We start from the raw sequence: 53,798 nt of genomic DNA on the forward strand, positions 1-53,798 counted from the left end.
CTCGCCGCTGGGCGAGATCAAATCGGAAAGGTGGGCGACATCGTCTCGGAATCCACGGGCGACTTCATATCGGTACGCCTGGGCGACTTCGTCGGAATCCGCACCCTGTCGATAGGCGCGACCGCTCCGCCGGCCCTGAGCACGTTCAGCACCTGCACTTGTATGGAGGGGCTTTCCGGCGGACGTCCTTTCAGTGGAAAGACGCTGCCATCGAGGTTACGGGCGACGCGGCCCGCCGCTGTCACGTGGCCTTGCCTCGATGCCGCGGAGCAACGGCCATCGAAAGAGTTTGGATGAACGCTCCCCGGTCTCAGCCGTCCAGCACAGTCGCAAGGAGGCGCTGTTTCCAAGACGCAGGCCTGATCGGGGGCCGCGCGCTATACGGCGCCAGCTAAACCGGAATCCCACGGATAATGGCCCCACATCAAAAAAGTTGACGAGGTGAGCCTGTCGTCATACTGGTCTGACCAAGATCAGACCAAACGAGATCGGGATGGAGCTCAAGCGCGCGTCGGAAGGCGAAAAAGGGTTTGAGAAGGTGTTTGCCTTCCTGCGCGAACGCCTGCTCGCGGGCTCGCTCAGGCCGGGCGACCGCCTGGTCTCGGAACGCGAACTCGCCGCCCTGCTCGGCGTTAGCCGGCCGATTGTCCGCGAGGCGCTGCGTGCCCTGATGGTGCTGGGCATCGTCGAGATCCGCGACCGCATCGGTACTGTGGTGACCCGGCCGGACGTTTCGGTACTGAACGACTTCTTCACCTTCGCCCTCGCTCACCAGGCGGACATGCTTGACGACGTCATGCAGGCGCGCGTCGCCATCGAATGCCAGGCGATCCGCCTCGCCTGCGAGCGCGCCAACATTGCCGATTTCGAACGGCTGCAGCGTGCATTGGCGAAAATTGGGGACACCATCGACGAGCCCGACGCCGGCGGCATGGCCGACTTCGAATTCCATCGTACCATCGTCGTGGCCGCGCATTCGGAGACGTTGACCGTACTGCACGGGTCGCTGGCGGGTCTGCTGACGCATTCGCATCGCAGCCGCCGCATGCAGGTGCAGGCCTTCCCGTCGATGAAGACGTACCTCATCGACGACCACCGGCGCATCTTCGACGCGATCATCGCGCGCGACCCTGAGCGAGCGGATGCGACGCTGCGCAAGCATTTTGCCATTGGCGACGAATACCGCAGGAGGGCCGTCGTCGGCGACATCGACAAGACCAGCGCCTCACGCTGATCGCGGACTAACCAAGAAACGGACGAATGACATGGGACGGAACGATAAGGGCAGCGTCGGCTTCATCGGCATCGGGACGATGGGCCTCGAGATGGTGCGCAACCTTCTGAAGGCGGGGCACGCGGTGCACGCGTTCGATCTCAACGAGGTCGCCGTAGCCGATATCGTCAAGGAAGGCGCGACCCGGGCCAAGAACCCGGCCGATGCTGCGCAAGGCGCCGACATCGTCGTCACCATGCTGCCCGACACGCCCCATGTCGAGGCGACTGTTTACGGCGAGCACGGGCTGCTGAAGTCGCCGCCACCCGGCAAGCTGATCGTCGACATGAGCACGATCTCGCCGGTCGCGGTCCGCCGCATCCATGCCGACCTGCAACAAATTGGCGTCAGCTTCATCGACGCGCCGGTCTCGGGTGGCCCGGTGGGCGCCAAGAACGCCGCCCTCTCGATCATGGCCGGCGGCGATGCGAAAGCCTTCGCGCAGGCCGAGCCGATCTTCCGCGCGATGGGCACCACCATCACGCATGTCGGCGCGTCCGGCGCCGGGCAGACCGTCAAACTCTGCAATCAGCTGATCTGCGGCATCAACATCCAGGCCATCTGCGAGGCCCTCGCGCTCGGGCGCGCTTCCGGCCTCGATCTTAATTTGCTGCGCCGGGTGCTGCTCGGAGGCTCCGCAGCCTCCTGGATGCTCGACAAGCTTGGCCCCGCGATGATCGCGGGTGACGTTTCCGCCGGCTTCCGGATCGATCTGCAGCTCAAGGACCTTCGGCTGGTGCAGGAGCACGCGCAGGCGCTGAGCGTGCCGCTGCCGGGCACGGCGCTCGTCACCAGCCAATATGTGGACGCGCGCGCGCATGGCGAAGGCAACAACGGCAACCAGGCGCTATTCCGCGTCTATGACCGCATGACCAACCAGACCACCGGCTGAACCTGACACAATGAGCGTGCAACTCGACTTCCCCGCAGTGCTGGAGCGTTGGCCGAGCTTTCTCGCCGGCGCCGCGCTGACGCTGGAGTTGGCGGTTTTCGCGACCGTGCTCGGCGCCCTGTTCGGCACGCTTGCAGCCGTCGGCCGCGGCTCGCACAGCGCGCTGATCGCCGGCGCCTGCAAGGTCTACGTCGAATCGATCCGCAACACGCCCCTGCTGGTGCAGATCTTCCTGGTCTATTTCGGCCTCGCCAGCCTGGGACTGAAACTCTCGGCCTTTACCGTGGCGGTAGCCGCGCTGACCATCAATGTCGGCGCCTATACCGCCGAGATCATGCGCGCCGGATTCGAGGCGATTCCACGCGGACAAATCGAGGCCGCCGAAGGGCTGGCGCTGTCACGCCTCCAGATCTACTGGCACATCATCCTGCTGCCGGCGATCGAGAAGGTCTATCCGGCGCTGACCAGCCAGTTCGTGCTGTTGATGCTGGCCTCTTCGGTCTGCTCGCAGATCTCGGCCGAAGAGCTCACCGCCGTCGCCAACTACATCCAATCGGACACCTATCGCGCATTCGAGACCTACATCATCGTCGCCGTGCTCTACATCATCCTGTCGCTGGTGATGCGAGCGGGCTTCTGGGGCCTCGGCCTCGTGCTGTTCCCGCGCCGTCGCCGGCTCGGCACACCGTTGTGATATGACCATGGGCGGACATCTCAACATTAACCATTTGATGTTCCTCGGCCAGGGCGCGCTGTGGACCATTGGTCTATCCGTGATCGCGCTGATCGGCGGCAGCATCGTGGGCTTCGTGATTGCGCTGGCACGCATCTCGCCGCTCAAATCGGTGCGGATCGCCAGCGGCGTCTATGTCCAGCTCATCCAGGGCACACCGCTGCTGGTCATCCTTTTCCTGGGCTACTTCGGCCTCGCCGCAATCGGCCTCAAGGTCTCCTCGCTCACGGCCGCCGGCGCCTCGCTGACACTCTATGTCGCCGCTTATCTCGGCGAGATCTGGCGTGGCTGCATTGAGTCCGTGCCGAAGCCGCAATGGGAGGCTGCCGAAGGCCTGGCGCTGAGCCGGACTCAGCGCATGATGAAGGTGATCCTGCCGCAGGCGATCCGCATCGCGACGCCGCCCACCGTCGGCTTCATGGTGCAGATCATCAAGAACACCTCGCTCGCTTCCGTCGTCGGCTTTGTCGAGCTGATGCGCTCGGGCCAGATCGTCAACAACTCGCTTTTTGAGCCTTTCGTCATCTACGCCATCATCGCCGTCGCCTATTTCACCATGTGCTATCCCCTGTCGTTGTTCAGCCAGAAGCTGGAACGTCGCATGGGGCGTGGCAAGTTTCACCTTGCACCGGCCTGAACATGCAGCAGAACGCCTCCGCCTCCGAACCGATTGTGTTGCTCCGCGACGTGCAGAAGAGCTTTGGCTCGCTGCGGGTGCTCGATGGTGTCAGTTTTGCCGTCGAGCGCGGCGAGGTGCTGGCGCTGATCGGCCGCTCCGGCTCCGGCAAGAGCACGGCGCTGCGCTGCATCGACCGCTTCGAGAAAGTCGACGGCGGCGAGATCGTCGTCTGCGGACATCGGGTTGACCGTCCCGACGTCGACCTGCGCGCGCTGCGCCAGGACGTCGGCATCGTGTTCCAGAGCTACAATTTGTTTCCGCATCTCACGATCGAGCAGAACATCACGCTGGCGCCCTGTGCCGTGAAGGGCATGACAGCGTCGCAGGCCAAAGACCTTGCGCGAAAAGTGCTGGCGCAGGTCGGGCTCGAGGAGAAGCTTCACGCCTACCCGGAGCAGCTTTCCGGGGGCCAGCAGCAGCGCGCCGCAATCGCCCGCTCGCTCGCCATGCAGCCGAAAGTGATGCTGTTCGACGAGGTCACGTCCGCGCTCGATCCGGAGCTCACCGGCGAAGTGCTGAAGGTAATCGAGCAGCTGGCGGCTGATGGCATGACCATGGTGATGGTCACCCACGAGATGGGCTTTGCCAAAGGCATCGCCGACCGGATCGTCTTCATGCATCGCGGCAAGGTTCACGAAACCGGACCTGCCTCGATCCTGACGTCGCCGACGACACCCGAACTCACGCAATTCGTGGGCACGGGAAACTTAAAATCATAACAGGGAGGAACTAGGAATGACCAACAAGACATTGCTGGGAGCTGCCGCCGCGCTGTGTGGCCTCGTCATGATGGCGGCGACGCCGGCATCGGCCGACTTGCTCGACGATATCACGCAGGCCAAGAAGATCCGCATCTCGACCGACCTCGCCATCCCGCCTTCGGGCATGATGGACTCGAGCATGAAGCCGACCGGCTCCGACGTCGAAGTCGCGCAGCTGCTCGCCAAGGACTGGGGACTCGAGCTCGAGTTCATCCAGACCACGGGGGCAACCCGTATCCCGAACGTCCTGACCGGCAAGGCCGACATCATCATTTCGACGCTCTCGGTGACGCCGGATCGCGCCAAGGTGATCGATTTCACCAAGCGTTATGCGACATTGCAATCCGACGTTGGCTGCCTCAAATCGTCGACGGTCAAGGACTGGCCCGACCTCAAGGACAAGTCGATCGGCGTCTCGCGCGGTACCACGCAGGACACGACCCTATCCAACATGAAGGACAAGGACCTCAAGATATCCCGTTACGATGATGACGCCACCATGGTGACGGCGGCCGTGTCCGGTCAGGTCGACTGCGTCGCCTCGTCCGCGACCATCATCAACCAGATCGGCGTGAAGAACCCCTCGCGCGTGTTCGAGTCACGGATACCGTTGGCGACCTTCGACCTCGCCATCGGACTGAAGAAGGGTGAGCCGCGCCTGATGGACAAGCTCAACGCCTGGATCACCGAGAACGTCAAGAACGGCAAGCTCAATGCGATCTACAAAAAATTCCACGGTGTCGAGCTGCCGCCGGATATGCGTAGCTAAGACCGGAAACAATCGTGGCAGCCGCACGCGGCTGCCACGACCCATGCAAAATCAAGAAGGGCATCACATGCGTCTCGTCATCGGATCCGACCACGCCGGCTGGCCGCTCAAGCAAACCGTCATCGACCACATCCGCAGCCTCGGGCATGACGTCGTCGACGTCGGCTCCTATGACGACAAGCCGGTGGATTTCCCCGACATCGCCCGCGCCGTGGCTCGGAAGGTGACCTCGGGCGAAGCCGCGCGTGGCATCATGGTCTGCGGCACCGGCGTCGGCGCCTCGATTGCCGCCAACAAGATGAAGGGCATTCGGGCCGCGGTCTGCCATGACATCCATTCAGCCCATCAGAGCGTTGAGCATGACGACGTCAACGTGATGTGCATCGGCGCGCAGATCGTCGGCGCGTGGCTTGCCGTCGATCTCGTCTCGTCCTATCTCTCCGCCGAGTTCTCCACCGACGAGGATTTCCGCCGCCGCGTCGAGAAACTGCGAGTCATGGACGAGCAAGGGTGACGGTTTCTCCGCCATGATCCTAGAGTTCGGATCGCTTAACATCGATCTGGTCGCCCATGTCCCGGTCATTCCGGGCCCCGGCCGCACCGTGCTCGCGCCCTCTTATCGGACCCATTTCGGCGGCAAGGGCGCCAATCAAGCCGTGGCTGCCGCGCGCATTGCCAGGCCAGGACGCGTCCGAATGGCGGGCCGTGTCGGACGCGACGAATTCGGCGACAGAGCGGTAGAGAATCTCCGAGCAAACGGCGTCGATTCGGATCTCGTCGTCAGATCGGACCAGCCGACCGGCTGTGCCTTCATCACGGTCGATCAGACTGGTGAGAATGCAATCACGGTGGCAAGCGGCGCCAACATGACCGCGAGCGCCGATGACCTCCCCATCGCACTATTCAGCCGTGACACAATCCTGGTGCTTCAGATGGAAGTGCCTTTCGCGGAAGCGCTGGAGGCCGCACGCAGGACGAAATCCGCCTCCGGTACCGTCATCTGGAATCTCGCACCGGTGCCGGAGTTGATGAGCCGCGAGATGGTGGTCGAGCTTCTCTCCGTGACCGATTATCTCCTCGTCAACGAGCATGAGGCTCTGGATGCCGCCAGGGCCATCGGCTTCGCCCTGCCGCCCGACTACGACGCCGCAGCCGCCGAACTTGCCAAGGCCGGCAACCTTAACTGCATCGTAACCGCTGGGGCGCAAGGCGCAATCGGCTTCACCGCCGATGGCAACCGTCTTCGCGCGCCTGCTCCCTGCATCACCCCCATCGATACCACAGGAGCCGGCGATGCCTTCGTAGGCGCGTTCGCGTCTATGGTAAGTGAGATAGTGCCGTTGCAAAAGTCTTTGGAAATTGGGTGCGAGGCTGCCGCTTTGAAGTGCCTTAACGAGGGCGCGCAGGACGGAATGCCGGTCAGAGGTGCGGTAAAGTCGATCGCCTGAATATCAGAGATCAATCAGGCACGATGGTTGGCGACAGGTTTCCTGGCTTGCGGGTGATCGCGTTCGCGGACGAGAGCACCTGTCGTTTGACGCCGGTTGAACAAGGGCCGTTCAACCCGACCAAGCGGACCCTCTCCGGAGGGACATGGCCGATTTCGTTCCGATCGATTCAGAAAGGTGCGCGTCATGACATCCGCCAAGCTTGTGATTGACAACTTTCACCTTGACGTTGGCAGGCAGGTCGTGGCCTGCATCTCGGCGCCGGTGGCGCTCATTGGCAGAAAACAAGCGTTCAGGCCCGGGCGATCGCAGTGGCTCGCCGGAAAGCATTGCTCGAATTGAAAGTGGCCCGTCATCAGCGAAGACCGAAAAACGCGTTGGAGCGGCTAAACGCGCCGCCGAATCGTATCGATGCTGTAGCCTTTGCGCCAGGAAAAGGCATCCGCACCTTCTTGCATACGGGCTGGTTCCTGGGCACGCATCCAGATAACGATACTGCGCTCTGTTACCGCTTGGCCCGGACCATGCCAGCTTTGCTTGCGCGGCAGAATTAACCAAAAAATCAAGTCGCCTTAATCCGGGCCAAATGTCATCTAGGCTCGGCGCCTCGGTGTGGGGCATCGCTGTGATCAAGGTCATCGTAGTTGGATTAGTTTGTGTTGGTGGGGCCGGAGCTATTGCTGCGGCCACCTCCAAGTCTGCTCCGGTGCCGACACCTTCAATTGCCTATCCTGCTGTAACCGGCAACAAGGCTGATCGGCTATCGCTGATCAGCCTCCAAGGCATTCAGCCGACGGTGGAGCAGGTTGCCCTCGCTTACACGCCACCTTCCGAGCCGAGACTACCAGCTCAGCCTCAGCCAAAAGAAGTAGCTAAGGCGAGCGCGCCGGGGTTCACTCCTCGCCACTGGCACGATCCTAATGACACCCGAGTCACCGCCAGGAAGCCAAAGGCGGAGTCTACAAAAAACACCTCCCGAAACGTCTCCGCCACCAAGTTGGCTGATGCGCAAGACTGCCGGGCAGATGGCGTAAGCTCAATTTTGCGCAAGCTCAACTTGCAGCGCGCCTGCTCCCGCTAATTCCTGCGGAAGGAATTGTGCGCTGCGTCCAAGGTTGGATTTCTGACTGCTGAAGTGAAATGGCAGGCAGGTTTCGTTGCTGCCGCAGACGCTTATCATGCATACTCACTGATGCGCGGCTGAACAGCTCACCAGAATGGCTGAAACAGTTTGTGCTTCAAGGAGGACAACGATGCGTGGTTCTTACGTCAACTTTGTCTATTCGACTGCAATCACAGCGGTGCTTGTCGCGGCGATCTCGTCAAGTGCAAGTGCTCAAAAGAAATACGATCCCGGTGCGACGGACACCGAAATCAAGGTCGGCAACATCATGCCGTACTCTGGTCCCGCGTCCGCATATGCAACGATCGGAAAGACCGAAGCGGCCTACTTCAACAAGATTAACTCCGAAGGTGGCATCAACGGCCGCAAGATCAACTTCGTCTCCTATGATGATACGTACAGCCCGCCAAAGACCGTCGAGCAAGCCCGCAAGCTGGTAGAGAGCGATGAAGTGCTGCTGATCTTCAACCCGTTGGGTACGCCTGGCAACACCGCAATCCAGAAGTACATGAACTCCAAAAAGGTGCCCCAACTTTTCGTCTCCACGGGAGCAGCCAAATGGAACGACCCGAAGAACTTTCCGTGGACTATGGGATGGCAGCCCAGCTACCAGGTCGAAGCTCGCATCTACGGCAAGTACATCCTGCAGAATTACCCGGGCAAGACCGTCGGTATACTTTATCAGAACGACGACTTTGGCAAAGATTACGTCACGGGTTTGAAGGATGGCCTCGGTGACCAAGCGAGCAAGCTTATCGTTGTTGAGGCAGCGTATGAGACGAGCTCGCCTACCGTCGATTCTCAGGTGGTGCAAATCAAGGGAGCAAACCCGGACATCTTCGTCAATATTGCAACCCCCAAGTTTGCCGCTCAGGCGATCAAGAAAGTTGCCGAGCTGGGCTGGCATCCCGTTCAGTTCTTGACCAACGTCTCTGGTTCTATAGGCGGAGTCATCAAACCTGCGGGCTTTGATGCCAGCCAGGGCATCCTGTCTACCGCATACCTCAAGGACCCAAAGGATTCAGAGTGGAAGAACGACGCATCGATGAACGAGTGGCGATCTTTCATGACGAAGTGGTACCCTGAAGGTGATCTCGACGACTCTGCGACTGTCTTTGGCTACGGTGTGGCTAAGGGCCTGGAGCAAGTCCTCCGTCAGTGCGGTGACACGCTGACCCGTGAGAATGTAATGAAGCAGGCGGCCAACCTCGATTTTGAGATTGGAATTTACATTACGGGCACACGCATCAAAACAGGCCCTGACGATTTCGCCCCGATCGAGCAGCTCCAGATGATGCGATTTAAGGGAGAAAGCTGGGAGAGGTTCGGGCCGATCATGAGCGGTGCGCGAGGTTCCTGATCACACTCCAAGGCCGCTCCGCCTGCCGATCGAACACGCAAGCGGAGCGGCCGGACCTCAAAAGCATCTCCGAGGGAATCATCGGCCGAACAGCCGAGATGTCGAGTGCTGTCACAATTGACGGACAGTCAGCTCACCAGAAAGCAAAGAAACAGAAATGATGCAGTCTGAAATAGAAACCGAGCTGCGCGCACTGCGTTCGGAGCTGGATGCTCACGCTGCTGGAACCAAGGCTCGGGACATCGAATGGCGTCGGCTTGGGCTGATTGCCAAAGCCAGCAGCATACTATCCTCTTTGACCGGGCTGGGGTTCATCATCACCAACTTGCTGAGAACGTCGCCTAACACTAATTTCCACGACCAGCTCGTTATGATGTCCATCTTTTTTATCTTGTTGGCCGTTCCCCTAATGATTATCGGCCAGGCGCTGCATAGGCCGGCCCGATCCTGACCACCGGGAGAGTTGGCCGGTCGTGAAGATACAAGAACTCGGTGAGCTCCCATTGTAACGGCACAGACACGCAATAGTGCGGTCTGACTTGGGACCACGAACATGACAGGCTTTCGCACAGGGCTCTTCGCTATCGCAGCTGCGGCCGTAATCGTTTCGACCGTAGGCTCGGTCTCTACTGCAAGTGCAGGACCATATGATTGGATGAGCAACAAACCCTATGTTGCCTGCGTGCAACAGGCTTACAGCCACGGCCAGGTAATTACGCAGCTCTACGGTCATACGGCCGGTGTGATCGCCTACAACCGCGATCGTCGCGCTTGCAACAGGGCGAATGGTTACCCGGATGCCTGATATTGTTCAGGAGTGAGCCGATTGATTCGCAATCGGCTCACCACACGTTCCGAACGTGCCCCGACCTGAATACTTCTATTCGCGCAAAAGTGGAATATCTCAGATGCGCTGGTTTCTTTTGAATGTTATTGGCATGTCGGTCGGCTTAGGAACGCTGCTCATTACGGTGTTTGATAACTGGATGAGGGGTTACAGCATCTTCTGGTGGGTTATGCTGGCGCTTCTCTCGATGTTCTCGATCCTAATCAACGCACTCATGTTGGTGGTGCGGGTTAAGCGGTCCAGCGCAATAGCTACACCTGCGGCGGTTCAAGAGAGTTAGCTGGATCCACGAGCTTTTGTTTTCAGGAAGGCCGCAGTTCGAAGTCTCACAGGAAAAGTGCGCGCTACTAGCGTTGATGGCCTAATCCGATACCAAGCTTCAATGCTTTCTGGCGCAAGGAACCTACGGACCTCTTCGTCAGCTTTGAAATCCTAGTCACGGGCGTTCTTGCTTTCGAATGAGCCCGCAACTCCTTCACGTCTTCCTTGGTGTATTCCCGCCTGACTGTCTTCTTTGGTTTTTTGGCCATGTCGATTCCTATTAACTGGAGTGGCGTTCTATCATGATTGGCTTGATCAGCAACCTGATTGCGCCGAGCAGCTGGTCACTTCCGCCCTCGGCACTCTGCATTCGACCATCGCATTTCTATTCGCTGCCGTTGGAGTACGGTTAGCTAATAAAGCGCCGTCAGCCTCCGGTGGAGGCCGCCTTCCCGGATCGGGTTCGAGCGTGAGATGATTTGCTCATTAAGTCGCAAGCAAATGAGCAAACGTGACGAGGGTTACGGTTCTGCCGGTCCAGAGCGGCGACGGAGTGCGCTCCTCGTCGACTCTACATCACGGACGCTTCCGGAGGCGCATAGGTAGGGCGTTCGTTGGCCTTAACGTGATCCCCTGCAGCGGCCAGACCTTGGTGTCCGGCAGAAGGTCCAGATCGAAGCGTCGCATAAGCACCGCCAACACGATCGTCGCCTCCTGCAGCGCAAAGGATGATCCGATGCAGGTGCGGGGACCTGCGCCGAAAGGCAGGTAGGCGAAACGAGGCACTTCGCTTCTTGCCGGTGGCAGGAAGCGCGACGGGTCAAACATATCCCCGCGGTCCCATAGGCGCTCGTGCCGATGCAGCACGTAGGGTGCGATAACGATCAGGGACCGGGCGCCGACCTCATGAGATCCCAGATTGTCCGGCCGTTCGGACATTCGGCTGAGCGCGGCGATCGGCGGATAGAGCCGCAGCGCCTCTTCCACGACCGCCCGCGTCACCAGGAGCCGATCGGCCAGCCCGGCCGTCGGGCCGCTCAATTCGCGCACCGCTTCCTCTCGAACGCGTGTCCGCCACGCAGGCGCCTGCGAGAGCAGAAAGATCGACCACGCCAGCGAATTGGCCGTCGTCTCATGGCCGGCGGAGAGGAACGTGAGGATGTTCGACCTCACCTCGGCGAGGCTCATCGGCTGTCCCGTCGAAGGATCGAGCGCGCGGAGCAGCAGTGTCAGGATGTCGTTCGGATCGTCCTTGCCGGCCGAGCAGGCAAGTCGACGACGCCGCGCTTCGATGATCTCGTCGATTACGCGCTCGAAGTAGCTCATTGTCCGGCGCAGCCTCGCCCGCCCCGGGCGCGGCACGAATTCCGGAACGCCGAATAGATCGAGCGCGCCGATGCGTCCGATGACCCCGAAATAGGCGTTCATGGCTAGGCGAAATTCTTCAAAGTCTCCGCCTATCCCATCGGAGAAGATGGTCAGGGCCAGGACCTTGAGCGTGAGCAACGTCATCTCGGCGGCAGCGTCGACCACGGTACCGTAACCGAGGCGGCTCCATTTGTCCGCGAGCTCGTGAGCCGCGGTTAGCACCGCCTCGCTAAAGGAGGCGACGGTCCGCTTTGCGAATAGCGGTGCCAAAGTCCGGCGCTGCACCTCCCAGCGGCTTCCTTCCACGCTCAATAGGCCGTCGGCGAGACCGGAGGATAGGATGCGGCGCTGGATCGGGTCCTTGCGATAATTGTCCGCGTTGTCGAGAAGAACGCGCTTGATCGCGGCCGGGTCGTGAACCAGAAATGCCCGGGCTAAGGGCAGTCTGATCTTCGCGATCGGTTCACGGAAGAACTCGGCGCTCCAGCATTCGAGAGGGTTCCTTCTCAGGGTCTGGATAATCTCGATCAGCCCGAGCCGCGTCGGCGGCGGCACGGGAGCCGGCGGTCGATATTCAGTACCGGTCTGACTGCCCGGACGATGGTCCATCAGTACGATGAACAGACCCTGACCGTCGTCATGCCGGTGTCCGCTTCCGCGCGTGTCCTGTAGACGTTGTCAGACGGGCTGACGACGGTCATGGAGGTATCGGTCGGCTTCTTGTCGATGATCGTGCACCTCTTCGTCTTCACATCCTGAGCGATGTAGAATTCGTTGGCCGCTAGGGCCGGAGCGACGAAAGCTAAAACGAGACCTGCGGCAGCAAACGGCCTGAGCTTCATATCTTCCTCCTTGCGAACGCCGGCGATTAGGCCGGCAAGGAACAACAAGAACGGCAATTTGTTCCTAAACCGGAACACTCCGGGCAGGCCCGCAGTCCAGATCGAGCCGCCGTACAGGACCCGCCTCGTCGTCCCCCGCACGCGAAAATCTGCTGAGCTCGGCTTCAAACTCGCCGTCTGGGCGGCTTTCCTCGCGGGTCGCTCCATCTCACCCTGAAAACATCCGCTGCATCACGCGGTCTCGGTAAACGAAGATGTGCGCCAGCGCGGCAGCCAGGTGGATCCCTATCAGAGCCAGCGTTCGACGCTCGCAGCCAGCCGCAGCACCTCGGATTCCGAGTAGCCGGCGATGGGCGCGACCGCCACGACCTTCGGCTTACACTCGGTGAGGGTGCCCGTCTTTGTCGACGACCAGCGTGTCGATGCGCTCCATGGATCTCGGGAGTGTCAAGGCCTGCTACGATCGGGCGGCCTCGCTTCCGGCGTGGTTGGCCTACCGGCTTGGGATCCACGTTCAGAGCGGCGTGTACCAGCACCACGATTGGCCCGGCAGGGATTGTCCGCGCGTGTTACGACACCAGGAGAACGGCTGGGGCGAATTTCTTACCATTGCAACGCCAGCACAGAAATCTTAGGCCGGCCGACGCGCCTTGATCATAGGACCCGCCGACGGCCACCATCATGCCGGAGACGGTGCCGTGGCCTGAGCCGCGGCTTCGTCAGAGCGATTGTCCCGGCATTCACGGTGCGTTACGCAAGCAGGCGACGCGAGATCCCGTAAGGATGTGGGCCACTTCGGCGCCGTCGATGCGCCCGTTCTCGTAGAGCTTGCGCGCCGTCGCCTCAAGCGCCTCGCGGTGGCCTTCGAGCAGCGCGCGGCTGGCTGCCGCCGCCGCCGCGAGCTCGTCCGCGACCTCCTTGCGGATCTCCGCGAAATGGAGGAACTCTCGCGCGTTGCGCTTCGAACCGAGGTAGAGCAACCGCGACCGGCCCGTCAGACCGAGCGATCCGATCATTGCGGCTGCCAGCGCCGTCGCCGCCTCCAGGTCCGAGCCGGCCTCTCCGCCGGCGCCGTGCGAAACGTTGCCCAGGAGCATCTCCTCGCCTTCGCGCCCGGCGAGTATGACCTCCAGACGTCGACGATAGTCTTCAGTCGTGCCCTTGAAATTACTGATGTCGGTCCGGAAGCTGATGCCGCCGCGCCGCCCCGCCATGGTGACGGAGGCGAACACGTCTTTCGATCCGAAGTGGAGCACATCCGTAAGGATGTGGCCGGCCTCGTGCGCGCAGGTCCTCCAGAGCTCCTCGTCGGAGCGCCCGTCGGCGCCGCCCAAGACCTTGCTCAGGTCGTCAACGGTGATCGGGCGCCCCCCATCCTGGCGTGCCGCCCGATAGGCGTCCTTGACGACGCGCTCGACGTCGGCGCCGACCATGCCGAGCGCCGACTCGGCGAGACGCCTGATGTCCTGGTCCAGCAGATCGTGCTTCAGCCTCACGCGGAACATGCGTTCGAGCTCGTCGAGGTCGGGCAGGCCGATGTTGACGATCTTCTCCAATCGGCCGGCGCGAAGCAGCGCCGGATCGCAGCGCCGGACGTCGTTGCTGGCTCCGATCACGACGACGCCCTCGCGTCCCTTGATTCCGTCGATCTCCGCCAGAAGCGCGTTCACGACTTCCACGACATAGTCCCGATGAGCGTGAGTGAGTTCGGCCCGCACCGGGAACGAATCGACCTCGTCGATGAAGATGCAGGAGGGCGCCTTCGCGCGCGCCTCCTCGAAGTCCCTGCGCATGGCACGCAGCAGATGGCCGAGGTGCCCGTCGCCGGACGACTGCCATTGCGCCAACGTCGCCGACACGATGTGCAAGCCTGCCTCGCGCGCGAAGGCGCCGGCGAAGGTGGTCTTGCCACAGCCGGGTGGGCCATTCAGGGCGACGGCCGACCCCACCGCCGACCAGGGAATCGAGCCGGCCTTCCAGGCCTTGATGTCGGCGATAGCCGATTCGGCCCAAGTACGGGCCTCGCCCAAGCCATGGAGATCGCGGAGGCGCAGATCGCCGCCCTGCGGTTGCGCTGTCCTGGTGGCGATCTGGCGCCGCAGCTCCTGGATACAATCCGCCGGCGTGCGGTCGAAGCGGACGGCGATCGCGAGATCGGTCGGGGTGACGCGCTCCACCAGTTCCGATTCGAGCTCATCTCGGAGTCGGCGGCCGGTCACGATCCTGATCGTGCTCGCGATGGTCGAGGCGTCGAGCGCCGGAAATTCGACGCGCTCGGTCGCCGCGGCGATCAGGACCGCGGGCAAGTGGGTGTTCGCCATCGGCGAGATCGCCACCAATGGCAGCGCGAGAGCGAGAGCGCCGAACGCAGCCTTCTCGATGCTGGTCTTGGAGGAGCCTTTCGGCGGCTCCTTCACGACGACGTAGAGCGCGTCGAGCTGCTCGCGCCGGCGGTGCCGGTCGCCGTCGATCGCGAGCAGCCGGTCCGGATCCATCGACAGGGCCTGGTGCCAGACCGAGCAGACGTACTGCATGATATGCGGGTCGGGGACGTCGACGACCACCACGGGCGCGCGCGACCGCATTGCCTGGAACAGGCCGGGGGTCTGGTCGAACAAGCGCGCGAAATTCAGCGCAGCCGCGACGCGGAGCGGGTCGACGGCATGCGCGCCGGGGTAGGCCGGACGCAGGCTGCGGGGAGGGGTGGGCCGATCATCCTCCTCGAGCTGCGCTTCCGCGGCCGCTGCGCGCAACGAAGCGAAGCCCACCCTCGGTGCGGTCGCTGCGGCCCGCACCGCCCTTTCGGCGGCGGCCCGCTCGGTACGGAGCCGGAAGCGGACGGAATCCCGCCACCCGCGCCGATAATACCCGAGCTCGAAAGGCCCCATGCTGGACAACGAGCCGACTTGGGGCGGATCGCCGCCGCCGGAGACAGTGATGGTATGGCAGCTCGGAGTCGTGATGGACGTCGTCATGTTCATGGTCTCGTCTCTGGGTTTTTCGTCTCAGTCGGCAGCTAGGGCGGATGCACCTTTCCGAACGCAATTCTGGCGATGAGCTGGCGCAGATCAGGCATCGGGCACCTCCAGGACGAACGTGGGATCGAACGCGACGCCCTCGTCGGCGTAGCCGCGGGGGTTGCTGATGAAGCGGGTGCGGCCGCGCCGGAAATCCATCCGACGGTGCGTGTGCCCGGTGACGACGTAGTCGGGGCCGAACTGGTCCAGAAAGCTCAGCTCGGACGTGTAGGCCGCTGAGATCAGGGAGCGCTCGTGCGGGGGGGCGACGGCCTCGAATGTCATTCCGTGGTGGGCCAGCAGCATCGTCGGCCCGGAGTGCTGGTTGGCGAGTTCGGCTTCGAAGAAGCGCCTGGAGTCGTTGTGCAGCGACAGCGCCTCCTCCGGCCTGAACCGGCGCCACGGGTCGCTGGACCACTTGATCTTCTTGTGGTCACGCATCTGGTCGCCGGCGGCGCGCATCGCGGCGGTGCGCAATGTCGGGCCGAACAGCATGTAGTCGGTCCAGAGCGTGGCACCGAGGACGCGCAAGGAGCCGAACCGGGCCACGCCGTTCTCGAGCAGGTGGACGCCGATTTCACGTGCCCGGGCGCGGCCCGCCGCCAACTCGGCCCCGAGCGCGGTGCCGTAGTATTCGTGGTTGCCGGCCACCATGACCACCTGAACCGGATCGGGGAACGCGCGGCGCAGGGCATCGATCGCCTTGACCAACCCTTCGCAGGTGTCGCCGGCCACGGCCACGACGTCGACGCCGTCGGCCAGGGGCGGCACGCCGCGGCTCGGGTCGAGGTGCAGATCGGACATGATCTGGAGCCTCACGACACACCTCCCTTCCGCGGCTTGGCGCGCTTGATCGCCATGGCGAAGGTACGCACCAGCCAGCTCGTCGCCAGGCGCGCTTCGCGCTTGCTGGTCGGGAAGAACCGGCGCATGCAGTGCGACATCGTCAGGCACGCGGCCGCATCGCCTTCCGCTGCGCAGGCCGCCAGCGCCGTCATGACCAGGTCGAGACCGTTGATCGTCACGCGCTGCGGATCCAGCCGCAGCGCGAGGCCGACGGCGGCCGCGCCGTCGCCGCCCGCAGCGGCGCGCCACGTCGGCACCTCCAGGATGGCGATGGTCGACAGCGTCCGGCGGAGCTGTTGCGCGGTGGATTCGTCGAAGGCTTCCGCCGGCTTCGTGCGCCACCAGGTGACGCCCGGTGCCGCCTGCGGCCTGCCCTCCCGATCGGCACGCGAGCTGCGTGCCGCCGTGTTCTTCTTCGTCATGCTCGCTCTCCTCTCAGGCAATGCTCCGCCCTCCGCGGAGAAGCTCCACGTGCGAACTCTGCCTATTTGCTTGAATGCTGGGAGACGCCGGCGCCTAGCCGGTCGCCTCCCCCCTACCACACCGGACCACGCCCTAACTCACCGGACCACAGCCCACCACAAACCCTCTATTCCAGGCGCTCGACTGAGAAGGTGCCGTTCTCGGGCACCCAGTCTCCGAGACCGCGCAGCACGCCGCCGATCGAGAACACCTCGAGCACCTGATCCAGATCGAGCACTGTCGGAAGGAAGCGGGCGACGAACTCGATGCGCCAGCTATCGAAGCAGGGGCGTGTGCGCATGGTCTTGTTCGAGCCCACCCTGACCGCCGCGCGGAAGGCGTACTTGCCGCTGGCCCAGAGTTCGTCCACGTCCCGGGGACCGTCGTAGATCAGCGGCGCGTCCTCCTCGACGACGAGACCGGCGGAGGCGAGCTGGCCCCGGCGCACGGTCTTGGCGGCCCGCCGGAAGACCGCCATGAGCGCCTCCGACGGGATGCAAGGCACCCCACCGCTCAGCCACAGGCCGCCGTACCATTCGGTCTTCGCGATCATGCGGTGGTCAGCTTCCGTCTTCGGCCGCTTGGAGGTGAGCCTCGCGAGGTCCCGCGAGATCGGATCCAGCGGGTCGGCGAGCCTGCCGGAGTGCATCAGTAGGCGCTTCGTGCCGGTGATGCCGAGCTTGATGCTCTCCGTATTCATCACGCCACCTTGCCGGTTGCGGACGCCCAACAGCGCGGATCGCGGAGCCGGACGACGTCGGCGCGCTTGGGCTCGATCTCGGCGTACTGGCGGGCGCGCAGGAAGTTCGTCACTTCGCGATGGCATTCGTGGCAGAGCGCCGTCAGGTCCTCGGCACGCTCATCACCGAGGTTCGCGTAGGTGCGGTGATGGACTTCGAGGGGATCGTCCGGCGTCGCCTCCTTCGGGCAGAGCCGGCACTGATGACCCGACGCTTGCAGTTCACCCAGTCGCGCGGCGCCGTGGCGCCACTTCGAGCTGGTGATGTGCTTCCGGTAGAAGTTCACGGTCGCTCCTTCGTTCTAAGGGATAAATCACATTGTGATATGTCACATATTACCGACGGTCCCGCAATAGGCTTCGCTCAATCGACGTGGATTCCGGATGCTATGGTTAACGTTTGGTGAAGAATGCTTCGCGGTCGGACTGTGCCGAAGTGCTCAGTCACAGCGTCCATTCCGCCGCGCTGTCGTTCTCAACATTCTGGCCCGTCAACGTGAACCCGCCCACCGGCCAACATCATGACGCCGGCCGCACTGACGCTCCATCATGCACCGACCGCCGATGTGCGCGCTAAGACGACCTCCGGACGACCATCTGATGGAACGAACCCAAATGTTCGACCTCATGGGCGAACTCAAGCTCTACGGCACGAAGGTTGCCTTCGACGAGATCACGGCGACTGCAGTCAAGCGCCAGCACGAAGCTCAGCGCATTGTCGGCGACCTGCTCAACGCCGAGATCAACGAGAGGCAAGCCAGGTCGATCAAATACCAGCTCACCCATTGCCAAGCTGCCGCTCGCCAAGGACATCGCTGACTTCCAGTTCGACGGCACGCGGATCAATCAGACTCTCGTCAATGATCTCGCTGGCGGCGGTTTCATCGCCCAACAACGCAACGTCGTGCTGGTTGGCGGCACCGGCACGGGCAAACCCCACTTGGCCATTGCCATCGCCAGAAGCTGCATCAGATCCGGTGCCCGCGGCCTCTTCTTCAACGTAGTCGACCTCGGCAATGGTCTCGAGACCGAGACCAGCAATGGACGGCAAGGTCGGCTCGCCGAGCATCTGACCCGGATGGACTTCATCGTGCTGGATGAACTCGGCTACTTGCCCTTCTTCGCCCAGTCCGGGGCCAGCTTCTCTTCCAACCTCGTCAGCTCTATGAGCGCGCCTCCGTCATCGTAACCACCAATCTCGCATTCGGCGAATGGCCAACCGTGTTCGGCGAGGCCAAGATGACGACCGCGCTGCTCGACCGGTTGACTCATCACTGCGACATCGTCGAGACCGGCAACGATAGCTGGCGGTTCAAAAGCCGAGACGACGATCACGCCACCCGCGCTCGTCTCGCCTCCGCTATCCCGGCCAGCTCCAACGAGACGAGCGCTACCAGCCACCCCGCCGCGCAAAAGGGACAAAATTGGACGCCGATGATGAGTCAAATTTGCAAGCCGATTGGTAGGCTGAAGCAAAACACCACTTCCAGGCTGGAAGGCGAAGACGAACTGTACGTCAAGAACAAGCGAAGGCGCGACGCCCTCAAGGCGATAAGGGACGTCTTCGAACGAAAAGGAATCGAGTTCATCTTTTCCACCGATACGTCGGGTGAGGGTGTGCGCAAGAGGAGTCCGAGCTAAAGCGAAGATTCGGCCTTTCGCGATGTCTACCGCGCAGGAGCAGCGTACGAATTCAAACCCATCCCGTCGAGTCGACCGTAGTCCTGAGATCTGATTCACAGGGCTGACCAATGCGACGTTCCGCGCTCATGGAGCTGCAACAATCTGCAACAAGAAAGTAGGTGGCCGGTTCACCTCATCGGGACGCGACCCTCAGCATGCGCGCGGAATGCATGATCGGCACCATCCATGCAGTTCGTCCTGAACCCGGTAATGTACCCTCACGCTCCTTGATGCCCCAGTCTTACACGGGACGAGAGCCACCTTACCGTACTTCTGGACATTCGGTACGCAGGCGTCCGCGAGCGGCAATCGCGGCCGTTTCGCCCGATCAGGACGTTGAGATCGGCAACGAGCAAAACCGCCTCGCAAAAACGAGCAGCCCGGGAAGCCGTCGACCGCACGACAAGCGAGGCCATCGCAGCGAACGTACCGAACGATTTGTCGTACTCCGGGCAAGATGGCTGCGCAGCACGATGAAGGGGGGTGCGGGGTAGAATTACTGACGGTCAAGTCCGGTCAGGAGAGCCGCGGACCGTGCTGCCATTCTCGCCTGTCGGCGATAGGCAGCAGCGCGCCTCACGCTTAAACTCGTCCATTTCCTTCGCGAGATCGTTCAAAAGCTGATGTTGCTCATCGTGACTGATCGCACCGCTTGCCAATTTGCGATAGCGATCGCGGTTCGACTGGCTGAAGAATCTCAACATTCCTGCTGCCGGCCTCCGCAACCCGATACTTCTGTGCGATCTGCTCATCGCAATCTTGCTCCACCGATCGAGGGATCTCGCGCGAACGCTGTCACCATATCGCGTTATGTATCCGCTGAAAGCTCAGAGCACACAAACGAATTGTGTTGACGTTTCAATGCAACGCGATTGCAGGGTTGTGCGGTGGACTGTCGCTCGCGTAACGATGAGGAGGAGGGTTCGAACCGATGATGAGGTGCTGCGGCCCACTTGCTGATTTTCATGAAGCGTCCCGTCCATCGAGCTTCCCTTCGCCATCTCCCGATGAGACGGCTGGAGTACAACCGGGCCGTTCCGCCACAACTGAACCGACCGTCTTTGTTTGCGCAAACTACCTCGATTACCTGCAGAGATTTCGACGTGAACCGACGTTTCTGCTTCCGGCCGATCGTCTGGCTCGATCCCGGAGCTTCTGCGGCGATCTGCCTTCGCCATCTGCTCGTTCACGTCCTCGTTGACGATCACCCGTGGTTCTTGGCGCGGTGGACGGTCCGAGGGGCGCTTCCAGCAGGCGCGGTTCGGTTGGCGCAGGCCGCGGGATGTCGAACGCTGCCCCGTCGGCGAGAACGGCCGGCTGGGGGCCTCCGATGCCGATCCCGACCGCAATCCCGAGTGGCCGGAATGATCGCCTCCAACGTCGTTTGCGCCGACACGAACCATGCGCCGGCGATGGTCGACACGTGGCGTTCTTCATCTTGCGATCCGCCGATGAATCGCGATTGGGATCAGCCGGTCTTGCGCAAGAAGATGCGGTCGGACTCGATCTTGATCTGCTTGGGATCGGGATGGCGGAAACTTTCCCTGCGGGCCGCGCTTGTGGAACGTTGGCCAATTCGCCGCCGCGCCAACTCAGTCGTCTCCCCGTTGCGTTGTGTCGGCGGGGCAAGCCATGAGGAATGACGGCCTGACCGGAGGTCGATCCCCGTCATCGCACGAACAAGCAAAAAACGAATTCAGTTTGACATTTTGCTGCATCAACTATGCTATGGGACAATGGATATCGAACTCGCCAGAACGTTCATCGAGATCGTGTCAACCGGTAGTTTCATCAAAGCTGCCGACCGCTTGCATGTCGCGCAGACTACGGTCAGCGCGCGTGTGCGCCTCCTTGAGCAGCAGCTCGGGCGGCCGCTGTTCGTTAGAAACAAGGGCGGTGCGAGCCTCACCCCGGCTGGTGAACAGTTCCTTCGTTTCGCGCCGACTTTCGTGCAATTGTGGCAGCGCGCAAAACAGCAAGTCGCAGTGCCGGAAGGACACAGCGCTGTCTTGACGATTGGAAGCGAAGTTAGCTTATGGCGACCGCTTTTGATCGAGTGGGTGAGGGCGATGAGGCGATCACACCCGGACATTGCACTTCGCGTTCACGTCGACGTTCCTCAGGATCTGGTTACGCACGTTGCTGCCGGGCTTGTAGATATCGCGATCATGTACGCTCCCCAACATCGACCAGGGTTGGAGGTCGATCTGGTCATGGAGGAAGAACTCGTTCTGGTGACAACCGATCTCGCAAAGTATCACGAGAATGATCCTCGATATGTTCACGTCGAATGGGGTTCAGAGTTCGCTCTTCGTCATGCGGTGAGCTTTCCGGAAGCGGTGCCGAGCCTTGTAACAAATCTCGGTCCGCTTGCGCTGAGCTATATCCTCATGGAGGGAGGTTCCGGATACTTCCGAATGCACGCGGTTCAGTCATATCTTGCCGAGGGCGCACTTCACCTGGTTCCTGGCGCGCCTCGCTTCTCATTCCCCGTTTATGCCACACACGCGACAAATGTTGATGCCGCAGCTTTGGAGGCGGCACTCGTCGCGCTGCGCAAGGCTGCAGGCGTCGGGAAGTAGCTCGACAGGAAAGCGTGGCGACTCGTTCAGCAAGAACACGTGCAATCGCGTCAGCATTGGCGAAGCGCTAATGGCGACGGTCCGATTAGGTCTGTGGTGAAACTCCGCTCGCTCGCACTTCAAGTACCGCGAGGCTTCGTTCCCTACCGCGCTCGGTCCAACGAATTGACTGCCCAGGTCCAAGTCCAAGGAGGGCGGTGCCAATCGGACTTAGAACCGAGATGCAGTTAGCGGTTCTGGTTTCGTCCGGAAGAACGAGACGACCGCGACGAAGATGTGAGGTTCCAATCTCGACGAACTTCACCTCGCACCCGAGTCTGACGGCCGAACTCCATGCGGTGGTGTCTGAAATCATATCGGCGCGATCAATCTCCTCTCGAAGAAGGCAATCGGTATCGACGCTCCTCGTCGGAAAGTCTTGAAGCAGCCTGAGCAGCTTTTGTCGGTCCATTCTCGTTAGAACTATGCACGGTCGGTCAGGACGTCTCTGTTCAGCGTTGGTCATGGTACTCTTGTCCCGGAGAGCATACCCTTCCCATCGGCCGCCCTCGACGACAAACGATTTTATTTGACAGTTCAATGCAATGAAGACGCTGGGTTGAGCGACACAGATCCAATGCGGCAGCGTGGCAAAAGTCAGAGAAGAGTTACAAACCGCGCTGTGCAATTGCCACAGGGCCAACCTGACCGCACGACCGTGCGGGCAGTTCACGACAAAACGGCGCGGACCAACGGAGTATCTTGATTTCGCTGACCGTCGCGCCAAGTATGTTGGCATGATTATCATTGCGATCGATCAACAATATTGCGTCGAGGGCCACCTGCAAATTGGCAGGTGACCCGGATCGCCTTAATGGCTGTCCGGGATAACTATTTTTACAATAATCTTTCCTGCTCTGTCACGAGGTGCGTAGAAGCGCTGCGCTCGTATGACATGAGCCTGTCGGCAAGGGTGCGGCGCGATACGAAGCTCGGTCATTTGGCGACCGGCGACTTGCCGCACTATCGAGCTAACACCGAAGGAGTCAAACGATGACAGAGGCGAGAGAGATCGGGCGATCGTACATGAACGCCGCGAGCGATGTAGTTGCGACCATTGCAGACCATAGTCGCAAAACCGTGCAACTGGCCGGTAACAACACGTTGCAGTCATTTGCATATCTTGCCCGACTTGCAGGCGCCAAAACTGGAATGGAAGCGATCGAGGTTTCAGACGCGTATTATCGAAATCAGCTAGATGGGCTGGGCAGCACGCGAACAATCTGATCGACCTAACCCGGAGGATGCAAAGCATATGTCTAGCCCCCCCTGAACGCCAAGAGGCGGACGAAGGCGTCCTACTAGCTTGTGAAAACTGAGGAGTATTGCGCGATGTCAAACATCCGATTCGATTCCACCGAGCAATTGCCCTCGATCGTCATAGCGCGACAAGACCATGCGCGGCTTGAACGGTTAGCCGATGATGCCGTGAAAGAACGTCATCCGGTAGGCAAATTCCTGATGTCAGAGATTCGCCGGGCCGTCGTATTCGATACGCACCAGGTACCGGATGGTACTGTGCGTCTCAACGAGCGGGTGACCTACAGGGTCGATGGTGGTCGGCAGCCCGAAAGCAAAATCCTGGTGTGCCCGCACGATCTTAGAAACGGGCTGATGGAACTATCGGTCCTCTCACCGCTTGGTGCCGCCCTTCTCGGAATGAGCGTTGGGCAGCGCATGAAGTTCTTCAGTCTGGAGGGCGGGCTTCATTCCGTGATTGTCGAAAGCGTCCTGGCACCAGCGGGAGCACCCGTGTTGTTTCCGGTACAATCCCGTCGCAGCGCCCGTCGGACTTCCACTAACTCTCCGGGGCCCGATGACGACGGCCCTCAGGCGGCTTAGGAGCGGTTGTGTTGGCACAGAGCTGGATAGCTCGATAAGATTTCAGGATTGGGAAATGGAGCGCGACAAAGTAGCTGAGATGAGACCGCCAATTGCCATCGATGCTGATCATTTCGCTAGACTATCGGCGCTCTCGTCGATTGCAAGCGGGCCGATGGCCGAGGTGTGCGAATATCTTCGGGAGGAACTCGAGCGGGCGCATGTCCTCCCGGCAGATAAATTGCGTCCCGATATCGTCAGTTTCGGCAGTAAAGTGAAATTTCGGGATGAACAGACCGGAAAGGTTCAAGAAATAGTTCTTGTGTATCCGCTTGATGCCGATATTGCACGCCGACTGTGTCCGTGCTGACGCCGGTCGGCGCCGCACTTCTGGGACTTTCGGTCAATCAGACGATTTCGTTCCGTACCAGAACCGGCAAAAGGCGCGAGCTCACCGTGCTCAAGGTCGGCCGCGAAGACTAGCCGGGCGCCGAAGGGAGAAAGTGGGCGCGATGGATGCCATCGCGTCCACTTTGATCCAATCAGCTCATTGCTGGGTTGCAATTGCTATACCTAATCCGACCGATGTCGATTGTGTCGCGGAGTCGCATCGTGCTCGATCTCCCAAAGGGTCCACACCAGGGCAATGCCTAGGCAGACAATAATTGCCAAAAGGAGCAATGTCAGTTGGGGCGCTGTGAGCGCGGGGATGCCGATCGCATGCTTAGCGAAATGTTCGAGCGGCAGAGGCATTGCATCCGTTGCGATCGTCCGCGTTCGGCGTCCCCATGGGGCCTCCTGAGTTGTCGTCCATTGTGCGAGTCTTGCAAACGAAAAATGCTGCGAGTTCTCATCGATAAGAATGCTGGGTGCAACAGCCGGCAAGCCGTGCGCCTATGGTCGTTAGACTGAAGAATTCTCCTGCCATTTTCATTGGGCCAATCGGCATCAGCCGATGATGGTTTTCGTTTGTCAAATGTTGATCGACGTGTAGGTTGATCTCAACGTGGTCCGCGCGTCAGGAGCGGCAAAAATGCCGACAGACCATGCACCCGAGGAACCATTGCGTGGCCGCCGATGTTCCGAGCTTCAACGTATTTCAAACCAAGGACTCTGATGTACAAAAGGATTCTCCTGGCTTTTGATGGATCACCGGATGGCCGCGACGCACTCGTTCATGCCCAGAATGTGGCAGCCGCGTGCGGTTCGACAGTTCATCTCGTTTCGATCGTTGACTCGCCCGAGCCAATGCTCACCGTCGAAGGAGGGGCATCTTTTTTCGTGGATCAGGGAGTTGAAACGCGGGCACTGCTCGACGAGGCTGTGAGGCAGCTCGCGGGCACCGGATGCGCGGCAACAGGCAAGCTGAACTATGGGAAGCCGGCAGAACAGATAATTCTCGCCGCCGTTGAGATGGGCGCGGATCTGATTATCGTCGGTCGCCGAGATCAAGGAGCGCTCGCCAGCTACTTGAATGGCCCGGCAGATGGATCGACCTTGCCTCAACTGCCATGCAGCGTGCTTGTAGTGGCGAAGTCTGAGAGCACGCAAGCAGCTTAACGCCCATGAGGCTCAAACGTGGCTACCGAGCGCGCAGCCTCAGTCTTTCCTTTTGTCGAACCCCGGTGCACCACCAACCCTTCCTGGTCTGGCGCCGACTGATGATGCTCGCCTGAATCGAGTTCGCAGCAATTTGACTGTGCGGCAAAAGTCCGCAGCTGCCTTGGGATCGCGTCTTTAGAGCATACATGAGAGCAATCATGTTTGATCGAGTTTCCAATCATTCTCCCCGCAGGGGTATCGACAAATCCGCTCGTGAACCGGCGTGCGCCTGCTCGCGCCCGGATGTCCGAAGCCCCCAATCTGGTTCCGCAGTGAGGCAGGGCCTCGTCTTGCGGTTACAGCCCCCGAGGATGTTGAAATGAATATTGTTGTTGCGGCAAACTCTTCACCAGCTCGAGTCGTGCCTTGCGGCAGGCGGGCATGCTCGCACAAGCCGGGCGAGCGCCCTTTCGTTCTCGCCCTTGATACACTCGTCGATCGCCACCCGATGAGCATCGTGTCGCGCGACCTCGGGAGCAGCCGCTGGTCTCTGCGGACCGAGGGCTTGCCCATGCAGTGATCGGCAGCGTCGTCTCGCATACGTCGGACCTGCTGGTGATGGGGACCAACAACCGGTCCGGATAGTCTCGGGCGTTGGTCGCCAGCGTGACAGGAGCGGCCCAGCGTTCGCTCAAGGTGGACATCCTCGCGGTCCTTCCCGCCGCACGCTGATCGGACGCTGCCTCGCAGAGGGTAGCCGCAGGTATCCATTCCCAAGCCGCGCATCAGCGCGGTCGCGGAGAATAGGTCAGCGGGCTTCGATGCCCGCCGAAATAGGAGAGAGTAGTCGTGACAAGAGAAATCGAGACCCGAGAACAGCGCGAGTGGCGGGAACTGGATGAGGAATTGGACAGGCAGCTGGAACAAACATTCCCCGCGAGCGATCCGCCGAAAATCACGCGCCCTGCTCCAGCTAGGGGAAGCAGGTAGGGCAGAACGGTCCGGCCCATGTCGCTTCCGCGGCCGCGGATCATTGGCGCCCTGACGGTCTTTCCCTATTCTCTCCGCCTAGGCGCCTGGCGCCAACGAGGATGATGAATGTGATCGGTATCGTGTCTGTGAAGCGTGTGCGAACGGATCGTGGCGCCGGATGCGAGCACGCGGCCGAGGCTTTAGCTTCCGACGATGTGGTGAACAATCAGCGCTCCGGCGAAAAGCAAATCGCCGGCCGATGTGACAAGGTGTGACTATGCGGCAGCATTGGCGCGCGCGCATCACCACGGGCGTCCCACTCGGAAGCGGCTCGCCCGGCGGATCACTGTAGCGGCTTCTTTGAATTCCCACTGCCGGCGGCGGCGCTGGGCCATGAGGACGGCGCAGTCATAGCGGTTCTTGATCGTCGGAGACTACTGAACGCACCGATCCAGGCGCGCGGGCCCTGCGATTCGGTGTTTCTAAATATCCCCCGCGCGAACTCGGCTTTGACCCATCGAGATCGCGAGAAAACCTTCCTAATCAGGAGATAGTCAAGTCTCGCATCGCGCTCGGTTGGCGTTTGAATGCGAGCGAGACTAAGACGCTCCGGAGGTGCTCCGGCCGAGCAAGAACTCCCTAAGAACGACGGCATCGTTGTGAGCAGCATCACGCGCTGCGAAAACGAGCGTAATACGCCCGCGTTGGGCAAGGGCGCGTAGCTCGTCAAGCCGCTCGCGGTGCCGGCGCATCTCTTCCGAGTAACGGCGGCGGAACTCGGGCCAACGATCGGGATTGTGCCCGAACCACTTCCGCAGCCCGGTGCTAGGCGCAATATCCTTGGCCCACAGGTCGATCGCCGCGTCCACTTTCGTGACACCGCGGGGCCAAAGACGGTCTACCAGAATTCGCGTGCCGTCACCGGAGTGAACAATATCGTATGCGCGCTTCAACTTGATGTTCTCCGCGACAATCCTGCTTCCCATCGATGCCTCTCCCTTTTCTCGACCGGTCCGTTCGATTCCGAGCGACGATCTAATCTGTTCCGATTCTACTCGATGATCGTGCGACCGTACTCGCCGGTGCGGTCTTGCTGACGACGTTGATCGGCTCGCCGGGTTCACTGGTCGAATTCCGCACGTTGTTTCCCGAAACGGCGATCGAGATGAATAGCGCCCCGACGACCACCCACACCGTCAATCCACCGATCCCATCCTCTGCCCAGGGCGCGGCCGATGAGGGAGGGCCATGCGACGGCAATAGATCGATCAGGCGACCAGCCAGCACGAGTGCCTCCGACGGAGACCATTGCTCGCTCTTCGATTGTGAAATCGTCGCGGCAAAGCTTTGTATCGCCTGAGCCTTTGAAAGGTTGGTTAGGCGAGCCGCCTCCTACCAGGGATCGACGTCATGGCGTGCGAGTAGTGACAAGACGCTCAAGTTGTTCTGGTCTGTCTCGCATATCGAGGCAAACAGGAACGCATCGTATTGAGAGTTGAGCCCGCATAGTCCGGCCATGATACCCTCCCATGACCTCATTGCTTCATCGGCGCCGCGGCGTCCTGCGCGCCGTCGGCGGCATTTGATTGAGCATCACAATATTGATCGGTGCTTCAGTCGCAACTTGGGCACACGGGCGCCCCGCCATGTATCGCCCGTGGCGACATGCGAGTTCGCGCAATAGCGGGTAATCTTGGGGGGATCGCTTGCCGGAAATGTATCCTCCAGCTCCCGATTCAGTTGACGGTCGATCTCTTTCTTCTCCCGCTGTGCAAAAGACTCTCTGGCGGTCACGACAATCTCCCTTTGTTTCTGCATGTGTCGCGCGACACGAAAGGACTGCTGGCCCCACGCGGGCTATGCGGCTATGCGTTCAAGCTGCTCGACTTGCTTGCGGTGTAGCAGCAGCAAGTAGATGAGCTTCGCATTCAGTTTGGAATCGAAGATGTCCACGACGGCATCCTCGATCATGTCGGCCAGCATGGCCTGATTGCGGCTTGCGAATCTTATCCGGCTTCGGAGGCTGCAATCGATACCGGGAATGGAGTCCGCCGCTTTTGCGCGAAGCATGCCGGTCCCACCTCTCGCGGCAATCTCCTTTCTGAGCAGGATGCAAATCGCTCCCTGGCCCATTTCGGCCTCCAAGGCCAGGTCTGCAAGATCGGTGCAGGCCGCACGACCGATCGCCGCGTATGCGGTCAGGCCGATGTGTTCTCCACTAAGCAGCTGCTTGAGAAAGCTCAGTATCTCCTCTTTGGACCAATAGCCAAAGTAGCTGGAGTCGAGCGCTTTCGCCTTGAGAGAAGAGGGCGCAAACTGCCGGATCGTGACGTCTGTGTTTGTCTGTTGGGGTAACCGGGCTTTTCGCATGATGTCGTTTCCCTGCGAGAACGAGAAGGGTCTGCAGTCCTTGGCTCATTGGGCCATCGATGTCTGGGAGCTGCCGCACATCAGTACCGGACATTCGACCGAGTTCTACAAGCGAAAAGTATTGCAAGTTTGCATCAAGAATCTTGTTGGCTTGTGTGTGCACGAGGGTGCGCTCGCACCAAGCGCATGTCGCTCATTCCTGACCTTGTGAAGCGAAGATGCGATCGGCTACGACGGCCGAAGTCAGGTCGTGCGTGCTGCAGAACGCTCTCGCTCGATGCGTTCGGTGACGTCGCGGGCCATGGCCACCGAGCCAAGCACGTCGTCGTCGTCGCCCTTCACGAGGGCAAAGGTCATCTCGACGTAAAGCTTGCGTCCGCTCTTATGTAGGGCTCGGGTCAAAGTCGGACGACCTTGCAGCTTCATTACGCCGCTTGACATAGCTGCGTCGAAGCCCCGCCAGTGCGGAGCGCGCAGATGCTCTGGAATGATCAGATCGAGACGTTGTCCGAGCGCCTCTTCCGAGGAGAAGCCGAACATGGCCACCGAAGCGCGATTCCATCGCGCGATGTCACCGGATCGGTCTGCGTAGATGACGGCATCGGCAATTTGATCGAGAATTTTCTCAGACAACAGTTCGTTTTCCATGGGGACCTCTGGTGAAGGACCTGATCGGGCGGTCGGTCGTCAACTCTCGCCGGGCGCCGGAGTTCACGGTGGCGGCGCTTGAAACGTTGAACACATCGAGGCGACGCTTAAGCGTCAGATTCATGAGGATAGATCAATTTTCTTGATCGTGACGCGCAATGTTTTTCGCTTGTGTTGAGCGAGCCGTGAGCGAAAATAGCAACGTTCGACCCGCCAGGAGTCCGCAATGAATACGCCCGACGATCCGATTGCACTTCCCCCAGTCATGCTTTCTGAGGCGGACCGGGACAGGCTGTACGCCATCGCCATTTCCGCGCTGACGAACAGCCGTATGGCGTCGTCCGCGTCGAACGTACTACGGGAGATATCTCGGGCGAAAATCGTCCCTGATGACGAGCTTCCAAAGAACGTCGTAGCAGTCAACTCGCATGTGGACGTGCGCGATAATGTTACCGGCACGACAAGGCAGGTCGTCCTCGTCATGCCCGACGAAACGTCGATACAACCGAACGCGGTTTCGGTGTTGAGTCCCCTGGGAGCAGCCTTGATAGGATTGTCGGAAGGCCACTCGGTCGACTGGTGTTCAGCAAGCGGCGAGCCATGCTGCGTGACTGTCCTCCGGTCGACAGCGAGTTCGGCAAGATCGCCAGCCCGTGCCGATCGGCATGTATCGCGCAGTCAGTCCCGTTCATGAAGGGTTCGGTTCCGTGCGACACAATTGCAGCGTCGCATGGCCGCGCATGACGTCCGTGCTGTCGAGGTCGCGCTTCACATCCGATTGAACGCCGTTTCGTTCGGGCCGAGCTCGCGGGGCTCGGCCCGTGTTTTTTGCCAGTTCTGATATCATTGCCCCTCGTGCCGGCAAGAATGGGTCGTGTGCGAGCAGCGTTTCTCCGTGCTCGTTGTCTGCGTCGAAGGTCAGGAGAACTTGTCGGCGAATTGCTTTGCCAGAGCGTCGGGGTGGCATCTGCGATCTGATAGATGTGATTCTTCATCTCTTCCCAGGTTTGAGCCTCGGCGTCGTACTGGTGATCGGTCATTTGCTGGATCTGCTGGATGTGATGACTACCGTGGGCCTGGAGCAGGCCGTTCACTGCATCCTTCTGCAGATATGGGTTTGCCTTGCTCAGAAAGTCTGCAATCTCTTCTGCGTTTGAAGTCAGAGACTGAGTTGCCGCGCCTTGCCTGGTGGCGTCGCCAGCGACCGTCGCTGTAAGATAGGCGTTTACGGCACCATAGTGCCTTGCAAGGAGCTTGAAGAAGGCGTCCTTGGCCGTTGCGCCATAGAATGGCTCGATGGTCGCCGCGATGGATTGAGCGTTGGCAACGGCTTGTTGTTCTGCCGTGTTTGCGATCGCTCCTTGCTTTTCGATGGTCGCGAGCGAGACGGCTCTTACCCAGAAAATGTGTCCGATCCAACAATCGCGAAGCGTGGCCGCCGTCTCGGAAGTCTTGCCGGTCCGGGTCTTCCCCTTGTTGAGGCGCGAGCGACTGACGGCCGCGAGCGCGCTGTTGGAGAGAGGCAGAAGACCGGCGATAGCGGCGCCGCCGGTGAGAAGCTCACGACGATGGGCAAGCGGGCGTACTACGTCTCGCGGCATCGAAACCTCCTTGGGCGGACCTGCGCCGCGTTATTGCGTGCTTGAGAGAACTGTATTCATCCGTGGTTGAACGAGGCAGACGAAAATTCGTTGCCGATTTAATGCAAGTTCGATGCAGGTCGCCGTTCAAACGGATAGTGTCGACTCTCTTGTCGCTTCGTCAACCTGTCACGTCTTGAAGCACTCTCGGATTGTGCGGTGTTGCCATGCGATACCTCGCAGCAACAAAACCGATATCAAGTGTTCATACTTTTCGTTTGTCAAACGTGATCCCAGACATACGTTGATGGCGGGTTGATCGTGAAGATCGTTGGCGCCGAGCGCGTGCTGCAGAGGAATGCTGAGATGACGCGAACTTCAGAAAGTGGTCTTTCAAAACGCCTCGACGGGTCTTCAATGGTCAGTGGGGCAGAGACTGTCCTGAAGGCTCGATGGGTATCTTGAACGTGTCGATGAAGGAGCCTGCCGCTCTCGCCGTAGATTGCCAGATGCGTTGGCGGCCCGGGGTGTTCTGGTCGCGCACAGAGGTACGGAGAGGAAGCCCTACATGTACAAGAAAATCTTGTTGGCTTTCGACGGGTCGCCCGATGGCCGCGAGGCGCTGGCGCAGGCCGAGACATTGGCATCAAGGTGCGGTGCGACGGTTCATCTTCTGGCGGTCGTCGATGGTGCCGAAAGCATGCTCATCGGGGAAGCGATGGCTTATATCCCCGAAAATCAGCAGTTTGTGATGCAGAGAGTGCTCGAGGAGGGCGTCAAGCGCTTTCAGCGCGCCGGATGCGTCGCGACCAGCGAGATCCGGTATGGAAGGCCGGCCGAACAGATAGTGCTGTGTGCCCGGGAAATGGGCGCCAGGTTGATTGTCGTGGGCCATCGCGATCAAGGGGCCCTTGCTCGGTGGCTGAACGGATCGGTCGGCGAGTCGATCTTACACCAGCCGCCCTGCAGCGTTCTGATCGCCATAAAGCCCCAGCGGGCGGCGAGCAGCGTCACGCCGATGCAGCAAGCAAAGGCGAGGAGGAAAGCATGAACTTCGTGTTCAGAATCTCCCGCCTGTCGGTTCTCCTGTTGTTTGCCGCAGCCGTCTCAATGCCGTCAGGCGAGGTCCTTGCAAAGGAGATTGTCTTAGGAGCGTCGGTACAGCTGACGGGTCCGGTCGCCAATACCGGCCGCTACTATCGCGACGCTTACCAACTCGCGGTCGATCGCGTTAATGCCGCGGGCGGCGTCAAGATCGGCAATGAAACGTACAAGCTCGCGCTCAAGCTCTACGACAATCAGTCCGATGTGAACTTGAGTGTGCGTCAGTACACGCAGTTGGTATCGCAGGACAAGGTCGATTTCCTGCTGGGGCCGTTTGCGAGCAATTTCGCGCTGGCGGATTCGGCCGTGTCCGAAAAGTACAGAATTCCCATGGTGCAGGGGGGCGGCGCGTCAGACCAGATCTTCTCGCGTGGCTTCAAGTTTATCTTCGGGACGCTGGCGCCGGCCAGCAACTATTTTGGCTCGACGGTCGAGATGTTGAAGGGGCTCGATCCTGCGCCAAAATCGGTCGCGTTGCTGTACGCGGACGATGCCTTCGACGTTTCGGTGGCGGAGGGGACTCGACCAAAATTGAAGAAGGCGGGTCTGACCTTGGTCATGGACGAGCGATACAGCACGAACGCCACGGACTTCAGTTCGCTTCTGTCGCGGATCAAAAGCAAGAACATTAATGCGGTCCTGGTCGCCGGTCATGAAACCGAGATCCTGAATTTCGTGCGACAGGCGAAGAGCCTGGCGGTCGCTCCGAAGATGTATTCCTTCACTGTGGGTGTTCCCAGCGAGGATTTCCGCAAGGCATTGGGCAAGGATGCCGATTACGCCTTCGGCATGACGGCCTGGCTGCCTTCGGCAGACCTGAAGGACCGCTGGTTTGGCGATGCCGCGCAGTTCGCGGCCGCCTACAAGGCGAAGTTCGGCTACGATCCCGATTACCATGCCGCTTCCGGCGTCGCCGACGTGGAAGCTCTTGTGCAGGCCGCGGAAATGGCAGGCTCGACGGATCCCGCGAAGGTCCGCGACGCGCTCTCGAAAGTGAAGTTCGACAGCCTTTATGGTTTGGTTGCATTCAATGAGAACGGCCAGATCGATCTGCCCCAGACGGTCATTCAGGTTCAGGGTGACCGCTTGGTCGCGATTTTCGGCGGCAAGGGCAAGATCGCGCCGCCGAAATATCCCATGCCGGCCTGGGACGTGCGCTAGGCAGACTGCGAACGGGCCTTCGGCTGAGAAGAGGAAGATGTGGACCTGCTCGCGCAAGTTCTTGTCAACGGAATGCTCCTCGGCGGTCTGTACGCCGTGATGGCGCTCGGTCTCGCCCTGGTCTGGGGCGTCCTCAATATCGTCAACCTTGCGCATGGCGCGTTCATCATGCTCGGCGGCTATGTGTCCTGGTACCTCTACACCTATGTCGGCATCGACCCTTTTCTGGGGCTGCCGCTGACTGCCGTGGTGATGTTTGCGGTGGGATACGGCGTGCAGCGAGGCCTTTTGAACCTGATCGTCAGGGCCCCGATGTTCAACACTCTGCTGGTGACCTTCGGGATCGAGGTCGTGCTCACCTACCTGGCTCAGTTGGCGTTTTCAGCCGACTTTCGCACCATCAACCCGTCCTATGTCGGCGACAGCATCGCCTTGGGAACGGTGGTACTGCCGGTGTCGCGTCTTCTGGCGTTCGGCATTGCAATCGTGCTGACGGTCAGCATGTGGCTATTCTTGCTGCGCACACGGCTCGGACGTGCGATCCGCGCCACCGCGCAAAATCTGGTCGCGGCCCGGCTGTACGGCGTCGAGCCCCGGCACCTCTACGCCATGACGTTTGGAATCGGGATTGCGCTGGCTGGCGCCGCCGGAGGCCTCTACGGAACGGTGTCGCAAATCAATCCCTATATCGGCGCGGCGCTGACGGCCAAATCCTTTGCCATCTCGATCATCGGCGGATTGGACAATCCGCTCGGTGTGATCGTCGGCGGCTTATTCCTGGGAATCCTGGAGTCCCTGACAGCACTCTATATCGGATCGACCTTCTCCGACGTGGCAAGCTTCGGCGTGCTGGTGTTGGTGCTGATCGTTCGCCCCAACGGTCTGCTCGGGAAAGCGGCATGAAGGCGGCACGCACCATGCTACTTCTGGCCGCGATTGCCGTCCTGGCAGCGGTACCGTGGTTTGGTTCGGACGTGCTCATCCAATTTGGCATCAATGCCCTGCTTCTGGCCGTTCTGGCGCAAGGCTGGAACGTCATTGGGGGCTATGCGGGCTATGCCTCCTTCGGAAATTCGGTTTTTTACGGGCTCGGTAGCTACGGCGTGGCCATCGCGATGGTGCAGTGGCAATTGCCTTTCGGGGTCGGCCTCCTGTTCGGCGCGGCGCTTGCGGCCGTGTTTGCCGTGCTCATCGGGATACCGGTGCTGCGGCTGCGGGGGCACTACTTCGCGATCGCGACGCTGGCGCTCGCCCAGGTCATGGCCGCGATCGTCTCCAACGTGAAACTGGCCGGGCGGAACATCGGACTCGTCTTGCCGCCCCTCAACAACGACCCGCTGTTTTACGAGTTGTCGCTGCTGCTGCTCGTGCTCGCGACCCTGACCGTCTACTGGCTGACGCGCAGCCGCTTCGGCTTTGGATTGATCGCCATCCGCGAAAATGAGGAAGGCGCGGCGGTGATGGGCGTCAATACGACCCTCTACAAAACCGTGGCTTTTGCCATCTCGGGCGTATTCAGCGCGCTGGCGGGCGGCATTCACGCCTACTGGGTTACGTTCATCGACCCGGAAAGCGCATTCGATATCGGCTTGAACGTCAAGATGATCATCATGGCGGTATTTGGCGGACCCGGGACGGTTTTCGGCCCCGTCGTCGGGGCGCTTTCGCTTTCGGCGGTCTCCGAGCTTCTGTCGAGCGAGATCACCAGTCTCGCGGGCCTGTTCTTCGGCGTTGTCGTTGTCGTTGCGGTCGTCGTGATGCCGCGCGGCCTGGCCGACGTGCTGCGGCGCTTTCGCAGCATGGGCTGGCGTTACTTCGCCGAAAATATTCGGAGCCATCAGCTATGACGGCGATGCTCGAAATCAGCCACGTCACCCGGCGCTTTGAGGGGCTGGTCGCCGTCGACGACGTCAGCTTCATGCTGCTGCGTGGCGAGATCCTCGGCCTGATCGGTCCGAACGGTGCAGGCAAATCAACGCTGGTCAGCCTGATAAGCGGAACGCTGGCTCCCAGCTCCGGCGACATCCTCTTCGAAGGAAGGTCCATTGTCCACTTGCCTGCATATCGCCGTGCGAGACTGGGCATAGGCCGCACCTTCCAGATCATGCGTCCCTTTCCCGGTTTATCGGTCCTGGACAACGTCGCCGTGGGCGCACTGTTCGGACGGGGAGGCGGACAGGCCCAAATGGCGAAAGCCCGCGAGCAGGCCCGCGCTCAGCTGGAGTTCGTCGGACTGGCCAGAAATATCGATCAGCGCGCCGACCAATTGGGGGGGCCCGGCCGCAAGCGGCTCGAACTGGCGAAGGCGTTGGCAATGAAGCCGAAGGTTCTTCTGTGCGATGAGGTCATGGCGGGTCTCAATCAGGTCGAGATTGAAGACGTGATCGAAGTGATCCGCAAGGTTCGCAATGAGGGGATCAGCATCCTCGTTATCGAGCACGTCATCAAGGCCATCAGGAGTCTGTCGGATCGGCTGCTGGTGCTGAATCATGGCGTGAAGATCGCCGAGGGCGATCCGGGCCGCGTCCTGTCAAACCAAACGGTCGTCGAGGCCTATCTCGGCAAGAGGCGGGCATGAAACCGGACCCGGCAGCCAAAGTGGTCCCGCTGCTTGACGTGCGCGGAGTAAGTGCGGGCTACGGCGGAATGCCGGTCTTGCAGGACGTAACCCTGAAGATCTACGCGGCCGAGGTCGTGGCGCTGGTCGGCAGCAACGGGGCGGGCAAGACCACTCTGCTGCGCGCGCTGTCGCGCGTGCTTCCCTGCCAGGGCAGCATGACCTTGAATTCCCGGGATCTCTTGCCGATGACGTCCGACGGTGCCTTTAGAGCCGGCCTCGTGCAGGTTCCTGAAGGTCGTCAGCTCTTCGACCGCATGAGCGTACGGGACAATCTGTTGATGGGCGCGTTCGTACGCGCGGACAAGACTGGAATAAGCCGAGACCTGAACAGAATGTACTCTCTATTTCCGCGCCTGGCGGAGCGCCGGCGTCAGCTTGCCGGCAGCTTGTCGGGAGGCGAACAGCAAATGTGCGCGATGGCCCGCGGATTGATGGCCGCTCCGATCCTCTTGATGATCGACGAGATGAGCTTGGGATTGGCACCCGTAGTTGTGGAGCAGTTGATCGATGCGCTGGTGGCGATCCGCAGCGAGGGCGTGACAGTTCTGCTGGTCGAACAGGACGTCAATCTGGCTCTGTCGGTTGCCGACCGAGGTTACGTCATGGAAAGCGGACATATCGCTCGCAGCGGGTCCGCCAAGCAGCTCATCGAAGATCCAGAAGTCCGACGTGCTTATCTCGGGCTTTGAGACCCCGTCCTGCGACGGAACGACCGTATCGAGGGACGTCGATTTCGACGTGAAGGCGTGGTGGAAAGACAGTTTCGTGCCGTGCCGGAAAGGGGAGTACGTTGAAATGCCGGTTTTGCCCAAACCGCAATTCGAGCACACTGTCATCAAGCATGACACGATCGCTAAACTGAAATCGCTGCAACGGAGCAACGACGGCTGCAACGTGCACGGTAGCGCCGAAACGGTGATCTGCGACTTCCTCGACGCAGTCGGCTACGAAGAGATCGCACGCGAATTTCGGAAGGTCCGCGAGATGTATCCGGTGGTGGTTCCCAGATACTCGAGGCCTTCCTGGCGATCTTAGGCGAATGACGCGGGCAGCGGGCGCAAAGGCTCGCTTGGTCTGAAGCGGACATGGCGCTCCGGTGCCGGCGAAGAGGCTGGTCCCGCTCCTTTGGCCCAAGTCTTCAATCGCCAGAGAGCCACATGTGACATCGCGCCATCCAAATGGAGCGTGGACCGCAACGTCTCTGATGTCGGCCTGTAAGAAGGACGCGAATTTCAACGATCAAGAATCATGCATTTAAGCTGCAATTAAAATCGATTGCCGCTCGGGCGCTCTGATGGAAGATAGATGCAACCACTTGCTTTGAAGGTCGTGAGGCAAGCAGGTCTAGCGTTCCAAGCTTGATCGGAATTGGCGATGACAACCATGTCGACAGTCGGTGACGCGCACGATGGGGGGCAGGGACACCCAGGCGGCTGGCGTCGCTATCTTTATTCGACTAACCACAAGGATATCGGCACGATGTACTTCGTGCTCGCCATATGTGCCGGTTTTATCGGCGGAACCTTTTCGGTTTTGATTCGGATGGAATTGCAGCTTCCCGGCCTGCAGATTTTCACGGACCCCCATATCTACAACGTATTCGTGACAGGCCACGGCCTAATCATGATCTTCTTCACGCTCATGCCTGCGATGATGGGCGGATTCGGCAACTGGATGGTGCCGCTCATGATCGGAGCGCCGGACATGGCGTTTCCGCGTATGAACAACATTTCATTCTGGTTGCTGCCGGTGTCGTTTTTTCTGCTCATCATTTCGATGTTCGTCGAGGGCGCGCCTGGATCAGACGGCGCCGGCACCGGGTGGACGCTCTACGCCCCGTTGTCGACCGCCGGTCATCCGGGACCGGCAGTCGATTTCGTGATCCTGTCGATGCATCTCGCGGGTGCGTCGTCGATTCTCGGCTCGATCAACTTCATCACGACGATCTTCAATATGCGAGCGCCCGGCATGACAATGCATAAGATGCCGCTGTTCGTCTGGTCGGTCCTCATTACGGCCTTCCTGCTGCTGCTGTCTCTTCCTGTACTGGCGGGCGCCATCACCATGCTTCTCACCGACCGTAATTTCAGAACGACGTTCTTTGCACCCGAAGGCGGCGGAGACCCGATCCTGTATCAGCATTTGTTCTGGTTCTTCGGTCATCCCGAGGTCTACATCATGATCCTGCCGGGTTTTGGCATCGTGAGCCATGTTGTTTCCACGTTCAGCCGCAAGCCGATCTTCGGCTATCTCGGGATGGTCTATGCGCTGCTTGCGATTGGGGTCATCGGATTCCTCGTCTGGGCCCATCATATGTACACCGTCGGCATGTCCAGCAGCGCGCAGGCGTATTTCGCCTTGGCCAGCATGGTTATCGCTGTGCCGACGGGCATTAAGATCTTTTCCTGGATAGCGACGATGTGGGGTGGATCGATAACCTTTAGGACGCCCATGCTGTGGGCAATCGGATTCATCTTCGTGTTCACGATCGGAGGAGTTACCGGCGTTGTCCTTGCCAATCCAGGCATCGACCGATCACTGCAGGACACCTACTACGTCGTTGCGCATTTCCATTACGTCCTGTCGCTTGGCGCCTTGTTCGCAATTTTTGCAGGCTGGTATTATTGGTTTCCGAAGATGACCGGATACATGTTTTCGGAAACCCTCAGCAAACTGCACTTCTGGCTGACGTTTGTCGGCGTCAACATTGCGTTTTTCCCTATGCATTTTCTCGGATTGTCAGGAATGCCGCGACGAATAGCAGACTATCCGGACGCATTCGGCGGCATGAATCAGATTGCCTCCATCGGATCCTATCTCTCCGCCGCCGGTCTGATCACGTTCTTCGTAACCATGGTGTATGCCTTCGTCCGGAAAGGGAGGGCAGCGAGCAACCCGTGGGGACCCGGCGCGACTACGCTAGAGTGGACGCTTTCGTCTCCGCCGCCGTTCCACCAATTCCAAGTATTGCCTCGGATTTCGGGAGATCATTAGGGACCCTGCGCACGTTGGCGCGAAGAAGCAGGCGGCTCAGATCGCCGCGGAAGCAAGAGGCATGACAGGACGAAGAGCGCTCTTCATCGATGGAGCCAATCTGGATCGGACGGCCAGAAACCTTGGCTTCGAGATCGACTACAAAAGATTGTTGCTGGAATTCGAAAAATCCGGGAGCATTGTCCGTTCTTACTTCTACCTGGCGATAAGAGAAAGCGCGGCCGGCGACGTTCAGCGTCTCACTGACTGGCTCGAGGTCAATCGGTTCACCGTTCGTACGAAGTTGATCAGGCGCCATGAGGATGAGGGTAGGAGGTCGAGGCGCAGCATTGGTATAGACCTCGCCATTGACGCGCTCGAGATCGCTCCGCAACTGGATGAACTGTTCCTTTTCTCTGGCGACGGCGATTTTCGTGCCCTCGTCGAAGCGGTTCAGCGTTTGGGGGTCAGAGTCACGGTCGTGTCAAGTGTACAGACCACACCGGCGATGGCATCCGAAGAGCTGAGACGGCAAGCAGACAAGTTCCTCGAATTGGCGACGTTAAGGAATTCAATCGAGAGATAAACGCGCTGACCGAATTGAGAGAGTTTGCAACGCAAAGTCGATGCGTTTGACCCAATACCGGACGGCCCATCGCTGCGAAACCGGTCGGCCTCGGCACCCTGCCGATCAAGCACGGGTCGCCCTCGGCCTCGATGTCGGGCAACGCGCCGGCCTCGAGGTCATCAAGCAGCACCTTGCCATCCTCTATACGAGTGGCCAGGGATGGACCGGACGGATGAAGCGGTTCGCCGAACGTGCGCCGGATCTTGATATCTTCGGCCACAAGCTGGTGGTGCGCGAACCGGGCTTGGAGCATCACCGAGGAAGGCCGCAGCTTTCTCGTCATCTTCGAGCGGCCCGCCGCGGTCCATCGCGAAATTGCGCCCGCGCCAGGCCCGGCCGTCCCGATCACGGGGGCAAGCACTCGGCCCGTACCGCAGTTTCGTTGAACGACGCGTGCGCCCTCGCTCTCACCTGCCGGTAAAGCGCGGCGCCCGCTTCTCGACGAAATGAGCAACGCCCTCTTTGAAGTCTTCCGTCCCACGGCAGATCGCGACTTCGCTGTTCGCGAGCTGCGTGGCTTCGGCCAGTGTTTGCCGGGGAGCCGCGGTCAGTTGCTGCTTGATGATCCGCATCGAGCGGGGGGAGCAGAGTTTGGCGAAGTCCGAGGCCGTCTGTTGCACGGTCTCGCGAAAAGTATCCGCGGGCAGCATTCTGACCAAGCCGAGCCGCTCGGCTTCCGCCGTCTCGACCACGCGCCCCGAAAGAAGAAGGTCCGCCGCGTTCATCGGTCCGATGAGCTGACGCAACATCCAGGCGCTGCCGTGCTCTGCGATCAGGCCGCGCCGGGCAAACGACGTGGTCAGCTTTGCGCCAGCTGCCATGAAGCGGAGATCGCAATACAGCGCGATGCAAAGACCGACGCCCGCGATCGCGCCATTGATGCCCGCAATGATCGGTTTTGGAACGGCGAGAAGGTAGCTGTAGCGCTGCGCCAGATCGTCGTCGCTTATGGGAACGACGGGTGCTGCGACGGTTGCGTTTCCCGAAGACGCGTCGGAGAGGCGGCCCATGTCAGCGCCGGCGCAGAAGCCCCGGCCCGCGCCGGTGATCACGATCGCGCGCACGCCGTCGTCCTCGGTCGCAATCGCCATCAGGCGGCGCAGCTCGCTCTCCATGACCGGCGTCCAGGCGTTCATCTTGTCCGGCCGGTCGAACGTGATCGTCGCGACGCCATCGGACACTTCGAACTTCATTTGCTCGGCAGAAACCATGGTGACCTCCGTTGGCAAGCCTTCTAGCAAACGCTGGAAATCCGCGAAATGGCTTTCGTCTGTGGGAAAACTTTTCTATCTGTGTGAAAAGCCAAGCGAGGAAGCATGTCCAAAGAGGTCATCAAGACGGCTAAGCGGCTGTTCGAGATCCTGGAATATTTCGATGAAGTGCAGCGGCCCTTGAGTCTCAAGGAGGTCGCGCTGCGCTTCGGCTACCCCGTCTCAAGCGCGTCCGCGGTCCTCAAGAGCATGGTGGTGCTCGGTTATGTCGACTTCGACCGCTATTCGCGGACCTACATGCCGACGATGCGGATCGTGCAGCTAGGGCACTGGGTGCAGGGTGCGCTTTTTGGCGAGCGTGGAATTTCGGCGCTGGTGAACCACCTCAACAAGGAAACCGAAGAGACCGTCAGCATCGCAACCCAGAGCGACCTGTACATGCAATATATCCATGTCCAACCTTCGCCGCGCACGATCCAGTTCTCGATCAAGCCGGGGACGATCCGGCCGCTCGCGCGTTCGGGCCTCGGATGGATGCTGCTGAGCGCGCGTTCGGACGAGACCATCGAGAAGCTCGTGCGCCGCATCAATTTCGAGGAGGAAGACCGAAAGAAGAAGGTCGACCTGAAGGAGTTGATGCAGAAGCTTCGCAAGATACGCAAGGATGGTTACGTTATCTCCCTTCACACTGTAACGGCCGGAGCGGGCGTCATCGGTATGTTGTTGCCCGAGCGGCGCCACGGCCGCATCCTGGCGATCGGCGTCGGCGGTCCGGTCGAACGACTGGTCTCCAAGCGAACGCAGATCCTGAGATCGCTGCGCGAAGGCATCGACAAATTCGTTACGCGGGAGGATCGCGCATCCGCGACAAAAGCCCGCAACTGAACAGATCCATTTTCACATATCTGTAAATACGCACGCATATCTGTAATGCTCTGGCTTTCAGCTACGTCCCGGCACATTCTTCCGCTCACTCCACGCCTCGAACGCGCGGGGGGTACAAAATGGTTAGAAGGGTGGAGTCGTGCAGGAGAAGGTCGTCGATCTGAAAACCAAGGACGGGGTGATGAACACGTACGTGTTTCACCCGGACCGTCCAGGACCATTCCCTGTCGTCATCTTCTATATGGACTCGGTCGGCGTCCGCGAGGAGCTGTCCGACATGTGCCGTCGTCTGGCGACAGTCATGACGAGGCGCCCGCCGATTGCCAACTGCTTCTTGAGCGGCTCCGGTAGCGTGGGTCCGCCGGCAGCGACCAGGATCGCATCGAATGGCGCCTCATCGGGCAGGCCTCGTGTGCCATCCGCCGTATGGACAATACAGTTTGTGTATCCGAGCGCCGAAAGACGGTCTGCCGCGACCTTGGCCAAATGGCCATGCCGCTCGATGGTGTGAACAGTTCTGGCGAGGCGTGAGGCCACCGCCGCGGCATAGCCGGAGCCCGTTCCAACTTCGAGCACCTTGTGGGCGGGCTTCAGTTCGGCCGCTTCAGTCATCAGCGCCACAATGTAGGGCTGCGAGAGAGTCTGGCCGTGCTCGGGTCCACTCGGACCTCAACGCCTTTTTCTTCAAGATAGGCCATCGTTGCCGCGACGTCTTCATCGCTCATCCGATCGATCGGAAGCGACTTGCGAATGTCGTCAACAGTAAGCGCGCCTCGGAGTTGGCCTAGGGCCGCAAGATTCCAGAGCGAGCCATTTCGCGATTGAGAGCCGTTTGTTGTGCGCGCGTTCATGCGGGTACTTTCGCACAGGAGGGAGCGGAAGTGGGTGTTGCACCTACAACGCCGCGGGGCGCCAGTCGTTCGTTAGAACTCGTGCGCTCCACGAGCCATCGTACCCGTGAGTAACAAATTTTCACCGCCCATGGCGCCCATTGACGTGGGCGGAACGAATAGCAGAGGGAGCCCCATGGCTTTGTGCGCAAGCGTACCGAAAATCGAGCCATTGAACCTCTGCGGGAGCAGGATCTGTAGCTATGATATCTGCCGATGCGCCGACGAGGATCATCGTAGTGCCGCGATACTTCTTCCACATCCACAATCACAGATCCTTCAGCGACCGCGATGGAGAAGAGCTGCCGGACGATAACGCAGCGTGGCGCGAGGCGCTGCGGACCCTGAAGACGCTCGAAAGCAATCTGGACCCTGGGCAGCAGTGGCGCCTTTCCGTGCGCGGCCCTCGTGGCCCGCTGTTTGAGATCAGCATCGACACTGCACGCCTGAGCTGATCCTGAATTGCGCGGTGTCCTGAATTGCGCGGTGCGCTGCGCGCATTGCGGCGCCGCGGCAACAAAAGCAGCGCGCCTCTTTGGAGCTCGCCTGATCACGTCCAAAATAGCCCGTGCGTGTGCTAGTTCAGCGGGTCGCATCAAGGCACCTCTCGATAGGCGCTTGGGATCTACAATACCGAGCGATACTTCGCCGGAACCACAGTTCGCGCGCTACATGTTGTACCCTCGACCGGCACTCTGGTCGTGTCGGCTATGACCGTCGAACTAGTTTCGATGGTTGGCCAGCTTCCTGCGATTTCTCACCGCGCGATCGAGCGTCGCGAACATCTGAATAATGGCCCGTCGTGCGGCCGCCTGGTATGGAAACGTGCTGAACGCAACGGCGCGCGCGATCTCCAGCTTTACTTCGTCGGTCTTATAGATCTCAGGCAGAGTTCGAAACGTTTCATCTATTGCGTCCTGCATCTGGTTGGCCATTTGGGTGTCGATCAACATCGTGGCCTCGCTTTGGACCCTGTGAACCCGGTCCGCTATTCAGCAGGGCTGGTCGCCGCCAGCTGCCCTTCGTTTGGACGACAAGTTACTTCCGAAAGCGGAGCTAAGTCCTGCCTGCTCGTGCGAGTTTGGTACGACACCGCGCATACAACGTGTCGCAGGAGCAATGGGATGTTGCACGGGCGTGTCTGGCAGAGTGGATACAGGGAGGTGTTCGAGGGCGCCGTCGTTGGGAGATGTAGCAGCTTTCGTTCCAAGCGGCAGCCGCTGTGCATCGACCGAGACGCTCAAAGGTTTGCGAAACTCGCCTGCCATCAGTTATCTCTCTGCTCCTGTCCCAAGTAGTGCATTAGGAGAGCAAATACTGCCATGCAAACAAGGCTCGGCTACGGAGAGCGACGATCGCAAGAAGCTGAACGATACCAGCCAGGTGTCCGTTCGGCGCGGAATTTCGCCGCTTGCGCTCGGGTTTGATGTGAGGAATCATATCCCGGAAAGTCCCCCGGTTGTGCTGGAGCCCGGCCTTGAACGATATAGCAACGGGGAGCGAGGCGACGGCGCCGGTTTCACGGAATCGGCTACTCAGGTTGCTTCCAAAAGAGGAATTCCAATCAATCAAGTCCAGGGCAGAAGAAGTGCGGCTTCGGCCTCGCCAAATCCTTCATCACTGGCGTTCCTCGTTGGAACATGTCTATTTTATTACGGACGGGCTGGTATCCGTGAGTGCGAAGGTCGGTGAGAACGACTATGTGGAGGCTTGGCTCATTGGCAGCGAAGGCGCTGTCGGTGCGCTTCTTCTCCTGACAGGCCAAGCTCACGCTCCACCGCACCGGCGGATCGTGCAGGTGGGCGGTTCGGCATTGCGGCTCTCCGCACCCGACTTCCTGGAGTTGGCGAACCGTCTTCCCACGTTCCGTCAGGTCCTTCACCGGTACCTTGCGGTGGTTGTGGTGCAGACGTCCCAATCTGGGGTATGCAATGCAGTCCATTCGCTCAAGCAGCGACTGGCTCGCTGGCTGCTGGTGGCCTGCCAAAGCTTGGATGATCACAACCTGCCGCTCACCCACGATGTCCTCAGCAGGTTACTTGGCGTGAGGCGCGCAAGCGTGACTGAATGCCTGAGCGACCTCGAGGATCAGGGCGTGATCAGCACTCATCGCGGGCACATCGAGATCACTAATCCTGACCTTCTTCGGCAGATCTCATGTGCTTGCTTCCAAATGATTCATCGCGAGTACGCCCGTCAGCTCACAAGCGTCGGTCCGCTGGCCTAGCTGATGCCCGACGGCGCAAGCTTTCTTTGTGTCGGCCCAGCCTCAAGCTGGTGATCTAGGCGGGTGGTGGCTAGGAGCGCTGTAGCGGGAGCAAAGGCGTTCACAGACCTGAACCGCCTGCCGGAAGCTGAATGCCCAGCCGCATCGGCCGGTTCTGGTTGCTTGGGTCCTCCGACGGCGATTCATTCGTCGCCGTTAGCTTCGGTCCAACCAGAGGAGTTCCGCATGGCCGCCGAATGGAGCCGGACTACCCCCCAGAGCGGGGGAGACGACGTCCCCCAGGTGTCAAGCTCAGCCCCTTTGGAGAAGGCTAGTCACCGTTTCCACAACGCGTTGCTCGTTTCTGATGCGGATTGCGGGACGGGTCCCCGTGTCGGTCAGGGCGGCCTCGCGGAACGCCTCGGCCAGCTCACACAGGGCCTCCTTCCGGGCCGCATCCTCATTCGGGAGTACCATGCCCACCCGATCCAATCTCACCTTGAGCCCTTCGCACTGATCGAAAAAATAGCGCTGCATGGCGGGGAATCAACGCTGCTCGCCTTCGGCAAGATAAAACGCGGTCGGCGGCCAGCCGTTCGTCAGAATGGTACGCTGGAGCACCGGCTTTGATTGGTGGGGCTAGATCTTCCCTGTCCTGGTCAGCACATCTGCAAAAGTAAGCAAGAACATGGCCGCGAGAAAGATCAAGCCGGAGACGGCGGCAAGCCTGACCAATGCGCGAGCTTGGATGAGCTCCATGAAAAAGACCACGACCAAGCTCGACTTGATGACGGCAACGATAACTCCCGACGCGACGGTGACAGGGCCCATAGGAATGTAAGCCAGGAACATGCTCAATAAGAGCAAAGCGAGAAGTGCGACCCAGATGATCCCGTTCTTGACCCACAGAGCTGACGAACTGCTTGGATGCGATCGATTTCCAGTCATGAGGCTCTCCCTGGCAAATAAATGAGCGGATACAGAAAGATCCAGACGATATCGACGAGATGCCAATAGAGCGCGGTGACTTCTATTTCGGGATTCTCGCGCAGGCGAATTCGCCTGGTTGCTCCAAGCACGATCAGCCTGACGACAAGCACGATGCCGATCGTGAGATGGATCGCATGCACCCCGGTAACCAGCCAATACAGACCATAGAAAAGCTGCGCAGCCGCCTCTGACAGTGCAAAGCCGGCTCCGGGGACCAGATGTTTGTCGATATCCTCCTTGTATTCAAAGCCCTTCACGACGATGAACGCGAATCCGAGCGCCGCAGTCAGGCCTAGGCAGGTGAGGACGAGAGTGCGGGAGCGTTCGCTCTGGGCCGCAGCTTGGGAGGCGACCGCAATGGTGAGACTGCTCGTAAGCAGGATGGCGGTGTTGGTCGTGCCGAACCAGATGTTTGTGGCGCGACCAGCTCCCGCAAATGCGTCCGGGTGCTCGACCCGGCAGACGGCATAGGTGAGCATAAGTGCTCCGAAGAACAGGGTCTCGCTTGCAAGAAAGATCCAGATCCCGAACTTTCCCGCTCGTTGCTGGCGCTCGAAGCGCTCCCACGGTTCTCGAAGCAGTGCGGTTGCGTCGGTCATCGTAGCGACCTGGCGTTCTGAACTTCGGGGGCATCGGTCCCGGCCGACTCGCGTTCGGCGTGATACTGGTAAGGGCCACGATCCACAAGCGGCTGGATATCGAAGTTGTTCGGCGGCGGCGGCGACGTCGTCGTCCACTCCAGCCCGGTAGCGCCCCAAGGATTGTTCGGGGCGCGTTTGCCGTGAAGAAGGGACCAGGTCAGGTACATCAGCGGAAGCAGATAAGCGGCGGCCAAAACGGCCGCGCCAGCGGATGACATGACGTTGTAGACTTGAAACTCTGCCGGGTAGGTGTGATAGCGCCGCGGCATTCCGAGGTACCCGGCGAAAAATTGCGGCAGGAAAGTCATGTTGAAGCCGAAATACATCGTGATGGCGGCAAACTGCGCCCAGGACTCCGGGTACATTTTCCCCGTGATCTTTGGCCACCAGAAGTGCAGCGCACCGAAGAAGGCGGACACCGAACCGCCGACCATGATGTAGTGGAAATGCGCTACGACGAAGTAGGTGTCGGTTACGTGCACGTCGACCGGGATCGACGCCAAAAACAGCCCCGACAACCCGCCGGTCGTGAACAATCCAACGAATCCGAGGGCATAGAGCATTGGCGAGTTGAAGCTGATCTGTCCTCGATAGAGCGATGCGGTCCAATTGAAGACCTTGATTGCCGAAGGTACGGCGATGACGAAGGAAAGGAACGAGAAGATGAGGCTCGCATAGGGCGATTGTCCGGACACGAACATGTGGTGTCCCCAAACGAAGAAGCCGATCCCCGCGATGGCAATGATGGCATAGACCATGAAGTCGTATCCGAAGAGGCGGCGTCGGGCGAAGCAAGGAATGATCTCGGAAACCACTCCCATGGCCGGGAGGACCATGATGTAGACCGCGGGATGCGAGTAGAACCAGAACAGGTGCTGGAAGAGAATGGGATCGCCGCCGCGTGCCGGATCGAAGATCGGCAGCCCCAACCAGCGCTCTGCGACGACCAGCATCAACGAGATCGCGAGCACGGGAGTCGAGAGCACCATGACGATCGAGGTGGCGTAGATCGACCAGACGAACAGCGGCAGTCTGAACCAGGTCATTCCCGGCGCGCGCAACATGTGCGTTGTCGCGATGAAATTCACCCCGGTCGCGATGCTGGCGAAACCCACAACGAACACGGCGGCAGCGGCCGTGAGGACGTGCGTGTTGGAGAACATCGTCGAGAACGGGGTGTAGAAGGTCCAACCAGTATCGACGCCTCCCGCTATCAGGGTGTAGACCGCGAACACCCCGCCGACCAGCGTCAGGTACCAGCTGAACAGGTTGAGGCGCGGAAAGGCCACATCGGGCGCTCCGATCATCAGCGGCATCAGGAAGTTGCCGAACGTGTTCGGGATCGACGGCACCAGGAAGAACCAGACCATGATGATGCCGTGGAACGAGAACAGCCGATTGTAGGTATCGGAGCTCAGAAACCAGCCGTTCGGCACGAACAGCTCGAGGCGGACCGCCGTGATCGCTGCGCCGCCCATGAAGAAGAAGACCGTGATCGTGAGCGCATAGAGTATGGCGATGCGCTTGTGATCGGTGGTGGTGAGCCAAGATGCGAGCGTGCTCCCCGCTCGCAGATAGTCCGGACGCGCCGGAAACGGCAGTTCGCCCGCGAGCACCACGTCACTCATGATCTTGCTCCTGTCCGAGAGAGCGAATGTAGGCGATCAGACTTTGTACCTCCCCGTCGTCGAGCAGCCCCGCAAAGCTCGGCATGAGTGGTTCGAACCCCGCGACGATGTCGCGCTTTGGCTGGAGGATCGAATCCCGGAGATAGGCATCGTCTGCTTTCAGTTGCCGACCGTCCGACAACTGAACGGTCCGGCCGTAAAGGCCGTTGAGCTTGGGGGCATGCACGCTGGAAGAAGCTGCGTGGCACCCGGAGCAGCCTTGAGATACGAAGAGTTTGGCGCCGAGGTGAGCGAGGTCGTCGCCTTCGGGTTGTCTGCTCAACCACCGAGCGTAGTCGTCCTCACCCATGACCGTGATCCGGCCGCGCATCGCTGAATGGTCCGTGCCGCAATACTCGGCGCACAGCAGCGGGAAAACTCCAAGCTTGGTCGCCTTGAACCAGGTCTCCGTGTTGCGCCCCGGCAGCACGTCCTGCTTGATGCGAAACGCGGGCACGAAGAACGAGTGAATGGCGTCCTGGGACGTCATGACCAGCCGAACCGGCTTTCCGAGCGGAACATGGAGCTCGTCGATTTCACGAGCTCCGTTCGAGTGCTGTGTTTTCCACATCCATTGTTTGGCGAGCACGTGCACCTCCAGCGCGTTCGTCGGAGCGGTGAGCGCGCCCACATCCGCCGAGGCGGCCCACCAGAACAGAAATGCGAACAGGAACCCGGTCGCGGCCGTCCAGCTCACCTCGAATTCGCGGTTCACGATCTCTGGCAAGCGGCCGCGCTTGGCGTTGGAGCCCCGGCGATACCGGATGGCGAACGTGACGAGCAAGCCGAACACGAGCGCAAGCGTGAGCGCCGACACGATCACCAGAATGGCAAATATCCCATCGACACGAGCGGCGTGTGTGCTTGCCTCCGGCAGGGTAAAAACGGTGGTCATGTCATCACCCCGGTGCGTCGCGACCGACGGCACATGATGACTATCGCAAACCCAAGAAGTGCGACGGTCAATGCGCAGCCGAGCTTCAGCGCGGAGTCGACCCGCCGGGTGTAGATGCCGTGAACCGGATCAAATCCGTAGCAGAGGAGGGCGATACGGCTCCTCAGTCCGCCCACACTGCCCCGCCCGGCTTCCAGGATCCCGAGTTTGAGATCGAAGGGTTGCAAACCCAGGCTGGAAAACGCGCGGGAAACGTGACCGTCAGGCGTGAGCGTGACGAACGCCGCTGGGTGAGCGACCGCGCTATTTTGGCCATCGGTTTGGAGGCGATAACCGATGGCCGTGGTGAGATGGTCAATGCTTGCCTGGCTACCGACTAGAACCGATACCCCGGGGCCGCCGACTTGTCCGCCGGCGAATCTGCGAGCCGCGGCGGCATCATCCCCTGCATCGATCCCGAACACCACGAGGCTGTAGTCGCGCCCGGCCACCAATCCCGTCTGCTGTAGCGCGCTTGCAACGATAGTGAGCGCCGGGCCGCAGATTTGGGTACACGTGAAGTCCGCCGGCAGCAGCAAGGTCGGCCTGCCGTCGATTGCGTGGCCAAGGGTCGTTTCATTGCCATCCATGTCCCGAAACTCAAGTGTCGCCGGCGCCCTGGCTCCTTCAGGTGGCGCCAGTGCAACATCTTTGAGCTGCTGTTCCGTCAAAGCCGACAAGGCGCTCGAGGACCAGACGGCCATGAGTACCGTTAGCGCAAGCACTCTCATTGCTGCGCTCCCTTGATGTTCTCGACCTCCGGGGGTTTTGACTTGTCGAGAGGATCGTAACCGCGGTCGCCTCTGGCAATGACGATCTCGACGGCCTTCTCAATGGGTATTCTTGCGACAGCTCTGCCTCGGTCGATCCAGCTGTACCGAGACAGAGCACTTCGTTCGCTCTGCAATGCATTGGCGAGGTCCTGGTCCGGGGCAGTTTGGAGGCCGGGCTGCGGGAATTGTCGTTCGATAGGCAGCTTGAAGGCGGCGGGTGCATCTGCCTTAACGTAAAAAAAGATCGCCACCATGGCCAGACCGACGAAACCGAGGTAGCCGCTGACGGCAATGAGGATTTTGCTCGTGGCAACGTCGGGTGATTGCGGCAGCGCCCGGCGCTCCATCTCTTCATTCGGCATGCTGAGCCTCCAAAGCGGGACTGAGGGCAGCTCCAATCAGAAACGAACTCAGGCCCAAGGCGACCAGCGCACCCATGCCACAGGTGAGCACTGCGTCTTGCTGATCAAAGACAGGAACGATCAGCCAGCAAAAGTGGAGAACGGTGCCGAGCAGCACCAATATCCCAGCCGATTGCAGGCCGTAGCGGCTCCGCCGACACCTGCGTACGATCAAGATGCAGAATGGCAGAGCAGCGCCCAAGGCAAACGCAAGCACGATCGTTATGGCCCAGCCTGGAGAGCTTCGCTTGAGGTACCATGCGGCCTTGTCGGGCAGATCGCCGTACCACGCGACAAGATAGGTCATGAATTCCAGGTAGACGACGCCCAGCAAGACCGCGAGCAGCAGCGCGCCGACATCGGATGCCGCAGACTCATCCAGGGTGGGTGCGGTCAGGAACGCAACAAAGGCCAGCGTCGCTGCGAGCTGCTGAATCGCAATCATCGCCGGAAAGGCAGTCGCGACGTAGTGCGGCTCGACAGAGAGAAACCAGTCCACCGCAACGAGGCTGATGGTGGCGCCGTAGAAGGCAAGCCCCAGCCCCGCGAGCAGACGACCGCCCTTGCCCAAAGCAAACGTGATCCCGAGGACGCTCCATCCGCCGAGGGCAAGGGCAGCGCGCAAAACAAACGAACCCCAGTTCAGGTACCAGCGTCCAACGTCTTGGGCGACCTGCGAGCCGTCCTGTGACCAGGGATAGAGTTGGCCGGAGGTGGCCAGTATTGGAAGGAAGGCGATGGCCACCGCCGCGGTGAGCGCGGCCGACGGTCTCAACACTGAGGCCGTTGCAGTGCCCCATCGGCCGCCGGTTAGCGAATGGATCAGCAACAAGATCATGCTGCCGATCGGCACGCAGCTCAAAATGGCGAACGCGAGCAGCCACCCCTGAGAGAGGGCTGGTGTCCTGTATCCCGCTGTCACAATCACAGCGACACTCAGCAGCAGAATTCCGGAAACCGCTCGAAACCGGCGAAGATTATGGAAGCGAACGATTGTCGCATCGGAGCTCATGGCAACCTGCTCCGTAGCTCGGGAGCATCCGCTACGTTCGCGCCCTGAGATTCCTGGAGCGCCCGTATGTAGGCCACGATCGCCCACCGGTCGTTTGGATCGACCCGGGCGGCGTACGAGTACATCACCCCGTAGCCGTTGGTGATCACGTCGAAGAAGTGCTCGGCGGGCGCGGCCCGCAGCCGGCTACCGTGGTAGGACGGCGGCGCCGGAAACCCGCGCTGCACGATCATTCCCTTGCCTGTTCCCGACAGCCCGTGGCACGGAGAACAATAGATGTCGTAGCGCTGGCGGCCACGCGCGAGCAGCCTCGCGTCGATCGGCGGGCGCTGCTGCGTTTGCCTTTGACGTTCGATGTCTCCTTGCGCCACGCTGCCCTCCGGCAGTGGCTGTGCTTCGGTCTGGTCTTCGAACAGGGCCGCGCGCGAAAACGTTCCATATCGCCGCTGCTGCGTCATCGAGATGTCGTTGCAGCCGGAAAGCAGCAAGGCCAGGGTCAGGGGGATTGCCAGGCGGCCGATCATGGTGCACGCACTTCGGTGACTCTCGTTGCGCCGGTCGTCCGAAGCAGGTGGCGGAGCTCGCGCGTGGTCTCGTCGTTCTCTCCGCACGCGAGCAGGAAATAATGGTCCTGCGAAGCCCGCTCGAAGCCGGTAATGTCGAACAATGGATTGTGCAGCTGCGGGAGCCCCGTAGACCACAGCAGAACGATGAATCCGGCGAGGGCGGCTGCGAAGACCCCAACTTCAAAGGGCACGAGGAGGAACACCGGCCATGAGTTCAGGGGGCGTCCGCCGCTGTTGATAGGATAGTCGACGACCGCGCTGTACCATTGCAGGGCAAAGGCAAACGCTGCGGTGGAGAACCCGGCCAAGAGCATCGTCGCCCGAATACCGGAGCGCCTGGCGGGGATGATCTGCTCGAGCTCCTCGACGGGGAAGGGGGTGAAAGCATCCAGGAGGCTGAATTCCGAGCGGACCTTGAGGCTCCGAGCGGCAGCGATCAGAGTAGCGGGATCCGGAAATTCTGCCAGGAGAGGCCCAGTCATGCCACGTTCTCCCGGTGGGCGAGTTCGCGCATGTCGAACATCGAAACGGCAGGGATCAGGCGTACGAAGATCAGGAACAGAAACGCAAAGAAGCCCAGCGGTGCAATGACGAACGCCAAGTCCCAGATGGTGAAGTGAAAGACCCGCCAAAGGCTCGGCATGTATCCATGAGAGAGTGTGTTCCAGACGATCAAAATGCGTTCAAGCCACATCCCGATGTTGATGGCGATCGCAATCGCAAATAGGGCAGCAAAGGACCTTCGCACGCGAGGAAACCAGAGCGCCTGGGGCAGGATGACGTTGCAGCTCAGTAAAGCCCAGAACAGGGGTGCATAGACCCCGGTAAACTCGAAAGCCACGAGACTGCGTTCGCTGCGCGCGCCGCCATACCAGCCCATGAACCACTCCGTTGCGTAGGAATAGCCCATCACAATCGAGGACATCAGCAAGACACGACCGATGACGTCAAAGTGCTTGCGCGTAATGATGGCCTGAAGTCCGAAGCCCCAGCGGATCGCCAAGGCAAGCACAACGACCATGGCGAACCCCGAGTACATCGCGCCAACAACGAAGTAGGGCGGAAAAATGCTCTCCTGCCAGCCCGGCATCAGGCTTGCGGCGAAATCCAGCCCGACGATGGAATGGACCGAGCACACCAGCGGTACCCCGAGTGCTGCCATCGTCGTATGAAGGATCCTCAGGGCACGCCAGTGTCGTAGCGAGCCGCTCCACCCGAGTGCAAAGGCCCCGTAGAGCAGCTGACCCGTGCGCGACCTCGTCCGATCTCGCATGGTTGCGAGATCCGGAATGAGGCTGACGTACCAGAACAGGATCGAGAACAGCAAATAGCTGATGATCGCCCAAAAATCCCAAACGAGCGCGCTCCGCCACTGCGGCCACAGCGACATCGTGTTGGGGTAGGGGGCCAACCAGTAGGCGTAGATCGGTCGTCCGAGATGCACGATAGGCATGAGCCCCGCAATGGCGACCGCGAACAGCGTCATGGCCTCTGCGAACCGGTTGATCGAGGCGCGCCATCGCTGCCGCGTCAGCAACAGCATTGCCGAGATCAGCGTGCCTGCATTGCCGATGCCGATCCACCACACGTAGTCGGCAATCGCAACGCCCCACACGACGGTGGAATTGACGCCCCAGACACCGATGCCCTCGTAAAACACCCAGACGAGTGCTGCCAGAAGCCACGCGACGAAAGGCGCGCTGACCAGGAGAGCAATCCACCAGAACTTTCCCGGGCTTGCGAACAGAGGCGCCGTCACAGCTTGCGTGATCTCGACATCGCTGGCCCGGTACGCAGAAACCCAAGGCGCCGGCGCGGCCGCATTCGGTTCGAGGACATCGCTCATGTGCCGTCCCCCTCGGCTGGAGGATTGCGGACGTCGGCGAGGTAGGTCGTGCGGGGACGCGTGTCCAGATGCCCAAGCAGGGCGTAGTGTCGAGGATCAGACTTGCGCCGATTGACGCTGGATCCATCCTGATTGAGATCGCCAAACACGATCGCGCTGGTGGGACATGCGTTCTGGCACGCGGTCCGGACTTCGTCCGTGCCAATCGTCCGATCACCGCGCTCTGCCGCTCGTCGTGCCGAACTGATCCGCTGGACGCAGTAAGTACACTTCTCCATCACGCCGCGAGCGCGCACCGTGACCTCCGGATTCTTTTGAGCGAGATAGGATTCGAAGCCGAGGTTGGCGTACTCCTGGCCGTCGGCGTAGCCCCGGAAATTGAACCGACGTACCTTGTAGGGGCAATTGGCTTCGCAGAACCGCGTGCCGATGCACCGGTTGTAGACTTGTGCGTTGAGCCCTTCGCTATCGTGAACCGAAGCGGCGACAGGGCACACGGGCTCGCACGGGGCGTGCTCGCAATGCATGCACGGCACCGGCTGGAAACCGAGCACCGGACTGGCCGCTGTTCCATGATCGTAGGCGTCAACCCGCAACCAATGCATGTCTCGCCCACGGGCGACCTCTTCCGGG

At 60.5% G+C, this 53,798-nt stretch carries 62 protein-coding genes and 2 pseudogenes (1 of these 64 running past the window's edge); 36 read left to right on the forward strand and 28 right to left on the reverse strand.

From position 1 onward, the window contains the following. Positions 1-493: 493 nt before the first annotated feature. The 13 genes from ACFQX9_RS27935 (at position 494) to ACFQX9_RS27995 (ending at position 10,165) form a co-directional block, all read left to right on the forward strand. On the forward strand, positions 494-1,234 hold the full coding sequence (locus ACFQX9_RS27935) for a FadR/GntR family transcriptional regulator (protein ID WP_204512709.1): 741 nt from the start codon (positions 494-496) through the stop codon (positions 1,232-1,234). A 31-nt stretch (positions 1,235-1,265) separates the two neighbouring features. Next, positions 1,266-2,165: an NAD(P)-dependent oxidoreductase gene (locus tag ACFQX9_RS27940; RefSeq protein WP_204512708.1), complete on the forward strand. Its 900-nt coding sequence runs from the start codon at positions 1,266-1,268 to the stop codon at positions 2,163-2,165. 10 nt (positions 2,166-2,175) lie between these two features. After that, a complete protein-coding gene (locus tag ACFQX9_RS27945; protein ID WP_231189845.1) occupies positions 2,176-2,859 on the forward strand; it encodes an amino acid ABC transporter permease in 684 nt (227 codons plus the stop codon). A gap of 7 nt (positions 2,860-2,866) precedes the next feature. Further along, a complete protein-coding gene (locus tag ACFQX9_RS27950) occupies positions 2,867-3,535 on the forward strand; it encodes an amino acid ABC transporter permease (RefSeq protein WP_204512706.1) in 669 nt (222 codons plus the stop codon). 2 nt (positions 3,536-3,537) lie between these two features. Beyond that, on the forward strand, positions 3,538-4,296 hold the full coding sequence (locus ACFQX9_RS27955) for an amino acid ABC transporter ATP-binding protein (protein ID WP_204512705.1): 759 nt from the start codon (positions 3,538-3,540) through the stop codon (positions 4,294-4,296). 16 nt (positions 4,297-4,312) lie between these two features. Continuing rightward, entirely contained in the window at positions 4,313-5,107 is a 795-nt protein-coding gene (locus ACFQX9_RS27960) for a transporter substrate-binding domain-containing protein (RefSeq protein ID WP_204512704.1), read from the forward strand. 67 nt (positions 5,108-5,174) lie between these two features. Beyond that, positions 5,175-5,621 (forward strand): ribose 5-phosphate isomerase B, encoded by a 447-nt coding sequence (rpiB, locus tag ACFQX9_RS27965; RefSeq protein WP_204512703.1) that lies wholly within the window; start codon positions 5,175-5,177, stop codon positions 5,619-5,621. Positions 5,622-5,634: 13 nt separating this feature from the next. After that, positions 5,635-6,555 carry a ribokinase gene (locus ACFQX9_RS27970; RefSeq protein WP_204512702.1) on the forward strand — a complete coding sequence of 307 codons (921 nt, stop codon included), beginning with the start codon at positions 5,635-5,637 and terminating at the stop codon, positions 6,553-6,555. Between the two features lie 625 nt (positions 6,556-7,180). Further along, the gene (locus ACFQX9_RS27975) at positions 7,181-7,636 is read left to right on the forward strand and encodes a hypothetical protein (RefSeq protein ID WP_377791162.1); all 456 of its coding nucleotides are present in this window, start codon (positions 7,181-7,183) and stop codon (positions 7,634-7,636) included. A gap of 172 nt (positions 7,637-7,808) precedes the next feature. Beyond that, the gene (locus ACFQX9_RS27980; protein WP_204512701.1) at positions 7,809-9,038 is read left to right on the forward strand and encodes an ABC transporter substrate-binding protein; all 1,230 of its coding nucleotides are present in this window, start codon (positions 7,809-7,811) and stop codon (positions 9,036-9,038) included. A gap of 157 nt (positions 9,039-9,195) precedes the next feature. Further along, complete coding sequence (locus tag ACFQX9_RS27985) at positions 9,196-9,489, forward strand: hypothetical protein (RefSeq protein WP_204512700.1); 294 nt, start codon at positions 9,196-9,198, stop codon at positions 9,487-9,489. Between the two features lie 204 nt (positions 9,490-9,693). Further along, entirely contained in the window at positions 9,694-9,843 is a 150-nt protein-coding gene (locus ACFQX9_RS27990) for a hypothetical protein (protein WP_204512699.1), read from the forward strand. Positions 9,844-9,946: 103 nt separating this feature from the next. Then, the gene (locus ACFQX9_RS27995; RefSeq protein WP_204512698.1) at positions 9,947-10,165 is read left to right on the forward strand and encodes a hypothetical protein; all 219 of its coding nucleotides are present in this window, start codon (positions 9,947-9,949) and stop codon (positions 10,163-10,165) included. Positions 10,166-10,722: 557 nt separating this feature from the next. On the opposite strand, the gene ACFQX9_RS28000 is transcribed toward ACFQX9_RS27995, so the two are convergent. The 7 genes from ACFQX9_RS28000 to ACFQX9_RS28030 all read right to left on the reverse strand — a co-directional run bounded on the left by ACFQX9_RS28000 (position 10,723) and on the right by ACFQX9_RS28030 (position 17,707). Next, a complete protein-coding gene (locus ACFQX9_RS28000; protein WP_377791163.1) occupies positions 10,723-12,069 on the reverse strand; it encodes a cytochrome P450 in 1,347 nt (448 codons plus the stop codon). Between the two features lie 53 nt (positions 12,070-12,122). Beyond that, complete coding sequence (locus tag ACFQX9_RS28005; protein WP_204512696.1) at positions 12,123-12,356, reverse strand: hypothetical protein; 234 nt, start codon at positions 12,354-12,356, stop codon at positions 12,123-12,125. A 740-nt stretch (positions 12,357-13,096) separates the two neighbouring features. Further along, positions 13,097-15,331, reverse strand: coding sequence for an AAA family ATPase (locus ACFQX9_RS28010; protein WP_377791164.1), 2,235 nt, complete (start codon positions 15,329-15,331; stop codon positions 13,097-13,099). A 93-nt stretch (positions 15,332-15,424) separates the two neighbouring features. Beyond that, the gene (locus tag ACFQX9_RS28015) at positions 15,425-16,192 is read right to left on the reverse strand and encodes a metallophosphoesterase (protein ID WP_204512694.1); all 768 of its coding nucleotides are present in this window, start codon (positions 16,190-16,192) and stop codon (positions 15,425-15,427) included. Continuing rightward, complete coding sequence (locus ACFQX9_RS28020; RefSeq protein ID WP_204512693.1) at positions 16,189-16,641, reverse strand: hypothetical protein; 453 nt, start codon at positions 16,639-16,641, stop codon at positions 16,189-16,191. Before ACFQX9_RS28020 ends, ACFQX9_RS28015 begins: the two co-directional genes overlap by 4 nt. 167 nt (positions 16,642-16,808) lie before the next feature. Then, entirely contained in the window at positions 16,809-17,381 is a 573-nt protein-coding gene (locus tag ACFQX9_RS28025; protein WP_204512692.1) for a hypothetical protein, read from the reverse strand. Then, complete coding sequence (locus tag ACFQX9_RS28030) at positions 17,381-17,707, reverse strand: HNH endonuclease (RefSeq protein WP_204512691.1); 327 nt, start codon at positions 17,705-17,707, stop codon at positions 17,381-17,383. The genes ACFQX9_RS28025 and ACFQX9_RS28030 overlap by 1 nt, the downstream gene beginning before the upstream one ends. Positions 17,708-18,020: 313 nt before the next feature. On the opposite strand from ACFQX9_RS28030, the pseudogene istB reads away from it, so the two are divergent. Next, positions 18,021-18,743 (forward strand): annotated as a pseudogene (gene istB, locus ACFQX9_RS28035) (IS21-like element helper ATPase IstB); the annotation flags it as partial. Between the two features lie 866 nt (positions 18,744-19,609). Here the strand turns inward: istB and ACFQX9_RS28040 are convergent. Continuing rightward, positions 19,610-19,807, reverse strand: a complete 198-nt coding sequence (locus tag ACFQX9_RS28040; RefSeq protein ID WP_204512690.1) for a hypothetical protein — start codon at positions 19,805-19,807, stop codon at positions 19,610-19,612. A gap of 660 nt (positions 19,808-20,467) precedes the next feature. Here ACFQX9_RS28040 and ACFQX9_RS28045 point away from each other — a divergent pair. Both ACFQX9_RS28045 and ACFQX9_RS28050 read left to right on the forward strand, forming a co-directional pair. Next, entirely contained in the window at positions 20,468-20,746 is a 279-nt protein-coding gene (locus tag ACFQX9_RS28045; RefSeq protein ID WP_204512689.1) for a hypothetical protein, read from the forward strand. 93 nt (positions 20,747-20,839) lie between these two features. Continuing rightward, positions 20,840-21,685 (forward strand): LysR family transcriptional regulator, encoded by an 846-nt coding sequence (locus ACFQX9_RS28050; RefSeq protein ID WP_204512688.1) that lies wholly within the window; start codon positions 20,840-20,842, stop codon positions 21,683-21,685. Between the two features lie 85 nt (positions 21,686-21,770). On the opposite strand, the gene ACFQX9_RS28055 is transcribed toward ACFQX9_RS28050, so the two are convergent. Then, positions 21,771-22,472 (reverse strand): GreA/GreB family elongation factor, encoded by a 702-nt coding sequence (locus ACFQX9_RS28055; RefSeq protein WP_377791165.1) that lies wholly within the window; start codon positions 22,470-22,472, stop codon positions 21,771-21,773. Positions 22,473-22,717: 245 nt separating this feature from the next. Between ACFQX9_RS28055 and ACFQX9_RS28060 the strand changes: the two genes are divergently transcribed. From ACFQX9_RS28060 to ACFQX9_RS28085, 6 genes are all read left to right on the forward strand, one after another. Then, positions 22,718-22,951 (forward strand): hypothetical protein, encoded by a 234-nt coding sequence (locus ACFQX9_RS28060; RefSeq protein ID WP_204512686.1) that lies wholly within the window; start codon positions 22,718-22,720, stop codon positions 22,949-22,951. Positions 22,952-23,056: 105 nt separating this feature from the next. Next, complete coding sequence (locus tag ACFQX9_RS28065) at positions 23,057-23,566, forward strand: GreA/GreB family elongation factor (RefSeq protein ID WP_204512685.1); 510 nt, start codon at positions 23,057-23,059, stop codon at positions 23,564-23,566. A gap of 55 nt (positions 23,567-23,621) precedes the next feature. Then, entirely contained in the window at positions 23,622-23,915 is a 294-nt protein-coding gene (locus ACFQX9_RS28070) for a hypothetical protein (protein WP_231189861.1), read from the forward strand. Then, the gene (locus tag ACFQX9_RS28075; RefSeq protein WP_231189863.1) at positions 23,909-24,028 is read left to right on the forward strand and encodes a GreA/GreB family elongation factor; all 120 of its coding nucleotides are present in this window, start codon (positions 23,909-23,911) and stop codon (positions 24,026-24,028) included. Before ACFQX9_RS28070 ends, ACFQX9_RS28075 begins: the two co-directional genes overlap by 7 nt. Positions 24,029-24,661: 633 nt before the next feature. Then, positions 24,662-25,105: a universal stress protein gene (locus ACFQX9_RS28080; RefSeq protein WP_204512684.1), complete on the forward strand. Its 444-nt coding sequence runs from the start codon at positions 24,662-24,664 to the stop codon at positions 25,103-25,105. A 1,073-nt stretch (positions 25,106-26,178) separates the two neighbouring features. Further along, positions 26,179-26,334 carry a hypothetical protein gene (locus tag ACFQX9_RS28085; RefSeq protein ID WP_204512683.1) on the forward strand — a complete coding sequence of 52 codons (156 nt, stop codon included), beginning with the start codon at positions 26,179-26,181 and terminating at the stop codon, positions 26,332-26,334. Positions 26,335-26,658: 324 nt separating this feature from the next. Here the strand turns inward: ACFQX9_RS28085 and ACFQX9_RS28090 are convergent, their stop codons facing one another. Then, positions 26,659-27,045, reverse strand: a complete 387-nt coding sequence (locus tag ACFQX9_RS28090) for a DUF488 domain-containing protein (RefSeq protein WP_204512682.1) — start codon at positions 27,043-27,045, stop codon at positions 26,659-26,661. Positions 27,046-27,149: 104 nt separating this feature from the next. Between ACFQX9_RS28090 and ACFQX9_RS28095 the strand changes: the two genes are divergently transcribed. Continuing rightward, positions 27,150-27,419, forward strand: a complete 270-nt coding sequence (locus tag ACFQX9_RS28095) for a hypothetical protein (RefSeq protein WP_377791167.1) — start codon at positions 27,150-27,152, stop codon at positions 27,417-27,419. A gap of 497 nt (positions 27,420-27,916) precedes the next feature. Here the strand turns inward: ACFQX9_RS28095 and ACFQX9_RS28100 are convergent, their stop codons facing one another. Both ACFQX9_RS28100 and ACFQX9_RS28105 read right to left on the reverse strand, forming a co-directional pair. Then, the gene (locus ACFQX9_RS28100) at positions 27,917-28,429 is read right to left on the reverse strand and encodes a hypothetical protein (RefSeq protein ID WP_377791168.1); all 513 of its coding nucleotides are present in this window, start codon (positions 28,427-28,429) and stop codon (positions 27,917-27,919) included. 243 nt (positions 28,430-28,672) lie between these two features. Further along, positions 28,673-29,077 (reverse strand): PAS domain S-box protein, encoded by a 405-nt coding sequence (locus ACFQX9_RS28105; protein WP_204512679.1) that lies wholly within the window; start codon positions 29,075-29,077, stop codon positions 28,673-28,675. A 331-nt stretch (positions 29,078-29,408) separates the two neighbouring features. On the opposite strand from ACFQX9_RS28105, the gene ACFQX9_RS28110 reads away from it, so the two are divergent. The 10 genes from ACFQX9_RS28110 (at position 29,409) to ACFQX9_RS28155 (ending at position 39,101) form a co-directional block, all read left to right on the forward strand. Next, positions 29,409-29,771 carry a GreA/GreB family elongation factor gene (locus tag ACFQX9_RS28110; RefSeq protein ID WP_377791185.1) on the forward strand — a complete coding sequence of 121 codons (363 nt, stop codon included), beginning with the start codon at positions 29,409-29,411 and terminating at the stop codon, positions 29,769-29,771. 1,454 nt (positions 29,772-31,225) lie between these two features. Then, positions 31,226-31,708 (forward strand): universal stress protein, encoded by a 483-nt coding sequence (locus ACFQX9_RS28115; protein WP_204512677.1) that lies wholly within the window; start codon positions 31,226-31,228, stop codon positions 31,706-31,708. A gap of 59 nt (positions 31,709-31,767) precedes the next feature. Continuing rightward, positions 31,768-32,922: an amino acid ABC transporter substrate-binding protein gene (locus tag ACFQX9_RS28120; RefSeq protein WP_377791186.1), complete on the forward strand. Its 1,155-nt coding sequence runs from the start codon at positions 31,768-31,770 to the stop codon at positions 32,920-32,922. 39 nt (positions 32,923-32,961) lie between these two features. Then, positions 32,962-33,825 carry a branched-chain amino acid ABC transporter permease gene (locus ACFQX9_RS28125; protein ID WP_204512675.1) on the forward strand — a complete coding sequence of 288 codons (864 nt, stop codon included), beginning with the start codon at positions 32,962-32,964 and terminating at the stop codon, positions 33,823-33,825. Then, entirely contained in the window at positions 33,822-34,769 is a 948-nt protein-coding gene (locus tag ACFQX9_RS28130; RefSeq protein WP_204512674.1) for a branched-chain amino acid ABC transporter permease, read from the forward strand. Before ACFQX9_RS28125 ends, ACFQX9_RS28130 begins: the two co-directional genes overlap by 4 nt. Beyond that, positions 34,766-35,500: an ABC transporter ATP-binding protein gene (locus tag ACFQX9_RS28135; RefSeq protein ID WP_204512673.1), complete on the forward strand. Its 735-nt coding sequence runs from the start codon at positions 34,766-34,768 to the stop codon at positions 35,498-35,500. Before ACFQX9_RS28130 ends, ACFQX9_RS28135 begins: the two co-directional genes overlap by 4 nt. Next, positions 35,497-36,231, forward strand: coding sequence for an ABC transporter ATP-binding protein (locus tag ACFQX9_RS28140; RefSeq protein ID WP_231189887.1), 735 nt, complete (start codon positions 35,497-35,499; stop codon positions 36,229-36,231). The genes ACFQX9_RS28135 and ACFQX9_RS28140 overlap by 4 nt, the downstream gene beginning before the upstream one ends. Then, complete coding sequence (locus ACFQX9_RS28145; RefSeq protein WP_204512671.1) at positions 36,212-36,577, forward strand: hypothetical protein; 366 nt, start codon at positions 36,212-36,214, stop codon at positions 36,575-36,577. Before ACFQX9_RS28140 ends, ACFQX9_RS28145 begins: the two co-directional genes overlap by 20 nt. A gap of 339 nt (positions 36,578-36,916) precedes the next feature. After that, a complete protein-coding gene (ctaD, locus tag ACFQX9_RS28150; RefSeq protein WP_204512670.1) occupies positions 36,917-38,536 on the forward strand; it encodes a cytochrome c oxidase subunit I in 1,620 nt (539 codons plus the stop codon). Positions 38,537-38,597: 61 nt separating this feature from the next. Further along, positions 38,598-39,101, forward strand: coding sequence for an NYN domain-containing protein (locus ACFQX9_RS28155; RefSeq protein WP_204512669.1), 504 nt, complete (start codon positions 38,598-38,600; stop codon positions 39,099-39,101). A gap of 449 nt (positions 39,102-39,550) precedes the next feature. Here the strand turns inward: ACFQX9_RS28155 and ACFQX9_RS28160 are convergent, their stop codons facing one another. Beyond that, positions 39,551-40,354 carry an enoyl-CoA hydratase-related protein gene (locus ACFQX9_RS28160; RefSeq protein WP_377791169.1) on the reverse strand — a complete coding sequence of 268 codons (804 nt, stop codon included), beginning with the start codon at positions 40,352-40,354 and terminating at the stop codon, positions 39,551-39,553. Positions 40,355-40,459: 105 nt separating this feature from the next. Here ACFQX9_RS28160 and ACFQX9_RS28165 point away from each other — a divergent pair, with 105 nt between their 5' ends. After that, positions 40,460-41,239 carry an IclR family transcriptional regulator gene (locus ACFQX9_RS28165; protein ID WP_094974081.1) on the forward strand — a complete coding sequence of 260 codons (780 nt, stop codon included), beginning with the start codon at positions 40,460-40,462 and terminating at the stop codon, positions 41,237-41,239. A 294-nt stretch (positions 41,240-41,533) separates the two neighbouring features. Here ACFQX9_RS28165 and ACFQX9_RS28170 read toward each other — a convergent pair. Both ACFQX9_RS28170 and ACFQX9_RS28175 read right to left on the reverse strand, forming a co-directional pair. Then, a pseudogene (locus tag ACFQX9_RS28170) lies at positions 41,534-41,890 on the reverse strand (protein-L-isoaspartate O-methyltransferase); the annotation flags it as partial. Next, the gene (locus ACFQX9_RS28175; RefSeq protein WP_204512667.1) at positions 41,851-42,090 is read right to left on the reverse strand and encodes an RNA polymerase sigma factor region1.1 domain-containing protein; all 240 of its coding nucleotides are present in this window, start codon (positions 42,088-42,090) and stop codon (positions 41,851-41,853) included. The gene ACFQX9_RS28175 and the pseudogene ACFQX9_RS28170, both read right to left, overlap by 40 nt. 242 nt (positions 42,091-42,332) lie before the next feature. Here ACFQX9_RS28175 and ACFQX9_RS28180 point away from each other — a divergent pair, with 242 nt between their 5' ends. Further along, positions 42,333-42,584, forward strand: coding sequence for a DUF6894 family protein (locus ACFQX9_RS28180; RefSeq protein WP_210350923.1), 252 nt, complete (start codon positions 42,333-42,335; stop codon positions 42,582-42,584). Positions 42,585-42,851: 267 nt separating this feature from the next. Here the strand turns inward: ACFQX9_RS28180 and ACFQX9_RS28185 are convergent, their stop codons facing one another. Continuing rightward, complete coding sequence (locus ACFQX9_RS28185; RefSeq protein ID WP_204512666.1) at positions 42,852-43,082, reverse strand: hypothetical protein; 231 nt, start codon at positions 43,080-43,082, stop codon at positions 42,852-42,854. Between the two features lie 680 nt (positions 43,083-43,762). Here ACFQX9_RS28185 and ACFQX9_RS28190 point away from each other — a divergent pair. Continuing rightward, positions 43,763-44,356, forward strand: coding sequence for a Crp/Fnr family transcriptional regulator (locus ACFQX9_RS28190; RefSeq protein ID WP_204512665.1), 594 nt, complete (start codon positions 43,763-43,765; stop codon positions 44,354-44,356). A 291-nt stretch (positions 44,357-44,647) separates the two neighbouring features. On the opposite strand, the gene ACFQX9_RS28195 is transcribed toward ACFQX9_RS28190, so the two are convergent. The 12 genes from ACFQX9_RS28195 to ACFQX9_RS28250 form a co-directional block, all read right to left on the reverse strand. Further along, positions 44,648-44,872 carry a DUF6894 family protein gene (locus tag ACFQX9_RS28195; RefSeq protein ID WP_204512664.1) on the reverse strand — a complete coding sequence of 75 codons (225 nt, stop codon included), beginning with the start codon at positions 44,870-44,872 and terminating at the stop codon, positions 44,648-44,650. A gap of 102 nt (positions 44,873-44,974) precedes the next feature. Then, positions 44,975-45,283, reverse strand: coding sequence for a cytochrome C oxidase subunit IV family protein (locus tag ACFQX9_RS28200; RefSeq protein ID WP_204512663.1), 309 nt, complete (start codon positions 45,281-45,283; stop codon positions 44,975-44,977). After that, positions 45,280-45,924, reverse strand: coding sequence for a cytochrome c oxidase subunit 3 (locus ACFQX9_RS28205; RefSeq protein WP_377791171.1), 645 nt, complete (start codon positions 45,922-45,924; stop codon positions 45,280-45,282). Before ACFQX9_RS28205 ends, ACFQX9_RS28200 begins: the two co-directional genes overlap by 4 nt. Continuing rightward, on the reverse strand, positions 45,921-47,594 hold the full coding sequence (locus tag ACFQX9_RS28210) for a cbb3-type cytochrome c oxidase subunit I (RefSeq protein WP_204512661.1): 1,674 nt from the start codon (positions 47,592-47,594) through the stop codon (positions 45,921-45,923). Before ACFQX9_RS28210 ends, ACFQX9_RS28205 begins: the two co-directional genes overlap by 4 nt. After that, entirely contained in the window at positions 47,587-48,528 is a 942-nt protein-coding gene (gene coxB, locus ACFQX9_RS28215; RefSeq protein ID WP_204512660.1) for a cytochrome c oxidase subunit II, read from the reverse strand. The genes ACFQX9_RS28210 and coxB overlap by 8 nt, the downstream gene beginning before the upstream one ends. Continuing rightward, entirely contained in the window at positions 48,525-49,298 is a 774-nt protein-coding gene (locus tag ACFQX9_RS28220) for an SCO family protein (RefSeq protein ID WP_204512659.1), read from the reverse strand. Before ACFQX9_RS28220 ends, coxB begins: the two co-directional genes overlap by 4 nt. Then, the gene (locus ACFQX9_RS28225) at positions 49,295-49,702 is read right to left on the reverse strand and encodes a hypothetical protein (protein WP_204512658.1); all 408 of its coding nucleotides are present in this window, start codon (positions 49,700-49,702) and stop codon (positions 49,295-49,297) included. Before ACFQX9_RS28225 ends, ACFQX9_RS28220 begins: the two co-directional genes overlap by 4 nt. Continuing rightward, the gene (locus ACFQX9_RS28230; RefSeq protein WP_204512657.1) at positions 49,692-50,753 is read right to left on the reverse strand and encodes a hypothetical protein; all 1,062 of its coding nucleotides are present in this window, start codon (positions 50,751-50,753) and stop codon (positions 49,692-49,694) included. The genes ACFQX9_RS28225 and ACFQX9_RS28230 overlap by 11 nt, the downstream gene beginning before the upstream one ends. Then, positions 50,750-51,277 (reverse strand): cytochrome c, encoded by a 528-nt coding sequence (locus ACFQX9_RS28235; RefSeq protein ID WP_204512656.1) that lies wholly within the window; start codon positions 51,275-51,277, stop codon positions 50,750-50,752. Before ACFQX9_RS28235 ends, ACFQX9_RS28230 begins: the two co-directional genes overlap by 4 nt. After that, positions 51,274-51,801 (reverse strand): DUF3341 domain-containing protein, encoded by a 528-nt coding sequence (locus ACFQX9_RS28240; protein ID WP_204512655.1) that lies wholly within the window; start codon positions 51,799-51,801, stop codon positions 51,274-51,276. Before ACFQX9_RS28240 ends, ACFQX9_RS28235 begins: the two co-directional genes overlap by 4 nt. Then, positions 51,798-53,165: an NrfD/PsrC family molybdoenzyme membrane anchor subunit gene (gene nrfD, locus ACFQX9_RS28245; protein WP_377791172.1), complete on the reverse strand. Its 1,368-nt coding sequence runs from the start codon at positions 53,163-53,165 to the stop codon at positions 51,798-51,800. The genes ACFQX9_RS28240 and nrfD overlap by 4 nt, the downstream gene beginning before the upstream one ends. After that, positions 53,162-53,798 carry the 3' portion of a 4Fe-4S dicluster domain-containing protein gene (locus tag ACFQX9_RS28250; RefSeq protein WP_377791173.1) on the reverse strand. Its footprint extends 2,219 nt past the window's final position, so the window shows 637 of its 2,856 coding nt (coding positions 2,220-2,856); the start codon falls outside the window, past its right edge — the gene reads right to left on this strand; it ends in the stop codon at positions 53,162-53,164. Before ACFQX9_RS28250 ends, nrfD begins: the two co-directional genes overlap by 4 nt.

It is taken from the genome of Bradyrhizobium sp. GCM10028915, from assembly GCF_042666195.1.
Lineage (GTDB): Bacteria > Pseudomonadota > Alphaproteobacteria > Rhizobiales > Xanthobacteraceae > Bradyrhizobium > Bradyrhizobium canariense_D.

What these genes read in the sequence shown, in the direction of transcription:
- ACFQX9_RS28210 (WP_204512661.1), bottom strand. Translation starts at nt 47,594, where the DNA reads ATGAGTGACGTGGTGCTCGCGGGCGAACTGCCGTTTCCGGCGCGTCCG.
- ACFQX9_RS28100 (WP_377791168.1), bottom strand. Translation starts at nt 28,429, where the DNA reads ATGCGAAAAGCCCGGTTACCCCAACAGACAAACACAGACGTCACGATC.
- ACFQX9_RS28105 (WP_204512679.1), bottom strand. Translation starts at nt 29,077, where the DNA reads ATGGAAAACGAACTGTTGTCTGAGAAAATTCTCGATCAAATTGCCGAT.
- ACFQX9_RS27955 (WP_204512705.1), top strand. Translation starts at nt 3,538, where the DNA reads ATGCAGCAGAACGCCTCCGCCTCCGAACCGATTGTGTTGCTCCGCGAC.
- ACFQX9_RS27970 (WP_204512702.1), top strand. Translation starts at nt 5,635, where the DNA reads ATGATCCTAGAGTTCGGATCGCTTAACATCGATCTGGTCGCCCATGTC.
- ACFQX9_RS27980 (WP_204512701.1), top strand. Translation starts at nt 7,809, where the DNA reads ATGCGTGGTTCTTACGTCAACTTTGTCTATTCGACTGCAATCACAGCG.
- ACFQX9_RS28140 (WP_231189887.1), top strand. Translation starts at nt 35,497, where the DNA reads ATGAAACCGGACCCGGCAGCCAAAGTGGTCCCGCTGCTTGACGTGCGC.
- ACFQX9_RS28165 (WP_094974081.1), top strand. Translation starts at nt 40,460, where the DNA reads ATGTCCAAAGAGGTCATCAAGACGGCTAAGCGGCTGTTCGAGATCCTG.
- ACFQX9_RS28010 (WP_377791164.1), bottom strand. Translation starts at nt 15,331, where the DNA reads ATGACGACGTCCATCACGACTCCGAGCTGCCATACCATCACTGTCTCC.
- ACFQX9_RS28240 (WP_204512655.1), bottom strand. Translation starts at nt 51,801, where the DNA reads ATGACTGGGCCTCTCCTGGCAGAATTTCCGGATCCCGCTACTCTGATC.
- ACFQX9_RS28050 (WP_204512688.1), top strand. Translation starts at nt 20,840, where the DNA reads ATGGATATCGAACTCGCCAGAACGTTCATCGAGATCGTGTCAACCGGT.
- ACFQX9_RS28135 (WP_204512673.1), top strand. Translation starts at nt 34,766, where the DNA reads ATGACGGCGATGCTCGAAATCAGCCACGTCACCCGGCGCTTTGAGGGG.
- ACFQX9_RS28180 (WP_210350923.1), top strand. Translation starts at nt 42,333, where the DNA reads ATGATATCTGCCGATGCGCCGACGAGGATCATCGTAGTGCCGCGATAC.
- ACFQX9_RS28055 (WP_377791165.1), bottom strand. Translation starts at nt 22,472, where the DNA reads ATGATAATCATGCCAACATACTTGGCGCGACGGTCAGCGAAATCAAGA.
- ACFQX9_RS28235 (WP_204512656.1), bottom strand. Translation starts at nt 51,277, where the DNA reads ATGATCGGCCGCCTGGCAATCCCCCTGACCCTGGCCTTGCTGCTTTCC.
- nrfD (WP_377791172.1), bottom strand. Translation starts at nt 53,165, where the DNA reads ATGAGCGATGTCCTCGAACCGAATGCGGCCGCGCCGGCGCCTTGGGTT.
- ACFQX9_RS28040 (WP_204512690.1), bottom strand. Translation starts at nt 19,807, where the DNA reads ATGTTGAGATTCTTCAGCCAGTCGAACCGCGATCGCTATCGCAAATTG.
- ACFQX9_RS28120 (WP_377791186.1), top strand. Translation starts at nt 31,768, where the DNA reads ATGCCGTCAGGCGAGGTCCTTGCAAAGGAGATTGTCTTAGGAGCGTCG.
- ACFQX9_RS27935 (WP_204512709.1), top strand. Translation starts at nt 494, where the DNA reads ATGGAGCTCAAGCGCGCGTCGGAAGGCGAAAAAGGGTTTGAGAAGGTG.
- ACFQX9_RS28025 (WP_204512692.1), bottom strand. Translation starts at nt 17,381, where the DNA reads ATGAATACGGAGAGCATCAAGCTCGGCATCACCGGCACGAAGCGCCTA.
- ACFQX9_RS27990 (WP_204512699.1), top strand. Translation starts at nt 9,694, where the DNA reads ATGAGCAACAAACCCTATGTTGCCTGCGTGCAACAGGCTTACAGCCAC.
- ACFQX9_RS28175 (WP_204512667.1), bottom strand. Translation starts at nt 42,090, where the DNA reads ATGAACGCGCGCACAACAAACGGCTCTCAATCGCGAAATGGCTCGCTC.
- ACFQX9_RS28070 (WP_231189861.1), top strand. Translation starts at nt 23,622, where the DNA reads ATGGAGCGCGACAAAGTAGCTGAGATGAGACCGCCAATTGCCATCGAT.
- ACFQX9_RS28230 (WP_204512657.1), bottom strand. Translation starts at nt 50,753, where the DNA reads ATGAGCTCCGATGCGACAATCGTTCGCTTCCATAATCTTCGCCGGTTT.
- ACFQX9_RS28155 (WP_204512669.1), top strand. Translation starts at nt 38,598, where the DNA reads ATGACAGGACGAAGAGCGCTCTTCATCGATGGAGCCAATCTGGATCGG.
- ACFQX9_RS27940 (WP_204512708.1), top strand. Translation starts at nt 1,266, where the DNA reads ATGGGACGGAACGATAAGGGCAGCGTCGGCTTCATCGGCATCGGGACG.
- ACFQX9_RS28160 (WP_377791169.1), bottom strand. Translation starts at nt 40,354, where the DNA reads ATGGTTTCTGCCGAGCAAATGAAGTTCGAAGTGTCCGATGGCGTCGCG.
- ACFQX9_RS28205 (WP_377791171.1), bottom strand. Translation starts at nt 45,924, where the DNA reads ATGACCGACGCAACCGCACTGCTTCGAGAACCGTGGGAGCGCTTCGAG.
- ACFQX9_RS28110 (WP_377791185.1), top strand. Translation starts at nt 29,409, where the DNA reads ATGGCGTCGTCCGCGTCGAACGTACTACGGGAGATATCTCGGGCGAAA.
- ACFQX9_RS28195 (WP_204512664.1), bottom strand. Translation starts at nt 44,872, where the DNA reads ATGCAGCGCTATTTTTTCGATCAGTGCGAAGGGCTCAAGGTGAGATTG.
- ACFQX9_RS28115 (WP_204512677.1), top strand. Translation starts at nt 31,226, where the DNA reads ATGTACAAGAAAATCTTGTTGGCTTTCGACGGGTCGCCCGATGGCCGC.
- ACFQX9_RS28060 (WP_204512686.1), top strand. Translation starts at nt 22,718, where the DNA reads ATGACAGAGGCGAGAGAGATCGGGCGATCGTACATGAACGCCGCGAGC.
- ACFQX9_RS27950 (WP_204512706.1), top strand. Translation starts at nt 2,867, where the DNA reads ATGGGCGGACATCTCAACATTAACCATTTGATGTTCCTCGGCCAGGGC.
- ACFQX9_RS28005 (WP_204512696.1), bottom strand. Translation starts at nt 12,356, where the DNA reads ATGAAGCTCAGGCCGTTTGCTGCCGCAGGTCTCGTTTTAGCTTTCGTC.
- ACFQX9_RS28080 (WP_204512684.1), top strand. Translation starts at nt 24,662, where the DNA reads ATGTACAAAAGGATTCTCCTGGCTTTTGATGGATCACCGGATGGCCGC.
- ACFQX9_RS28185 (WP_204512666.1), bottom strand. Translation starts at nt 43,082, where the DNA reads ATGTTGATCGACACCCAAATGGCCAACCAGATGCAGGACGCAATAGAT.
- ACFQX9_RS27945 (WP_231189845.1), top strand. Translation starts at nt 2,176, where the DNA reads ATGAGCGTGCAACTCGACTTCCCCGCAGTGCTGGAGCGTTGGCCGAGC.
- ACFQX9_RS28220 (WP_204512659.1), bottom strand. Translation starts at nt 49,298, where the DNA reads ATGAGAGTGCTTGCGCTAACGGTACTCATGGCCGTCTGGTCCTCGAGC.
- ACFQX9_RS27960 (WP_204512704.1), top strand. Translation starts at nt 4,313, where the DNA reads ATGACCAACAAGACATTGCTGGGAGCTGCCGCCGCGCTGTGTGGCCTC.
- ctaD (WP_204512670.1), top strand. Translation starts at nt 36,917, where the DNA reads ATGACAACCATGTCGACAGTCGGTGACGCGCACGATGGGGGGCAGGGA.
- ACFQX9_RS27995 (WP_204512698.1), top strand. Translation starts at nt 9,947, where the DNA reads ATGCGCTGGTTTCTTTTGAATGTTATTGGCATGTCGGTCGGCTTAGGA.
- ACFQX9_RS28130 (WP_204512674.1), top strand. Translation starts at nt 33,822, where the DNA reads ATGAAGGCGGCACGCACCATGCTACTTCTGGCCGCGATTGCCGTCCTG.
- ACFQX9_RS28200 (WP_204512663.1), bottom strand. Translation starts at nt 45,283, where the DNA reads ATGACTGGAAATCGATCGCATCCAAGCAGTTCGTCAGCTCTGTGGGTC.
- ACFQX9_RS28085 (WP_204512683.1), top strand. Translation starts at nt 26,179, where the DNA reads ATGATGAATGTGATCGGTATCGTGTCTGTGAAGCGTGTGCGAACGGAT.
- rpiB (WP_204512703.1), top strand. Translation starts at nt 5,175, where the DNA reads ATGCGTCTCGTCATCGGATCCGACCACGCCGGCTGGCCGCTCAAGCAA.
- ACFQX9_RS28045 (WP_204512689.1), top strand. Translation starts at nt 20,468, where the DNA reads ATGATCGCCTCCAACGTCGTTTGCGCCGACACGAACCATGCGCCGGCG.
- ACFQX9_RS28090 (WP_204512682.1), bottom strand. Translation starts at nt 27,045, where the DNA reads ATGGGAAGCAGGATTGTCGCGGAGAACATCAAGTTGAAGCGCGCATAC.
- ACFQX9_RS28020 (WP_204512693.1), bottom strand. Translation starts at nt 16,641, where the DNA reads ATGACGAAGAAGAACACGGCGGCACGCAGCTCGCGTGCCGATCGGGAG.
- ACFQX9_RS27985 (WP_204512700.1), top strand. Translation starts at nt 9,196, where the DNA reads ATGATGCAGTCTGAAATAGAAACCGAGCTGCGCGCACTGCGTTCGGAG.
- ACFQX9_RS28225 (WP_204512658.1), bottom strand. Translation starts at nt 49,702, where the DNA reads ATGCCGAATGAAGAGATGGAGCGCCGGGCGCTGCCGCAATCACCCGAC.
- ACFQX9_RS28065 (WP_204512685.1), top strand. Translation starts at nt 23,057, where the DNA reads ATGTCAAACATCCGATTCGATTCCACCGAGCAATTGCCCTCGATCGTC.
- coxB (WP_204512660.1), bottom strand. Translation starts at nt 48,528, where the DNA reads ATGACCACCGTTTTTACCCTGCCGGAGGCAAGCACACACGCCGCTCGT.